This is a genomic window from Nonomuraea sp. bgisy101, from assembly GCF_057708945.1.
Window position 1 is genome coordinate 223,302 of record NZ_JBYITD010000001.1, and the last position, 54,498, is coordinate 277,799.

Here is a 54,498-nt window from a genome sequence, read left to right on the forward strand (position 1 = left end):
CGGATCTACGCTGTGATCGACTCCGTCGTGGGCGACGTCCGGTGGGTCGACGGGTGGGACGACGGGGGTGCGGGCGTCGGCCCTTCACACCGGCCGTCCTACCTGGACCTGTTGCGGGCCAACGCCGACGCGCTGCAGCGCGGCGCCGCTGTCGACGGATGGCGGCCCCGCGTGGTCCGCGGGGCCGTCCGCTGGGAGCCGGCCGGGTGATCTATCGCTGTCGCAGGCGGGCCTCGTCGACGAGGGCGTGCCTGTGGTGGCCGTGCTGCCCGCGCAGCGCCAGGACGGCGGGCGGGAAGACGACCAGCGGCCGCATCATGCCCTCGTCCTGGTGCTCGAGCAGGTGACAGTGGTAGGCGAAGCGCCCGCTGCCGCCCTCGAACCGCCCTGCGACCTTGACGACCTCGGCGCCGCCGACCCTGACGACGTCCTTCCAGCCCTGCTCGTTCGGGTCGAGCACGCCCGCCTGCTTGAAGACGACCGGTGTCTCCGTCGTCCCCTTGTCCACCTTGAATCCGGAAATATCGTAAATATCCCGGCTGAGGACTTGGAAGCGCATCAGGTGGATGTGCATCGGGTGCAGCGCGGGAGCGACGTTGACGAACGTCCACACCTCGGTCCCGCCCAGCGCGGCGAAGAAGTTGACCGCGTCGTCGGGCATCCTCGCCACCCGCCGGTAGGTCTTGACCGTGCCCGACGCGTCCTTGATCTGCACGACGCCCTCGGCCCCGACCGGAGCCCCGGGATCCTCGGCCATCTCCCACATCTGCGCGTGGTCCCCGCCGCCCACCATCGTGAGCACCACCCTGTGCCCGTGGTCGGCGGGCAGGTTGTCGTGCGTGGTCCGCACGAAGCTCGGCGAGATCACCGCGGGCAGTGTGAAGGAGTCGTTCGGCCTGCGGTCGGCCACCCTGAACTGCATCACGTCGGGGAAGGGGATGTTGGCCTGCGGGGCCGGCTGCCCTGGCACGCCGGGACCGCAGTTGACCATCTTCACCCTCTTACCGGCCAGCGCCCTGAAGTCGACGAGCACATCGGCCCGCTCGGCGGGCGCGAGCACCAGGTCCCCGTCGATCGCCACCGGCGCGGGCAGCAGCCCGCCGTCGCTGCCGATCTGCTTGACCGCGCCCGTCACCGGGTGCCCCGTCGCCTCGTCGAACAGGCGCAGCCTGAACGTCCGCGCGTTGGAGGCGTTGAGCATCCTGAACCTGTACCACCGCGGATCCACGTCCATGTACGGCCAGACCACCCCGTTCACCAGCGTGTACGGCCCGGCGAACGCCCTGGTGACCACCTTCGGCGTGGTCGTGGTGATCTGCACCTTGTGCAGGAGTTCCCCGTTGAGCAGCCCGCCCGCGTCGGTGTCGAAGTTGCGGTCGCACAGGATGAGCGGGACCTCGTGCCTGCCGCTGGGCAGCCTGAGCGCGTCCTCCTCCTCGTCCCTGATCAGGTAGGCGCCGAGCAGTCCCGAGAAGACGGTCCATGTGCCCACGTGCATGCCGTGGTCGTGGTACCAGAGCCCGGTGGAAGGCTGGTCGTTGACGTACTCCACCGCCTCGGCCTCACCGGCCAGCAACCCGTTCTCGCCCCATCCGTCGTTGCCCGCGTTGGTGATGGCCCCGTGCAGGTGGACCACCAGCCATGGCGGGATCGCCGCCACGTCGGCGCGCGGCGTCGCCCCGTCCCTTCCCGGATTGTTGATCGGGATCGTCGGACCGGCGGGCACCTGGACCGCGGTGACCGGCACGGTCTCGCCCCTGATCGTGTTGGTCCACGCCAGCTTGACCTTCTGGCCGCGCCGCACCTCGATGGTCGGGCCAGGGAAGCTGCCGGCATACGTCCAGAGCCGTGTAGGCGGCAGCTGGGAGTGCAGGCGCCTGCGCACCGAGCGCATCTCGAGCGCGACCTGCTTGCCCCTGGGCCTCAGCACCTGAGGGACGGGCAGGGCGTCGAGGAACGGTGTGAGCGTGGCGGTGGTGGGCCTGTCGACCCCCGCCGGCTCGAAGCCGTCCCCGACGAGCGGTTCGGCGTCGGCGACACCCGTGGCGGTGGCGGTGACCGAGGCCGCCGCCCCTACGGCCACGCCGAGAAACCCCCGTCTTGTCGTTCGCATGGTCTCCCCGTGAGTGAAGATCCGGACCCCACCGGGTGTGACGATCGTGACGACTCACAGGTTTCCCGCTTTTTCAGGAAACTTTAAGTTCCTGATGTCATGCCCACATGCTCGTACGGCCCGCGTCCTTGTGTCAGGACGCGGGCCGTACGGGATGAAGCGGGATCAGGCCTTGGGCGGCGCGGGCTTGCCGCCGGGCAGGAACTGCGGCGGAGGGAAGCGGAGCCTGCGGATCTGCAGAGCGCGCATGGCCGCGTAGAAGCCGACGCCCCTGAGGTCCTCGCTCGGGAACTTCTCCGCGGCGACCTTCTTGACCTTCCACGACACCCAGATCGAGGTGGCCAGCACGCCGACCATCATGATTGGCCAGCCGATCGTGATGACCCCGAAGTAGACCCAGTTGCGGATCTCGGGCGGGAAGGGAACCCACGTCAGCACCAGGATCACCAGCGAGAACGGCAGGAAGTACTGGCTGATGACGCGCCGCGAGTCGACCCAGTCGCGCGCGAACTTGCGCACCGGGCCCTTGTCGCGTGCGGGCAGGTAGCGCTCCTCGCCGCGCAGCATGCCCTGGCGGGCCTTGTCCCGGTCGGATGCCTGCCTGGCCCGCATCTGCTTGTAGGCCTCTTTGCGGTTGGCAGGGGCGGTCACCGGCTGGCGCCGACGCCCTTCGGCGTCACGGCGCTTGGGGGTGGGACGACCTTTGCCCTGGGGCTTAGGATCGTCAGTGGGGACGGGGGATTCGTCCACTGAGGTCTGGGAACGGCGTCGCAACACAGCGTCAACCCTACCTGGAGTGCAACTTAGTGACGCCCCCGTGCGTTATGCGTAGGGTAATCCCAAGGCGGCTGCGCTGCACTGGGTGATCACAGCACGACCTAAGAAGGGGACGGCCGACGCGCATGAGCGTGATGAAGAGACTTTCGATGATCTTCAAGTCCAAGGCCAACAAGGCCCTGGACAAAATGGAGGATCCGCGCGAGACCCTTGACTACTCCTATCAGCGGCAGCTCGAGCTGTTGCAGAAGGTGCGCAGGGGTGTGGCCGACGTCGCCACGTCGCGCAAGCGGGTGGAGCTCCAGATCAACCAGATCGAGCAGCAGGCCACCCGTCTTGAGGATCAGGGGCGCAAGGCGCTTTCCGTCGGGCGCGAGGACCTGGCGCGCGAGGCGCTGACCCGTCGCTCCAGCCTGCAGACCCAGATCGCCGATCTGCGGGTCCAGCATGACAACCTGCAGGCCGAGGAGGAGAAGCTCACCACGGCCTCCCAGCGCCTCCAGGCGAAGGTCGACTCCTTCCGCCACAAGAAGGAGACCATCAAGGCCACCTACACCGCGGCCGAGGCGCAGACCCGCATCAACGAGGCGTTCTCCGGCATCTCCGAGGAGATGGGCGACGTCGGCCTGGCGATCCAGCGGGCCGAGGACAAGACCGCGCAGATGCAGGCCAGGGCCGGCGCGATCGACGAGCTGCTGGCATCCGGCGCGCTCGACGACTTCAGCGGCAGCCGTACCGACGACATCCAGGCCGAGCTCGACCGCATGGGCGGCGGCAGGGACGTCGAGCTGGAGCTGGCCAGGATGAAGGCCGAGCTCGGACAGGGGTCCGCACCGCAGCCCTCCATCGAGCAGGGGCAGCCGCAGGCTCAGCCCCAGCCGCAGCAGCAGACCCAGCAGTTGCGTCAGCCCGGGGAGCCCGCATGATCGTCAGAATCATGGGCGAGGGCCAGGTCCAGATCGCCGACGCCGACCTCGGCGTGCTCAACGAACTCGACGGCGAGCTCGAGGCGGCCATCGAGGCCGACAACGAGCCGGAGTTCCGCGAGAAGCTTCACGCTCTGCTCGACAAGGTGCGCCACGTGGGCAAGGCGTTGCCTGACGACAGCCTGGAGCCGTCCGAGCTGATCCTTCCCCCCGCTGACGCCTCGATCGAGGAAGTCAGGGAGATGCTGGGCGACTCGGGGCTCATCCCGGGCTAGGCCGTGAGCACCCGGTTCGCGCCCGACCGTGGCCTCACCAGCCGCATGGTCGTGACGATGTTCCTGCTCGGGTTGCTCTACGTCGTCTTCGTCGGCGCCCTCATCGCCCTGGGCGTGCGGGCGCTGAGCGTATTGCTGATCGCCGGTGTCATGCTGCTGGCGCAGTACTTCCTGTCCGACCGGATCGCGCTGTTCGCGATGGGCGGGCGGGAGGTCTCGCCGCAGGAGGCGCCGGAGCTCCACGGCCTGGTCGACAGGCTCTGCGCGATGGCCGACATGCCCAAGCCGCGGGTGGCGATCGCCGACTCCGACGTGCCCAACGCCTTCGCGACGGGCCGCAACCAGAAGAAGTCCGTCGTCTGCGTGACGACCGGGATCCTGCGCCGGCTGGGGCCGGAGGAGCTCGAAGGCGTGCTGTCGCACGAACTCTCCCACATCGCCCACCGCGACGTCGCCGTCATGACGATCGCCTCCTTCCTCGGGATCGTGGCGGGCCTCATGACGCGCTTCGCCCTCTACACCGGCCTGGGCGGCCGCAGGGAGGGCAACCAGGGCGGGCTTCCCATCGGGCTGATCGTCATGCTGGTCTCGATCGCCGTCTACGCCGTCAGCTTCCTGCTCACCCGTGCCCTTTCCCGCTACAGGGAGCTGGCCGCCGACCGGGCGGGCGCCCTGTTGACGCAGAAGCCGTCGGCACTGGGGAGCGCGCTGGTCAAGATCAGCGGCGAGATGGCCAGGATCCCGACGCGTGACCTGCGCGAGGCCCAGCCGTTCAACGCCTTCTACTTCGCGCCCGCGGCGGCCCCTGGAAGGACGCTGGCGAACCTGTTCTCCACGCACCCGCCGCTCGAGCGCCGCCTGGATAACCTGGCGAAGATCTCCGCGCAACTCGGAAAGGGCTGAGCGATGGGCTGGATCGACGTGATCCTCGGCAGGTCCAAGCCGGCCGAACCCAACCTCGACGCGCTGTTCGCGCTGCCGTCCGCGGCCGTCACGCTGGAGGCCGCGACGGGGTTCGCGCCGACGGGCGTGGGGTCGGTCAGCTACCGGGCGGCCGAGGGCGGCGCGTTCGCGACGCTGGAGAGCGAGGTCAAGGCCCTGCTCGGGGACCGGGTGGAGGAGACGCGCGACGACTACGGCTACTCGTGGCTGGTGGTCAGGCGCGCGCCCGAGGCGATCGGCGACCTGGTCACCGAGCTGCACGCGGTCAACTCCTCCTTGGAGGACGCGGGGTTCGGGCCCTCCCTGCTGTGCTCGCTGGTGTCCTTCGCGGACCGGCGGGGGCGCAGGCTGGCGGTGGTCTACCTGTACAAGCGGGGAACGTTCTATCCGTTCGCCCCGCTGGACGGCCAGACCAGGGACAACGCGCTGGAACTGCAGGCGCGGGGCGTGCTGGAGGGTGAGCTGAAGATCGAGGAGGACCTCAGCAGGTGGTTCCCCGTCTGGGGCGCCCCGGGCCTCTGACCAGGGGTGAGCCACCCGGTGTCCCTTATATGTCACTTTGGGTGATTTACTGGTCACATGGAGCGACGACTCACTCTTGCGGCCGCCTGCGCGTTCGTCGTCGGTGCCGTCCTCTACAGCGCGTGGCTGCCGGGCCAGCTGGCCGCACCGGCCCTCGACAGGCTCGACGGGTACGTCGGCGAGCTGGCCGCCCGTGATCAGCCGTGGTCCAGGATGTTCAGAGCCTGCGACGGGCTCGCGGGACTGGCCTGCATGGGCGGCGTCGCCCTGGTGGCCAGGGTGCGCGAGGAATGGCAGGGCTGGCTGGCGATGGCCCTGTTCGGGCTGTTCACCACCGTCGCCGCGCTCTTCCCGCTCGACTGCGCGACCTGCGGGCGCGCGCTCTCCCCTCAGGCCTGGCTGCACGTGCCGGCCAGCGGCGCCGCCAACGCGGCCGTGCTGGTCGCGATGGTGGTGCTGAGCGCCGCGTGGCGATCGGCGGTCGGCTGCGCGTTCGCCGTCGTCATGTTCACCGCCAGCGGGACCACGCTCGTCGCCGACGCGATCGGCAGGTACGCGGGGCTGGCCCAGCGCGTGCAGGTGACGCTGATCGCCGTCTGGCTCATCTATCTCGCCACCCGGCTGCTCGGCGCGGTCACCCCCCGGGTGGAGACGGGGCCGATGCACGTCGTCCACGAAGGCTCGGGCCTGCCCGTCCTGGTCAGCTCGGGCCCCGCCGGCGCGTGGTTCCACGGAGACAAGCTCGCCGAGGGGCTGCGCCGCGACCGCAGCGTCATCCGCTTCGACCGGCCAGGTCTCGGCCGCAGCCCGGCCGCCCCCACCCCGCCCACCCTGTACGGCGAGGCCGCCCGCCTGGCCGCCCTCGTCCCCGACTCGATCCGCGCCACGGTCGTGGCGCACTCGGTGGCCGCCTGGCACGCCGAGGCCTTCGCCAGGCTGCACCCCTTGCGCGTCGCGAGCCTCGTCCTCGTCGAGCCGGCGTGCGAGGTGCGCAGGCGGCGCAGGGCGCTCGTGACGGGGCTCGGGTGGTGGATGCCCGCGCTGGGCGCCACGTGGGGGGCGACAGCGCTGGCCAGAGCGCTGGGGCCTTCGCTCCACCGGCTGCGCAGGCGCATGGCGGACCCGTACGGCGTCTACGGAACCGGCCGGGTGGTCGCGGCGGTCGTGGGGGAGTGGCTGGCCCACAGGGAGATGGCCGCCACCCTGCGGAAGGTCAGGGAGCGGCACCCCCTGCTCACCGTGCCCGTGACCGTCATCAGCGGGGGACGGCCGAACCGCTGCCACGAACGGCTGGCCGCGGCGCTCGGGGCGCGGCTGGTACGGGTGCCGGAGAGGGAGCTGTCCGCCGCGGTCGTCGAGGCCTGCCGGTAGCCGAGCCGGCCGGACGGTGACACGATCAGCCTGTGCCGAGCGCCCGGGCGACCCCTCCGCCGCCGGGCGGGCGGGACGAGCGGCGGGCGGATCGCCGTGCAGGGCGGGCGAGAAGGCGGGTCGGGAGGGCCGATGGTCAGGGACTGGACGCACGAGGACCACACCGAGGCGGCGGTCACGCAGATCGAGCGGATGGCGGACACCGTCCGGGAGGCCGACTTCGGCGCCCCCGTGCCAACCTGCCCGGGATGGAACCTGGAGCAGTTGGTGAGGCACACCGGATCCGTCCACAGGTGGGCGGCGCGGATGGTGCGCGAGCTGGCGCCCAAGCGGCTCGACAGGACGGCGATCGAGGCCGAGGCGGCGGGGAGGCCCGCAGGCGAGCTGCCCGGATGGCTCCATGACGGCGCGAGGGCGCTGGGCGAGGCGCTGACGCTCCAGAAGCCGGGCGAGCCCGTGTGGGCGTGGGGCGGCGACAGGCACGTGCGGTTCTGGTCGCGCAGGCAACTGCACGAGACGGCCGTCCACCACGCCGACGCCGCCCTGGCGCTGGGCCGCCCGCTCGCGATCGACGAGAACGTGGCGGCCGATGGCGTGGAGGAGTTCCTCGACGTCCTGCCGTACGCCAGATGGCGTCCGCAGGTCGCCGAACTGGCCGGCGAAGGGGAGACGATCGCGTGGCGGACCGGCACGGGCGCGGCCTGGCTGATCACCCTGCACCCGAGCGGCTTCACCTACGAGCGGGCGGCTGAGCGGGCGACGGCGGACGTCACGGCGACGCTGCACGCGGACACGGCCGCCGACTTGTTGCTGCTGGCGTGGGGACGGCGCTCGGTCGAGCAGCACAGAGTCGAGGGCGAGACCACGTTGCTGTCGTGGTGGGCGGATCGTTCCATGATCTAGTCAAATGGCCGCGTCGGTTCGCCGGAACGCATCGGACCGATGGTGACATGGCGCCTATGATCAAGCTTGCTGACGCGCTTGCGGCCACGGCCGTCGCGCTCGGGATGATGGGCACGCTCGGCGGTACGGCTCACGCGGCGCCGGAATCAGCGAGGGTGGTTGTGGACGAGGCGAGAAAACAGGTCGCGGTCGTCGGACACGGAACGGTCTCCACCGCGCCCGATGTCATGCGGCTGTCGGCGGGTGTCGAGGTGCGCGGGGCCACCGCGGGCAAGGCGTTCGCGGCGGCCAGGGGTGCGGCCGCGAGGCTCACCAACGCACTGATCAAGGCGGGAGTGTCCGTCGACGACCTGACGACGAACGAACTGTCGCTCGGCCCCGAGTACGAGACCTATCCGAAGGTGTCCGGCTACCGTGCCGCCCAGGGCGTCGAAGCCATCGTCCGTGACCTTTCCAAGGCCGACAGGATCATCGACGCGGTCGCCGCGATCGGCGAGGAGGTCAGGCTCAACGGCGTCAGCTTCGAGGTGTCCGACCCCGCCAAGGTGATGGAGGGGGCACGCGCCGCCGCGTTCAAGGACGCGGCGATCAAGGCCAAGCAGTACGCCGCGCTGGCGGGACGCAGGCTCGGCGAGGTGGTCGAGATCAGCGAGGAGATCACGGGCGGGCCCGCCCCGATGATGTTCACCGGCGCGCTCGCGCAGGACAAGGCGTCGGTGAGCCCCGGACGCCAGACCCTGGGGGTCAACGTCCGGGTGGTCTACGCGCTCGACTGACGCCTCCGGGCGGCTCCCGGACACCGGCAACCCCCAGGGTCCCGCGACCCTGGGGGTTTCGTCACGGCAGGGCCAGCATGCGCTCCAGCGCGACCTTGGCCCAGTGGGTGGTGTCGGCGTCGACCGTGATCTGGTTGACCACCTCGCCGAGCGCCAGCGACTCCAACGCCCACACCAGGTGCGGCAGGTCGATGCGGTTCATGGTGGAGCAGTAGCAGACGGTCTTGTCCAGGAACGAGACCCCCTTGTCGGGGAACATCTGCGCCAGGCGCTTGACCAGGTTCAGCTCGGTGCCGATCGCCCACTGCGAGCCGGCGGGCGCCGCTTCGAGCTTCTTGATGATGTACTCGGTCGAGCCGACGTAGTCGGCCTTCAGCACCACCTCGTGCTTGCACTCGGGGTGGACCAGGACGTTGACGCCCGGGATGCGGGTCCGTACGTCGTCGACCGACTCGGCGGTGAAACGGCCGTGCACCGAGCAGTGGCCCTTCCAGAGGATCATCTTGGCCCTGCGCAGCTCGTCCGCGCTCGGCGGCCGGTGCGGGTTGTAGACGACGCAGTCCTCCAGTGACATCCCCATCTCCAGCACCGCCGTGTTGCGGCCCAGGTGCTGGTCGGGCAGGAAGAGCACCTTCTGGCCCTGCTCGAAGGCCCATTCCAGCGCCCGCTTCGCGTTGGACGAGGTGCACACGGCGCCGCCGTGCCTGCCGCAGAACGCCTTGATGTCGGCGCTGGAGTTCATGTAGGTGATCGGCACCGTGATGTCGGCGATGCCTGCTTCCTCCAGCAGCTCCCACGCCTCCTCGACCTGGTCGAACGTGGCCATATCGGCCATCGAGCACCCGGCCGCCATGTCCGGCAAGATCACTTTCTGGGAGTCGTTGGTCAGGATGTCGGCGGACTCGGCCATGAAGTGCACGCCGCAGAAGACGATGTACTCGGCCTCGGGGCGCGCGGCGGCCTGCTGGGCGAGCTTGAAGGAGTCGCCGGTCACGTCGGCGAACTGGATGACCTCATCACGCTGGTAGTGGTGGCCGAGGACGAACAGCTTGTCGCCCAGCGCCTCCTTCGCCTTGCGCGCCCGCTCCACCAGCCCCGGGTCGGAGGCCGGGGGGAGTTCACCGGGACAGTCGACACCCTTCTCGCTGTGCGGATCGGTGCCCTGCCCGAGGACGAAGAGCGGCAGCCCTGTCTGGGTGGCCATGGCCGTACCCCCTTATCGTCGAAGTGACGACTAATGATGACACACGGCTTGGGGCGCTTTGTTCCTGGCACCCCCTTCGCCTCGAGGGCGCCGATCAGCGCAGGTCGGGGGTGCAGGGGCGGCGCCGCGTGGAGAGGAAGGGGGTCAGGGCGTCCCCGATGCGGGCCGGCCAGAGTTCCGTTTTCCGATTTTTCTGGACGATCTATAACAACCCCTCAGACGCGGAATGCATAGCAAGCCTCCGGTGTTGGTAGCGTCTTAGTAGGACGTCAGAAACAGACAGCCGTGACACTGCGGCTGATCCAGACGCGGGAGTCAGCACATGACGGTTGAGAGCAGCGAGACCACGACGCAGGGCCTGATCCTGACCGACGCGGCCGCGGCCAAGGTCAAGAGCCTGCTGGAGCAGCAGGGTGAAGAGGGCCTCCAGCTGCGCGTGGCCGTGCAGCCGGGCGGCTGTTCCGGTCTGCGTTATCAGCTCTTCTTCGACGACCGCTCGATGGACGGCGACATCGTGTCCGACTTCGACGGTGTCGGCGTCGTGACCGACAGGATGAGCGCGCCGTACCTGATCGGCGCCACGATCGACTTCGTCGACACGATCGAGAAGCAGGGCTTCACCATCGACAACCCCAACGCCACGGGCTCCTGCGCCTGCGGCGACTCGTTCAACTAGATCGACGCGCGAAGGTCCCGCGCGCCTTTGTGCGCGCGGGACCTTCGCGTATTCTCTTGGGGCTTCATTGGCTTGCTGACAACGAGGAAGAAGAATCCCGTGCGCATCGCCGTCACCGGCTCCATCGCGACCGACCATCTGATGACCTTCCCCGGGAGTTTCGGGGACCAGCTCATCGCCGACCAGCTCGACCGGGTGTCCCTGTCGTTCCTCGTCGACGATCTGCAGGTCAGGCGCGGAGGTTGCGCGGCAAACATCACCTTCGGGATGGGCTGTCTCGGCCTCACCCCCATCCTCGTGGGCGCGGTCGGCGCCGACTTCGCCGACTACCGTTCGTGGCTGGAGCGGCACAGGGTCGACTGCGACTCGGTGCATATCTCCGACGTCCACCACACCGCCCGGTTCCTGTGCACCACCGACGAGCACCACAACCAGATCGCCTCGTTCTACACCGGTGCGATGGCGGAGGCGCGGCTCATCGAGCTGCAGCCGATCGCCGACCGGGTCGGCGGGCTCGACCTGGTGCTGATCAGCCCGAACGACCCCGACGCCATGCTGCGCCACACCGACGAGTGCCGCCAGCGGGGCATCCCGTTCGCCGCGGACCCGTCGCAGCAGCTGGCCAGGATGGCGGGCGAGCAGATCCGCCAGCTCGTCGACGGCGCGGCGTACCTGTTCTCCAACGACTACGAGAAGGGGCTCATCGAGCAGAAGACCGGCTGGTCCGACGCCGAGGTCCTCGACAGGGTCGGCGTCCGCGTGACCACGCTCGGCCCGAAGGGCGCCGTCATCGACCGCAAGGGTGAACCGTCGATCCACGTGACTCCGGCGCCCGAGCTGGGCAAGGCGGACCCGACGGGTGTCGGCGACGCGTTCAGGGCGGGCTTCCTCGCGGGCGTCGCGTGGGGGCTGCCGCTGGAGCGGGCGGGTCAGGTCGGCAACCTGACGGCCACGCACGTGCTGGAGCGGGTGGGCTGCCAGGAGTACGAGCTCGGCCAGCGCGTGTTCCTCGAGCGCTTCGCCGCCGCGTACGGGCAGGCGGCCGCCGACGAGGTGGCCGAGCACGTGCGCTGCCACTACGCCTGATCATCAGCCGCCGTCCGCCGCGCCCGGCCCCTGTCGGGCCGCGCGCGGCCCGCGGTTGGGCTCATGGGTCCGCCGCGCGCGGCCCTTCACGATCCGTCCGTACGGCAGGCCGGGTCACGGCCACCGGGGTCACCGGTGGCCGTCCGCCCATCACGCCGCTCCAGCGGACTTCGCCTGCCGCCGTCACGCCGCGATCCTGGCTGTCCTGATGGATCGTGTGCGCGGGCACGCGTCAGGACGCGTAGATCCGGTGGCAGAAGGCGGCGAGCTGGTCGTCGGGCAGGTGCCTGGCCAGGTCGGCCTCGCTGATCATGCCGATGATGCGGTGCTGCTCGATCACGGGCAGCCGTCTGATCTGGTTCTCCTCCATGCGGGCCAGCGTTTCTTCGACGGTCGCGTCGGCGGCCACCCAGACGAGCCCCGTCGCCAGGTCGGACGCCGTCATGCGCGAAGGGTCGTGTCCTTGCGCGATGCACTTCACGACGATGTCCCTGTCGGTGATGATGCCCTTGAGGCGGTCGTCGGGCCCGCAGACGGGCAGGGCCCCCACGCCCATGTCGCGCATCATCTGCGCTGCGCGGTCGAGGGTCTCGTGGGCGGCTATGCACTCCACGCCCGGGTTCATGAGGTCACGCGCGGTGTTGTGCGGATGTCCGCTTGTCATCTGTTCCCCCCGAAGTCGATGACGTTGTTCGGGGAGGTTTCTACCCATTTAGTGCCATTTGTGACCCCTGGCGGTGGCACGGGTCTTCCGGTCTCGCGCGCCGTCGTGGCGGTGGGCGGTGCGCTCGTCAGCCGGGGATGCCCAGCAGCTTGCCGAGGAGCGTGGCGAGCTGCGTGCGCTCGTCGGGCGTGAGCGCCTTGAAGGTGTCGTCGAGGTGCCCGGGGATGGACCGCTCGGCCACGGCGAGCTGTCGCCTTCCCGCGTCGGTGATCGTGACAGCGTAGGAACGCCGGTCGTGAGGGTTGCGCTCGCGCCTGACACACCCGCCCCGCTCCAGGTCGTCGCAGATCGTCACCATCACGCTGCGGTCGATGCGCAGTTCCTCGCTGAGCGCCTGCTGGGAGCAGGGGCCGACGGTGTCGAGCATCTTCAGCACCAGGTGCTGGCCCACGCCCAGACCCTGTTCCGCCGCGTGGGTGTCGGCGGCGCGGGCGACGGCGGCCGAGGCCCTGCACAGCGCGATGTCGAGCCGCTCGCCGGCGAGCCGAGGAAAGTACGTCGGCCTGACCTGCATCGGATCCTCTCCTCATTCTGCAGGGTCAGCCTACCACTCTTTGTTTGACATCAGATCGTCTGTGCTCATACGTTCTGCCAAGAGATTGTCTGATGACAAGATGGAGTTCGCGATGACACCCGACGAGCTGCTGTCCACCACCCGCGCCGTGCGCAAGCGTCTCGACCTCACCAGGCCGGTGCCTCGCGAGCTGATCGAGGAATGCGTCGACCTGGCCACCCAGGCGCCGACCGGGCGCAACCGCCAGCGCTGGCACTTCCTGGTCGTCACGGACGAGGAGCAGCGGGCGCTCGTGGGAGACCTCTTCCGGCGCGCGCTCGAGACCGGAGGCGGGCGCCCGGTCAACGAGCGGGACCTGCGCCGTATGTACGCGCACCCCGGTTCCATGGAGCGCATCTCAGACGGGCTGCGCCACCTCTATGACAACATCCACCGCGTCCCCGCGTTCGTCATCCCCGCGGTGGAGGGGCGCACCGACGGCGCCTCGGCACTCGACCAGTCCATGACGTGGGGATCGATCCTGCCCGCCGTGTGGAGCTTCATGCTCGCCGCCAGGGCCAGGGGGCTCGGCACCGTGTGGACCACCGCCCACGCACCGCTCGAACGGGAGCTGGCGGCGGTGCTCGGCGTGCCGTACGACGAGGTGATGCTGGCCGCGTTCGTGCCCCTGGCGTTCACGATCGGCACGGACTTCAGGCCGGCGCGCAGGATCCCGCGCGAGGAGGTCCTGCACTGGGAGCGCTGGTAGGTCAGTAGTTGCGCCGGACGTGGATCTCCCAGCCGCCCCCCGGCAGCTCGTAGGTGCCCACGTGCGGGTGCGACTTGAGCCTGCACCAGGCGGGCACGTCGGTGTAGGCGGCGGGGTCGTCGGCGAGGACGGCGACGATGGCGTTCAGCGGCACGAAGTTGATCTGCTCGGCGAGCATGATGATCGGGATCGGGCACTTCTTGCCGAGTGCGTCGATGGTCAGAGTCGGCTGAGCTGCGACGGTCACGAGGCCCCCTTCGTCGGTCTCATGACCACCGTGCCGCGTCTCTGGACGACCTCAACGAGCCTGGTCATACGACCCCTGCGTCTTGACGGATCCGGCGCACCGTCTCGGGGAGGACGGCGAGAAACCTGTCCACCTCGGCCGCGGAAGCGCCCCTGGGCAGCGATACCCGGACGTTTCCATGCGTAAGCACGCCCATCGCCTCCAAAACATGCGATGGACGAAGCGTACTAGCCGTGCACGAACTACCGGAGGATACCGCGAAACCCGCCTTGTCCAGTTCGGTCAGCAGCGCCTCTCCGTCGACGTACAGGCAGGAGAAGGTGACGATGTGCGGCGCCCTGTCGACGGGGTCGCCGATCACCTCCACGTCGGGGACGAGCTGGGGGACCCGCTCCCTGATCGTGTCGATGAGCGCGGACAGCCGGGCGTTCTCCTGTGCCGCCTCCTCCCTCATCGCCTTCAGCGCGGCCGCGGCGGCGACGATCGAGGGGACGTTCTCGAACCCCGGCACCCTGCGGCGCTCGCGCTCGTCCTCCGGCAGGAAGGAGCGGAAGCGCGTGCCTTTCCTGACCGCCAGCACTCCCACCCCCGCAGGACCGCCCCACTTGTGCGCGCTCGCCGTCAGCACCGACCAGCCCTGCGGCACCGGCAGCCGGCCCGCGCTCTGGGCGGCGTCGACCAGCAGCGGAACCCCGTGCTCCCGGCACGCCGCGGCCGCCTCGGCGACCGGCTGCAGAGTGCCGACCTCGTGGTTGGCCGTCTGGAGGCAGGCCAGCGCGATGCCCTCGGCCGAGACGGCCGTCGTGAAGGCGCCGAGATCCACCCGTCCCGCCAGGTCGACGCCCACGCTGGTGACCGTGCCGCCCTCGGCCTCGTGCACCGCGGCGGCGTGCAGGACGCTGGAGTGCTCCACCGCGCTGGTGACGAGGTGACGCCCTGCCCTTCGCCTGCCGTGTAGGGTGCCGAGCACGCCGAGATGCACGGCCTGGGTGCCGGAAGAGGTGAACGAGACCTCGTCCGGCCTGGCACCGAGCGCCTCGGCCACCTCCGTGCGTGCCTGTTCGAGAAGCAGGTGAGCACGGCGGGCCTGGCCGTACAACCGCGCGGGGTCGGCCCAGCCCGCGTCCAGGGTCGCGATGAGCGCCTCACGCGCCCGGGGATGCAGGGGCTCGGTCGATGCCGCGTCGAAGTAAGGCACATCGAGACATTAACGGGGGTGAGCGGGGAGCCGACCACCCCCCACGCTAATGTGTCTGCAATCAGCTGTGCATATGGAAATACGAGCGCCCAGGAGAGACTCCTGGGCTTCATCTGTGGGGTAGGCGATCCGTGAGTCCGACCCGCCGTACTGAGCGGCGTCCGTTGGGCCGGCGCAGAGTGTCGAGCGCCGCCGGTTTGGCGTTGCTGCTGGCCTCCGCGACGGCCTGTGCAAATGACGTGCCCGAGGCCAACTGGTCGCGTGGACTCCTTCCCGAGGGGGTCACCGAGCAGGCTGACGTCGTCACGAACTTGTGGAATGGGGCCTGGATCGCGGCGCTGGCCACGGGACTCGTCGTCATCGTCCTGATCATCTGGGCGTGCATCTTCCATCGCAAGCGAAAGAGCTCGGCCGAGCTTCCTCCGCAGGTTCGCTACAACCTGCCGATCGAGATCCTCTACACGGTCGTGCCGCTCGTCATGGTCTCGGTGTTCTTCTTCTTCACCGCGCGCGACGAGACGAAGCTCATGAGCGTCTCGGCGCAGCCCGACGTGACGGTCCACGTGGAGGGCTTCCAGTGGAGCTGGCGGTTCACCACCGACGCCGGTGGCAAGACCGCCAAGGTCGTCGGCATGCCGGTCAGCGACTACAAGGCCCCCCAGTCGCCCGAGCTGGTGCTTCCCGTGAACAAGAAGGTCCTGTTCAAGCTGGACGCTGACGACGTGATCCACTCGTTCTGGGTTCCCGCCTTCATGTTCAAGCGTGACGTGATCCCCGGCATCTCCGGCGAGAAGAACAAGTTCGAGATCACCACACTGAACAAGCCGGGCGTCTACGCGGGTCGCTGCGCCGAGCTGTGCGGCGTCGACCACAGCCGCATGCTCTTCAGGGTCAAGCTCGTTTCGCAGGCTGAGTTCGACCAGTACATGACGACCCAGGCTGGGAGAGCCCAGTGACCGCCATCCAAGCACCCTCAGTCACGGCGCAGCCGACCCGTAAGGGCCTGGTGATCGCCAAGTGGCTGTCCTCCACCGATCACAAGATCATCGGACACCTGTACCTGATCACGTCGTTCGTGTTCTTCCTCATCGGCGGCGTGATGGCGCTCATCATGCGAGCCGAGCTGGCCCAGCCGGGGCTGCAGGTCACCACGAACGAGCAGTTCAACCAGCTGTTCACCATGCACGGCACGATCATGCTGCTGATGTTCGCGACGCCGCTGTTCGCCGGCTTCGCCAACGAGCTCATGCCGCTGCAGATCGGCGCGCCCGACGTGGCGTTCCCCCGCCTCAACATGGTCAGCTACTGGCTCTACCTGTTCGGCAGCATCATCGCGGTCAGCGGCTTCCTGACCCCGAACGGCGCAGCGAGCTTCGGCTGGTTCGCCTACACCCCGCTGTCGAACGCGATCAGCTCGCCCGGCGTCGGCGGCGACCTGTGGATCATGGGTCTGGCCCTGTCCGGTCTGGGCACCATCCTCGGCTCGGTGAACTTCATCACCACGATCATCTGCATGCGCGCGCCCGGCATGACGATGTTCCGGATGCCGATGTTCACCTGGAACATCCTGCTCACCAGCATGCTCGTGCTGATGGCCTTCCCTGTGCTGGCCGCCGCGCTGCTGGCGCTGGAGGCCGACCGCAAGCTCGGCACGCACATCTTCGCCCCCGAGACCGGTGGCGCGATGCTGTGGCAGCACCTGTTCTGGTTCTTCGGCCACCCCGAGGTCTACATCATCGCGCTGCCGTTCTTCGGCATCGTGACCGAGATCATCCCGGTCTTCAGCCGCAAGCCGATCTTCGGTTACATCAGCCTCGTGGCCGCCACCATCTCGATCGCCGGTCTGTCGATCACCGTGTGGGCGCACCACATGTTCGCCACCGGCCAGGTCCTGCTGCCGTTCTTCTCGTTCATGACGTTCCTCATCGCGGTGCCGACGGGCGTGAAGTTCTTCAACTGGATCGGCACCATGTGGCGAGGCCATCTGAGCTTCGAGTCGCCGATGCTGTTCTCGGTGGGCTTCCTGATCACCTTCCTCCTCGGCGGTCTGACCGGCGTCATCCTGGCCTCCCCGCCGCTGGACTTCCAGATCAGCGACAGCTACTTCGTCGTCGCCCACTTCCACTACGTGGTCTTCGGCACCGTCGTGTTCGCGATGTTCGCGGGCTTCTACTTCTGGTGGCCCAAGTTCACCGGCCGGATGCTCAACGACAAGCTGGGCAAGGTCCACTTCTGGCTGCTGTTCATCGGCTTCCACACCACGTTCCTCGTGCAGCACTGGCTGGGCATGGTGGGCTTCCCCCGGCGCTACGCCGACTACGCGCCGACCGACGGCTTCACCGACCTGAACATGATCTCGTCGGTGGGCGCCTTCATCCTCGGCGCCTCGACGCTGCCGTTCTTCTACAACGTCTGGAAGACCTGGCGCAGCGCGCCGAAGGTCACCGTCGACGACCCCTGGGGCTACGGCGGCTCGCTCGAGTGGGCGACCTCCTGCCCGCCGCCGCGGCACAACTTCACCTCGCTGCCGCGCATCAGGTCCGAGCGCCCCGCGTTCGACCTCCACTACCCGCACGTGTCGGCCAAGCCCGAGGAGGTTGAGGCCCGATGAAGGTTCAGGGTTGGCTGTTCCTGCTCTGCGGACTGTTCTTCGCGGGCGTGGACGTCGTCTACTGGTTCTGGTCCAAGGAGCCGGTCGGCACCACGGCCATGGCCATCTCCGTCGGCTTCGCGTTCATGATCGGCTACTACCTGATGTTCACGGCTCGTCGCATCGGCGACCAGCCGGAGGACAACAAGACGGCCGAGATCAGCGACGGCGCCGGTGAGATCGGATTCTTCAGCCCGAGCAGCTGGTGGCCGCTGTTCGTCTGCCTCGCGGCGGCGTTCGCGTTCGTCGGTTTCGTGATCGGCCTGTGGATGTTCCTGATCGGTGTCTTCCTGGTGATCATGGCGATGGTCGGATTCGTCTTCCAGTACTACCGGGGCAACTTCTCTCACTGACCCCACCCCATACCGAAGCGGGTGCCCTGTCCGAGGGCGCCCGCTTTTGGCGTTTTTTACTTCCCGCCGAATGTGGCGAAACGATCACCGAGGGTAGTAAGGGGACGTTAGGGGTTCGAAGAAGAGGAGAGTACCCGTGGGGCGGATGACCCAAGGTTCGGCTGGAGCGCTTGCCCTCGCCGTACTCACAGCGTGTTCGGCGGGGACGCCCGTGGGGATCGCCTCGCCCAGCGCGGGGCCACCACCCGCCAGCGTGGCGATCATCCCCGCGGACAAGACGGGCAACGTGCCCACCGACCAGACGGTCCTGGTCTCCGCGCGCGGCGGCACGCTCAGGAGCGTCAGCATCACCGGCGCGTCCGGCGGCCTGACCGGCGAGCTCAGCGCCGACCGGACGCAGTGGCGCAGCAAGCGCTATGCCCGGCCCGGCACCTCCTACACCGTCACCGCGCTCGTCGCCAACTCCGCGGGCCAGACGACCAAGACCACCAGCACCTTCACCACGGTCAAGGCGACCAGCTCCTTCAGCATCGAGCAGCTGGCGCCCCACAAGTACGACACGGGCCTCACCGTCGGCGTCGGCATGCCCATCATGATCACCTTCGACAAGGACATCACGGACCGCGTGTCCGTCGAGCGCAACCTCGTCGTCAAGACCTCCAAGCCGGTCGAGGGCGCCTGGCACTGGTTCGACTCGAGGCACGTGGACTTCAGGCCGAAGGTCTACTGGCCCGCGCGCACCAAGGTGCGTCTCGAGGCGCGCCTGACGGGCGTGCGGGGCGGCGCCGGCATGTACGGCAAGCGCGACCACACCCTCGACTTCACCATCGGCAGGGAGCAGATCACCTCCGGCACCACCGGCAATCACCACCTGAAGGTGAAGCGGGACGGCAAGGTCATCAGGAACATGCCGATGAGCGCCGGCCAGGGAGGGGTGTGGAAGTACCACACGACCTCCGGCATCCACCTGGCGATGTCCAGGGAGCCGGTGACGGTCATGACCTCGCCGGGGATCGGCCCAGGACAGGCCGGCTACTACCAGCTGACCGTCTACAACACCGTGAGGATCTCCAACTCGGGCGAGTACGTGCACAGCGCGCCATGGTCGGTCGGGTCGCAGGGCTACGCCAACGTGAGCCACGGCTGCGTGAACATCAGCCCGACGAACGCGTCGTGGTTCATCAAGAACACGCTGATCGGCGACCCGATCATCATCACGGGCTCGCCACGGCCGCTGGAGCCGACCAACGGGTGGGGGCACTGGCAGGAGAACTGGAAGGAGTGGCTCAAGTGGAGCTCGCTGAAGTCCTCCACCACCGAGGCGCTGTAGCCGCCGTCCGCCGCCGGCGGGTCAGCGGAGGGGGAGGCGCGCGTGCACCGCGCCTCCTTCGATCGTGACGGTGCCGCCCACGAGGGCGGCCCGCTCGCGCATCAGCCGGCCCTCAGGCATGGAAGGGCCGTCACCGCTCACCAGGACCTCCAGGAAGCCCTGTCGCCACCTCAGGGTCACACTGGCCCTGGAAGCGCCCTCGGCGTCTCTGAGGGCCTCCTGGACGATGCGAAAAGCGGACAACTCCACCCCAGGGGCGGCCGGCACCGGTGTGCCGTCCTGGGTGAAGTCCACCTGGAGACCGCCCGTGCGGGCCTCGTGGAGCAGGTCGGGCAGGTCGTCGAGGAGGGGCTGCGGGGTTCGCGAAGGCGGGACGCCCGTGACCGCGCTCAGGATGCCCAGCATGCGCTGGAGCTCGCCGAGCGCCTGGCGGCCCGACTCCTCCGCGTCCCTGAGGGTGTCGGCGGCCCTGCGGGGGTCCTTGCCCATGGTCATCCTGCCCGCGCCGATGCCGAGGGTCATGACGCTCACCCGATGCGCCACGACCTCGTGCAGCTCCTGGACGATCAGGACGCGCCTCAGGGTCTCCTCCCGAGCCGTCCGCTCGGCGGCCAGGTCGGCCGTCACGCGGGCGCGGAGCCGGAGCAGGAGCAGGACGGTCGGGCACAGGACTACCGTGGTCACGGCGGCCAGCCATGACAGGAGAGGCGGCATGGCCCGGAGCGTAGGCGCGGGCTGCCCGGTACGCATCCGCTTGGCGGCGGATCTCCACTCCGCCCCCGAGCGTAGGGCCCCGGCGCTGCCCGCTGCGGCCTGCCACGACGGCCGGCGCGGGCACTCTTCTGCCCCGGAGCCGCTGCCCGCTCACGGCCGCTCTCGTCGTGGGTGCCGCCGCCCGTTCGGCAGGAGGGGCCGGGGTTATGCTGGAGCGATGGTGGGGACCCGTACGGCGGCGGTCCTCATGATCGCCGCGTTGCTGACGGCCGCGTGCGGAGTGCAGGGGGACGGCTCAGCCGGCGCGCTTCGCGGCAAGCCGTTGTCCTCCGCCGTCACCGCGAGCGTTCCCGACGCGCTGAGGTTCACCGCCAGGACCCTGGACGGCGAGGAGTTCAAGGGCGAGAGCCTGGCGGGAAAGCACGTGGTCTTCTGGTTCTGGGCGCCGTGGTGCGTCGACTGCCACGACGAGGCTCCGGCGGTCAGGGCGGCCTCGGCCAAGTTCCGTGACGTCGCCTTCATCGGTGTCGCGGGCCTCGACACCGAGGCGGCGATGAAGGAGTTCGTCCAGCGCACCCGCACCGGCACCATCGTGCAGCTGTCCGACGACAAGGGCGTGGTCTGGACCAAGCTGGGGGTCAGCGAGCAGTCCACCTTCGTGTTCATGAGGCCGGACGGCTCGAACAGGATGGAATGGGGGCCGCTCACCACCCAGGAGCTGAGCGGTTATGTCCAGCAGTTGCTCGCCGGCTAGCCCGACGCCCTCGCCGGGACCCCGATGGTGGTGAGCGCCGACCTGCCGCTCGCGCTGGCGCTCACCGCGGGCACCCTGGCCGCGTTCAACCCGTGCGGTTTCGCGCTGCTGCCCGCCTACCTGACCATGCTCCTCGCCGACGACACGGACGCTCCCTCCGGCGCCGTGCCGCGGGCGCTCAAACTCACGGCCGCGATGACGGGCGGGTTCGTCACCGTCTTCGGCCTCGCCGGTCTGGTCCTCACACCGCTGGCCGTATCCGTGGGGGAGTACCTGCCCTGGCTGACGATCGTGATCGGCGTCGCCCTCGCCGCCATGGGGCTGTGGCTGCTGAGCGGCAGAGAACTGTCGCCGCGCACGCCGAGGCTCGCCGCAGGCCGTCCGGCGATGTCGGTGCGATCGCTGTACGGGTACGGGCTGTCCTACGCGGTGGCCTCGCTGTCGTGCACGATCGGCCCGTTCCTCGCCGTCGTCTCCGCCGCCCTGGTCGGCGGCGGGGTGCTCGGCGGGCTGGCGGTCTTCGTGGCCTACGCGGTCGGCATGGGGCTGGTCGTCGCCCTGCTGTCGCTGGCCGTCGCGCTGGCCAGAGGCGCGGTCGTGGGACGGCTGCGGCGGATCCTGCCGTACGTCTCACGGATCGGCGGCGGTCTGCTCCTGCTCGCCGGGCTGTACGTCGCCTACTACGGCTGGTACCAGCTGCGCGTCTTCGCGGGCGCCTCGACCCGCGATCCGATCGTCGGCGTCATGAGAGCCGTGCAGCGCACGGTGGCGGGATGGGTCGCGGTCATGGGCGCGGGCTGGATCGCCCTCGTGCTGGCCGTGGCCTTGGCCGCCGCGTTCGGGCTGTGGCGGAGCCGTACCGGATCACGCGGGAGATGAGCGCGGCACGCCCGGGAGAACCGGCGGCCTCGCGAGTCGGAGAGCCGACCGTTGTTCACATGAGGTGGTGGATGTGGGTGACCGCCCAGAACAGGACCGCGGCCACGAGCCCCACCTTGAGCAGCGTGCGAACGCCCCGCCACGCGTCTTTGCGCATGCCCGGCAGGGCCGCCTTGGTGCCCCGCCACCTCCGCCACAGGTCCAGCATCTGCTGAAAGCGGCGGCCGACGATGTACGCGGCGAACGCCACGACGATGAACAACACCACTCGTCCGTCTGTCACGTATGGCTCCCGTTGGTGAGAGGTCACCGTCCGGCCCGTCGACCAGACCCGGGCGGCTGTCACTCCTGGGAACCTCGGCGGGCACGAGCGAACGTGGAACTCACCTGACCCATCGTCATCAGGGCCACCAAACGTTACCGACCGCTATGTATTCGTGACTCACTGTAGATCGCTACTGGTGGGCGGCTCGGCCGCCGACCTGTCCGTGGGCGGCCCTCCAGGACGCACACCGAAGCCGGCCGCCGAGCGCACGCTCGGGGAGGGCGGCTCGCGCCCAAGGGCCGGCCGTAACCGCCTGGACGCGGGCGTGCCCGGTCGTCGGAGCGGTCCCAGTGTCGGGCCGCGCGGAAGCCGTCTCTGCGCCTGGCGGAGACCGGCGCTCTCGTGCGGAGCCGCGAAGTCGGGTCGCGCCGGCGCTCTCCGGTGACGGGGGAGCGGTCAGGCGGGGCTGAGGGTGCGGCTGACCTCGATCCACCGGTCGAGCGTCTCCGCGGCGCGACCGGAGTCGACCGCCTGTACGGCACGCGCGTACCCGTCGATCATCGCCGAGTCGAGGTCGTCGCCCGGGCCGTCGGCCGCCACCAGCGCCGCCGCCGCGTTGAGCAGTACCGCGTCGCGCACGGGACCGCTCTTCCCGCGCAGCAGGTCGTGCACCGCCTGCGCGTTGAAGGCCACGTCGCCGCCGCGCAGCGCGCCGACCTCGGCGCGCGCGATGCCCAGCACCGCGGGGTCGAAGACGGTCTGCGTCGCCGTGCCCTCGCGTACCACCCACACCGTCGAGGTGGTGGCGATGGTCAGTTCGTCGAGTCCGTCGTCGCCGCGGAAGACCAGCGCGGAGACGCCGCGCTCGGCGAAGACGCCGGCCAGGACGGGCAGCATGCGGGCGTCGTAGACGCCGATGGCCTGCGCGGAAGGCCGGGCCGGGTTGGTCAGGGGGCCGAGGAAGTTGAAGATCGTCGGGATGCCCAGTTCCTTGCGCGGCGGCCCGGCGAAGCGCAGCGCGGGGTGGTAGACGGGCGCGAAGCAGAACGCGATGCCGGCCTCGGCCGCCACTCGCGCGGTCGACTCGGGCGGCAGGTCGAGCCTGATGCCGAGGTACTCCAGGACGTCGGCCGCGCCGCAGGAAGAGGAGGCGGCCCTGTTGCCGTGCTTGACCACGCGCGCACCGGCGGCCGCGGCGACGATGGCCGCCATCGTGGAGACGTTGACCGTGTGGGCGCGGTCGCCTCCCGTGCCGACGATGTCGAGGACGGGCCCTTCCACCTTCAGCGGGGTCGCGAGCTCCAGCATCGTCCGCGCCAGGCCCGTCACCTCGGCGACGGTCTCGCCCTTGGCGCGAAGCGCGACCGCGAACCCGGCGATCTGCGCGGGGGTGGCGGAGCCCGACATGATCTCCCGCATCGCCCACGCCGTCTCGTCGGCGGTCAGGTGTTCCCCCGCCAGGAGGGCTGACAGCAGCGCGGGCCAGGTGGTGCGAGCGTCCATGGCGAACCTACTTCGCGTTGAGTCGGGTGGCGGAGCGCTGGCGCATGAGGGTGGCGACGGCGTCGGCCACGGCGATCGGCTCCAGCGGCTGCGGGACGACGGCGTCGGCGCGCGACCAGTTGGCCAGCCACCGGTCGTCCTTGCGGGCGACCAGCAGCAGGATCGGCGGGCAGTCGTAGACCTCGTCCTTGGCCTGCTTGCTGACACCCATGCCGCCCGCGGGCTGGGTCTCGCCGTCGAGCACGGCCACGTCGATCGTGCCGGAGTCGAGCAACTGCAGGACCTTGGGCTGGGTGGCGCACTCCACGATCTCCACCAGCGGGACGTCGGCTGCGGGACGGCGCCCGATGGCCTGCCGTACCTGGTCGCGGGTCCTGGCGTCGTCGCTGTAGACGAGGACCCTCATGGTGTCGTCGGTGCTCACGGTCGCAGCTCACTATCGGTGGTAGCAGTATGGTCACCTGGGATCGTACCGGTGCCTTCAGGCGGAAACCCAGGCCGCCGGGCTCGGCGGGCGTTTTGCACTAATTGTCCCAGGCTGTGGGCGTGTTCGGGTCCACTAACGGGGGGTCGTGCGGCGACCCGACCACCAGAGCCGCAATAATGCTGCCCGTGGCGACAGCATCCGCAATTACGACGACGACGGCTCACTCGTCCCGCCGGCCGAATCTGGTCAGCGTGGGGACGATCGTGTGGCTGTCCTCTGAGCTCATGTTCTTCGCGGCGCTGTTCGCGATGTACTTCACCATCCGGTCAGTGAGTCTCGGCGAGGGCAAGGCCTGGCCCGAGGCAGAGCTGAACATTCCGTTCTCTACGGTCAACACGATCATCCTGGTCCTGTCGAGTGTGACGTGTCAGCTTGGCGTGTGGGCCGCGGAAAAGGGTCAGGTCGGCAAGCTCCGCTTCTGGTACCTCGTCAGCTTCCTCATGGGCGCCGTCTTCGTCGGCGGCCAGATCTACGAGTACATGCAGCTCGCCCACGAGGGTGCGACGCTTTCCGCGAACGCCTACACCTCGGTGTTCTATCTGACCACGGGCTTCCACGGCCTCCACGTGACCGGTGGACTGATCGCGTTCCTGTTCATGCTGGGACGCACGTACGCCGCGAAGCGCTTCACACATGAGCAGGCGACCAGCGCGATCGTCGTGTCCTACTACTGGCACTTCGTTGACGTTGTCTGGATCGGCCTTTTCGCGACCATCTACATCATCCAGTAAGGAAACGGGGATCTCTGTGACTAGGATCACCGCTCGGCGGCGGCATCCGCTCGCGAGATACGCCGTCCTGCTTTTCGCGTTGGCGCTGGTCGGGGGGGTGTACACCCTCATCACGCCGGCCAGCAGGCCGGCTGACGCCGCTCTGGCGTCCGGCAAGGCCGACGACGTCGCCGAAGGCAAGAGCCTGTTCCAGGCGCACTGCTCGAGCTGCCACGGCCTCAACGCCGAGGGGACAGCCTCCGGACCCACGCTCGTCGGCGTGGGCGCGGCGGCGGTCGACTTCCAGGTGAGCAGCGGCCGCATGCCCGCGGCCAACCCTGGCGCCCAGGCACCGCGCAAGCCCACCCCCGAGTGGGTCAACGAGGACACCACCCGCCAGCTGGCCGCCTACGTGCAGTCGCTCGGCGGCGGACCCGTCGTCCCCGACAAGAACGCGGTCGACCCCGCGCAGGGCGACGTGGCCAGGGGCGGTGAGCTCTTCCGCGCCAACTGCATCCAGTGCCACAACTGGACCGGTGCCGGCGGCGCTCTCACCCAGGGCAAGTACGCGCCGAACCTGAACGAGGCGACGCCCACGCAGATCTACGAGGCGATGGCCACCGGCCCGCAGGCGATGCCGGTCTTCAACGACTCCACGATCACGCCCAAGGAGAAGCGCGACATGATCGCGTACATCACCGATGTGCGCGAGCAGAAGGACCCCGGAGGCTTCGGTCTCGGCCGCATCGGCCCGGTCACCGAGGGCCTCGTGGCGTGGCTCGTGGGCATCAGCGCCCTCGTACTGGCCGCCATCTGGATCACCGCTAAGAAGCGACAGGCGTCATGACAGACAACGGACATGAGATCGAGCAGCCGGACGAGCGCGTCCCCAAGCGCGTCATCGGCACTCCTCCGCACGGCAAGACGTTGATCCCGGCGGAGCAGAAGTCGGACGACGTGGAGGTTCCCGGCGTCTACTACCCCGACGAGGGCAAGGCCCGCAAGGGCGAGAGGATCGTGGCGCTCTGCTTCACGGTCACCTTCATCGCCGCCCTCGTGTTCATCGTCAACTACGTGGTCTTCCAGGTGGGCGACGTCGACAGCACGGCGGTCTCCAACCTGGCACTCGGCGCGCCGCTGACGGTGGCGCTGCTCGGCCTCGCGGCCGGCATCGTGGTCTGGGTCCGCCAGGTCATGCCGAAGTACACGCTGGTCCAGGAGCGCCACGCGATGGCCTCCGACGGCGAGACCAGGAACTACGTCTCCGAGACGTTCCTGCAGGGTGCCAAGGAGAGCGGCTTCGTCAAGCGGCCGCTGCTGCGCCGTACGCTGCTGCTGGCCTCGGCCCCCCTGGGGCTGATCCCGCTGGTGCTGCTGCGCGACCTCGACAACTCCAAGATGCCCGCCTCCGCCTTCCACAAGGAGCTCCGCCACACGGTGTGGGGCACCAAGAACAAGGAGGGCAAGCCGCTCAAGCTCGTCGTCGAGGGCACGGGTCAGCCGATCCGCGCCGCCGACTTCAACTCGCCCGGCGGCATCCTGTCGGTGGTCCCCGAGGGCTACGAGCACGACCTCAACGCCCTGGCGAAGGCCACGCTGATCCTGATCAAGTTCCGCCCCGAGGAGATCAAGTCGGGCGTGAACCTGAACTGGACCCACGACGGCATCGTCGCCTACTCCAAGATCTGCACGCACGTCGGCTGCCCCGCCGCCCTCTACGAGCAGACCACGCACCACATCCTGTGCCCCTGCCACCAGTCGACGTTCGACGCCGCTGACGGTGCCAAGGTCATCTTCGGCCCGGCCGCGAGGCCGCTGCCGCAGCTGCCCATCGCGGTCGACGAGCAGGGCTACCTCATCGCCAAGGGAGACTTCGCTGTGCCCGTCGGCCCCAGCTTCTGGGAGCGCGGCGACGCCGAGGCGAAGGTCCGGTCCGAGGGAGGCCACGCATGAGCGAGCTGACGACGGTTCCCAAGGCCATCGGCGGCCCCTCGACCTACCTCGACGACCGGCTCGGCGCGGGCAGCTTCCTCCAGCGCAACCTGCGCAAGGTCTTCCCCGACCACTGGTCGTTCCTGCTCGGCGAGATCGCGCTCTACTCGTTCGTCATCCTGCTGCTGAGCGGCACGTTCCTGACGTTCTTCTTCAAGCCCAGCATGATGCACGTCGTCTACGACGGCTCGTACGAGCCGCTCAAGGGCGTCATGATGTCGGAGGCCTACGCCTCCGCGCTGGAGATCAGCTTCGAGGTCCGCGGCGGCCTGCTCATGCGGCAGATCCACCACTGGGCCGCCCTGCTGTTCGTGGCCGGCATGATGGTGCACATGCTCCGCGTGTTCTTCACGGGTGCATACCGCAAGCCGCGCGAGCTCAACTGGGTGATCGGTGTCCTGCTGCTGACGCTGGCGCTGGCCGAGGGCCTGACCGGCTACTCGCTGCCGGACGACCTGCTGTCCGGCGCGGGCCTGCGCATCACCGAGGGCGTGGCGATCTCGCTGCCGCTGGTCGGCACCTACATCACCTTCTTCCTGTTCGGCGGTGAGTACCCGGGCGAGGACGTCATCTCCCGGTTCTACTCGCTGCACATCCTGCTGATCCCCGGCATCCTGCTGGCGCTGATCTCGGCGCACATGGTGCTCATGTGGGTGCAGAAGCACACCCAGATGCCCGGCAAGGGTCGCGACAACCACAACGTGGTCGGCGCGCCGTTCTACCCCGCGTTCATGCTCAAGGCCGGGGCGTACTTCCTGTTCACCTTCGCGATGGTCGCGGGACTGGCGACGTTCGCGCAGATCAACCCGATCTGGGCGTTCGGCCCCTACACCCCCGCCGACATCTCGGCCGGCTCGCAGCCCGACTTCTACATGGGCTTCCTCGAAGGCTCCCTGCGGTTGATGCCGCCATGGGAGATCAACATCTTCGGGTCCAGCGAGTTCGGCACGCTGCCGTTGAGCGTGATCATCCCGGCGCTCGTGCCGATGGGCATCGTGATGACAGGACTGGCGCTGTACCCGTTCCTGGAGCGGTGGATCACCGGCGACAACCGCGAGCACCACATCGCCGACCGTCCCCGCAACAACCCGCACCGCACCTCGATCGGCATGGCCGCCATCACGTTCTACGGCGTGCTGTGGCTGCTCGGCGCGAACGACGAACTGTCGGCCAACTTCTACATCAGCCTGAACTGGACGACCTACATCGGCCGCGTGGCGGTGATCATCGGTCCGGTGATCGCCTACATCATCACCTACCGCATCTGCCTGGGCCTGCAGCGTTCCGACGCCGCCGTCATCGGGCACGGCGTGGAGTCGGGTGTGATCAAGCGGCTGCCGCACGGCGAGTTCATCGAGATCCACACGCCGCCGGCGGAGGACATCGAGGCGCACATGCGGGGCAAGGAGGCCATCCAGCAGGTCGACGTCGACGTCGACAGCGAGGGCATCCCGCCCAAGGGCATGCGCGGCCCGCTGGGCAAGCTGCGCGGGCGGATGTCGAAGGCGTACGGCGGGGAGAAGATCCCGCTGGACGACGGTCACGGCCACGGTCACGGCGACGAGCACGCCGAGATCACCAGCGGCGACGACCGCAGCCTGACGCACTAGCTCCACCAAGCGAAACGCCCCGGCCCGGACACCATCCGTCCGAGCCGGGGCGTTTCCGCGTCCCCGGCGACCTTTCTCACGGGACGGCAGGCCCTGCGGTCGGTCTTCGAGGTGGGCGTCTTCGTGGAAGGCCGAAGGTGGTCCCGGGCGAGTGCGGTCGTCAGGTCCCGATGTGGTCGTTGGCGGGCGTCCTGGTGAGGCCGACGGCGGTCTCGGGCGGACGCCTTCCCGTCATGCCCGGGTGGTCCAGGGCGGGCGTGGACCCGGCCTGTACGGCAGGCACGCCAAGCCGCCACCCCCGTCACGGGGCGGGCGTCTGTCCAGGGATACGCGTCACCGAGCGCGCGTGGCGGGGGAGGGCGACGGACAGGGCGTCACGGGCGACGTGACGGCGGCCCGCCGGAGTCCTGCTGGAGTGGCGTGATGGACGGGCCCCGGCCCCGCGCCCCGCGGTGGGCTGGACCCGGCTTGCCGTAGAGGCCGATGGCCCGGGCGGAAACGGATGGCCCTGCGGTAGACGGATGGCCCGGCGGAAGTTGGATGGTCCCGCGGAAGTTGGATGGTGCCGTGGAGAACGGACGGCGGAAGGACGCGGATCCGGCTCAGGGGCGATGGGCCCCGCGGGAGACCGGCGGCCCCGGAGCGCCTGCCGGGCCCGAAGACGGGTGCCGAGGGGCGCCGGGTCAGTCGGATTCGGTGAGGCCGATGGAGAAGGCGGCGTCGAGGTCGTGCTTGGAGTACGTGCGGAACGCGATGTGCGTCGAGGTGTTGAGCACGCCCGGCACCTTGTTGAGCCGGCCGGGGATGACCTCGGCGATCTGCTCGTAGGCGGCGACGCGCACCATGGCCATCAGGTCGTATTCGCCGGTGATCGAGTAGACCTCGCTGACGCCGTCGATCTCGGCGATCGTCTGCGCGATCTCCGGGATCCGGTCCACCTCGGCGTTGATGTGAACGATTGCCGTGACCATGCCCCAACTGTATCGGGTTACCGCAATGGCCGTCCCTCGCGCCTGCTGCGGTGGTCGAGGCGCTGGTAGGCCAGGTCGATGCGGGCCTTGTGGCGGGCGGCGCCGTGCGCGGGCAACGCCCACTCGCCGTCGACCTCGACCAGCCGCACGCCCGGCCCCTCCAGCCACCGCAGGATGCACTCGGTCTCCTCGGCGCTGGCGGCGGGGATGGGACCGGCGCCGGGAGCGACGGTTTCGGAGGTGGCGACGAGCGCCTCGACGAAGGGGGTGGGGTGGGCGCCGCGTGGCATGTGGCCGGCGGCGGCGAGCCTGCCGTACCGGACGACGTGGATCTCCCATCCGCCGTCGAAGGCGGGGCTGGCGGCCACCATCTGCGGGATGCGGGTCAGGGAGGTGAGGCGCTGCATGCGGGCGGCGGTGCGGACGTAGGCGGCGAGCCGGTCACGGTCGACGGACGCCTCCTCGTAGCGCTGCTCGACGGACAGGCGCTCCATGCGGGCCTCGAGGGCGGCGAAGACGAGGGAGACGTCGGTGGCCATGGCCTTGCGGGCGCTGTCGACGTGGAGGGAGTAGTCGGCGGGCGTCTCCTTGCCCTCGCAGGGGGCGCCGCACCTGCCCATCTCGTGCAGCACGCAGGCGGGGCGCCAGGTCCTGAGGGTGAGGCGTTCGGTGCACTGGCGCAGCGGCACGGCCTCGTGGAGGGCGGTGCGGGCGTCGTCGGCGGCCTTGGCGCTGGTGAAGGGGCCGAGATAGGCGGCGCCGTCGTCCTTCAGCTCGCGGACGATGGACAGCCGGGGGAAGGCCTCGTCGGTCAGCTTGAGCCAGACGACCTTCTCGGGGAAGCGGGACCTGCGGTTGTAGCGGGGCTTGGTGCCGCCGATCAGGCGCAGCTCCCTGACCTCGGCCTCCAGCGGGGTGGCGCAGACGATGTGGCGGACCTGCTCGGCGATGCCGATCATCTCGCGGATGCGGGGCCTGGTCTCGCTCGCGGTGAAGTAGGAGCGGACGCGGTTGCGCAGGTTGGTGGACTTGCCGATGTAGAGGACCTCGCCGCGGGCGTCCTCGAACAGGTAGACGCCTGGGGCGTGGGGCACCGTCTCGGCGAGGTGGCGCTTGCGCTGCTGCTCGGGCGTGGGGGCGCGGACGAACGACTTGAGCTCTTCGAGCGTGTGCACCTGGAACGAGCCGGCGCGGGCGATCAGGCCGTGGAGGACGTCGACGGTCGCCCTGGCGTCCTGCAGGGCCCGGTGGCACGGTTCGACGGGGCTGTGGAAGAACCTGGCGAGCGTGGAGAGCTTGGCGTTGGGGATCTCGTCGCGGGTCAGGACCCTGCGCGCCAGGTCGACGGTGTCGACGACCGGGTTGACGGGCGGGGGGTAGCCCTGCGCGGCGCAGGCGGCCTTGATGAAGCCGGTGTCGAAGGCGGCGTTGTGGGCGACCAGCGTGGCGCCGGAGATGAACTCGAGAAAGCTGGGCAGCACCGACTCGACGCGCGGGGCCGCCATCACCATCGAGTCGGTGATGCCGGTCAGCACGGAGATGAACGGCGGGATCGGTCCACCGGGGTCCACGAGGGTGGCGAACTCGCCGATCACCTCGCCCGCGCGCACCTTGACCGCGCCGATCTCGGTGATCGCGTGCTCGTGCGCCGAGCCGCCGGTGGTCTCCAGGTCGAAAACGACGAAGGTGACCTCGCTCAGCGGGGTGCCGAGCTCGTCGAGAGTGCCTTGAACCGCGTCCACGTCCAAGACCATAGAGACGTCGACCGACAGTTATTCGGGCGACCCGGCGAAGACCGGGCTGACCTGCGGGCCTCAGGTGAGGGGTCGCGGGCGAGGCGGCCGGACCTCACGGGGGGAGATTATTCGTTACTCTCCCCTTTATGTCCGGGGGACGACTCGCCGGCCGCTACACCCTGATCAGGCCGCTGGGCAGCGGCGGGATGGGCAAGGTCTGGCTGGCCAGAGACGAGATGCTTGACCGCGAGGTGGCGGTCAAGGAGCTCACGCTGCCCGAAGGCCTCGACGAGCAGGGCAGGGCCGAGGCCGTCGCGAGGGCGGTGCGGGAGGCGCAGGCCACCGCGCAGCTGCGCCATCCCGGCGTGGTGGCGCTCCACGACGTCATCGTCGAGTACGGCAGGCCATGGCTGATCATGGAGCTGCTGCGCGGCCGTACGCTCGGCGAGGCCATCACGCAGGAGGGCGCGCTGCCGCCCGCGACGGTCGCCAGGATCGGCGCGGACGTGCTGGAGGCGCTGACCGCCGCCCATTCGCGCGGCCTGCAGCACCGCGACGTCAAGCCGGGCAACGTCTTCCTCACCGACAGCGGGCGGGTCGTGCTGACCGACTTCGGCATCGCCAGGCAGGAGGGCCAGGCGACGCTGACCCAGGCCGGCCTGATGATCGGCTCGCCGGGATTCATCGCGCCCGAGCGTCTGGAAGGGGAGGCCGGTGGGCCGCCGAGTGACCTGTGGTCGCTGGGCGCGACGCTGTTCGCCGCGGCCGAGGGCGTCTCCGCCTACGAGGGCACGGCGATGGAGCGCATCAAGGCGACGCTGACCATGCCGCCCAGGCCTCCGCACCGTTCGGGCCCGCTGGCACCCGTGCTGAGCGCGATGATGGCCAGGCATCCCGCCGCGCGTCCCGACCCGTGGAGCACCGTCCACGCGCTGCGCCAGGTCGCCGTGGGCCAGTCCGCTCCGCCGCTGGCGCGCCAGGACCCGACCGTCCCCGGCGTGATCGCGCGGCCGCGCTCGCGGCGCCGGTGGTGGCTGTGGCTCGTCCCCGCGGGCGCCGTGGTCGTCGCGGGCGCGGTCGCCGCGGCCCTGGTGTTCTCGCGGGGCGGTACGGCCGCGCCCACCGCGTTCACGCTTCCCGTCGACATGTGCGGGCTGCTGACCCCCTCCCAGGTCGGTGAGGTGCTCGGCACGGGCCAGCCGCCCAAGGGCGTGCAGAGCGTCGCGGACAGCGACGACAGGCTCGGCGTGTCCTGCGACTGGACGGTCAGCGGCAGGGGAGTGTCGGTGGTGGCGCAGCGCGACTCCGACACCCCGCAGCCGTGGTCGATGACCACCGAGTCGGCGCGCAGGCTGATGGAGAGCCAGCGGGTGTGGATCGGCAAGTACCGGGAGCTGCAGTGGTCGTGGAAGGAGATCGGCGCGAAGGGGCCGTTCACCGCCAAGGTCAGCAAGGCCCAGCCGCTGCAGGGCGTCGGTGAGGAGGGCTACACCTACGAGCTGAGCGCCCAGGGCAGGGTCCACACCGCCGTGGTGATGTACCGCGTGGCCAACCTGGTGATCCAGGTGGAGTTCACCACGCTGGCAAGCAGGCCCACAGACGACCAGGTCAAGCGGACCGCGCTCACTGTCGCCCGGCAGAGCGAGCAGGCGCTGCGGAGCGGGGGCTAGCGACGTGGAGTACGTGCTCGCCGGTCGATACCGGCTGGCCGAACGGCTCGGCGAGGGCGGTGCGGGCACCGTGTGGCGCGCCCGCGACGAACGGCTCGGCCGCGACGTCGCCGTCAAGCAGGTCCGCATCCCCCAGCAGCTCGACGCGGCGGGGCGGGCGGCCTTCGTCGAGCAGGCCATCCACGAGGCCCGGTCGGCGGGCAGGCTGCGCGACCCGTCGATCGTCATGGTCCACGACGTGGTGCTCGACCAGGGGCTGCCCTGGATCATCATGGATCTGGCGACGGGGCGCTCCCTCGACAAGATCATCAAGGAGAGCGGGCCGCTGCCGCCGCACATCGTGGCCCGCATCGGCCTCCAGGTGCTGTCGGCGCTGGAAGTGGCGCACGCGCACGGGATCCTCCACCAGGACGTCAAGCCCGCCAACATCCTGCTCGACGCCGACGGCAGCGCCATGCTCACCGACTTCGGCGTGGCGGCGCCCGTGGGCGGCGTCGGCGGAGGGGGCTCGCCCGGCTACATGCCGCCCGAACGGCTGAACGGCCTGCCCGCGGGCCCCGCCTCCGACCTGTTCTCGCTGGGCGCCAGCCTCTACACCGCGGTCGAGGGCCGCGCGCCCTTCCACAGGGAGATGCAGGCGGCGGTGGCCGCCGCCGTCCTGCTGCACGATCCGCCGCCGCCGGAGCGGGCGGGCAGGGAACTGGGCAGGCTGATCCTCGACCTGCTGGCCAAGCAGCCCGAACGGCGGCCGCATCCGCGGGAGGCGCGGCAGCGGCTCACCGGCTCGACGAACACCACGCCCGTCGCCTTCCGCCCTCGTCGCAAATGGAAGCTGCCCGCCGCGCTGGCGGTCGCGGCGGTGGCCGTCGTGGGCGGCGTGACCTACGCCTTCGCCGTACCGGGGGAGGGGGATCAGGGCAGATTCGCCGACCTGCCCGACGCCTGCACGCTGCTCACCGACGCCCAGGCCGGCGCCCTGCTGGGCGGCGGCGATGTGCGCAGGGACAAGCCGATGCCGGGCAGGTGCGCGTGGCAGGTCTGGAAGGGGTCGCGCGCCGACCGCTCGATCAGCCTGCGGCTGGCCGTGCACCGGCCGCAGGGCGGCCACGACGGGCCGCAGGTGGCGAAGCTGGTGTTCGACAACGACCGGTCGGCCGCCGCCTCCTCCGACGGCTCGATCTTCAGGAAGTCCACCTACAAGATCAGGGACGTCCAGAGCGTGGGAGAGGCCGCCTTCGCCCAGGACTCGTACGAGATCTACCAGATAGGCACGGGCGACACGGGCCAGGCGCGGTACCGCGTGGCGCTGCGCGACAGCAACCTCACCGCGGAGGTCGTCTACCACACCCTGGAGGTGAAGGGCGTGGACGCGGCGGGGCAGCGGGTGGCGGTGGAGGCGGCGCGGCAGGTCACATCCTCGCTTCGAGGTTGACCAGTGCAAGTCAATTGCAATCACAGCGGCTAGCATCCATGCCCATGTCTTGGAGTCAGGACGATCCCCCTCCCACCAACCCGTACCGTGCACCGGACTGGCAGTTCCAGCAGGTGCCGACCATGCCGTCGGCGCCGCCGCCCCCACCGCCGAAGCGCCGCTCGTGGGTGCTGCCGACAGTGGCGGCAGGGGCCGCGGTCGTGCTGATCGCCGCAGGCGCGGGCGCCTTCCTCCTGTACGCCAGGCCCACCGCCGCCGACCAGCCCGCCACGCCCACCTCCAAGGCCACCCCCGTCGAGACGGCTTCGCCCTCCGACGTCCCGTCCGCGGCACCTGCGCTGGACGTCTGCGCCATGCTCCCCGCCGCGGAGACCGAGCGCCTGGTGCCCGCGGCGACCGTGGACAAGCGCTCTCGCGACGCCGACCACGCCGTCTACTCCTCCTGCGACTGGACCAACCGCCGCATCTCCTATGGCGAGTTCTGGCGCAGCCGCGAGATCAAGGTCTCCATCGCCCAGCACAAGCCCGACGGGCCGAAGACCGGCAGAACGCAGGCGCAACAGTCGCACGACGCGGAGCGCGGCTTCTTCGCCTACAAGGCGAACAATCCGAAGAAGGACGACGCCAAACCAGGGGAGAAGGACTACTACTCGCCCGTCAAGGAGTACGCAGGGGTGGGCGACGGCGCCTTCGGCCAGTACACGTGGCGGCGCGACAAGCTGCTCTGGTACTCCTTCGGCGAGGGCAGGGCTCGCGTCGACGACCTGATCATCGAGGTGCGCTACGAGGCCAGCCAGCAGCGCAAGGACACCAAGATCCTCTCGAACGAGAGCACGCAGTCCGTCAGCGAGGAGAACGCGCTGCGCGAGGTCGGCATCCTGCTGACCCATCTGGCCAAGTCCGCCGCGGAGTGGAAGCGGGCCCACCCGGATCAGCTCGCCAAGGCCGAGCCGAGCTCGTCGCCGTCCGCGCCCCCCAAGCCGACGCCGTCCTCCACGCCCACGGTGGTGGCTCAGCTGCCCCCGGCGTGCAAGCGGATGTCGCCCGCGATGACGAAGCTCGTCCCCGGCGCCACCGAGCGCGCCAGGGCCAACGATGTCGCGGGCGTGAAGGAGAGCGAGTGCCGCTGGCTCAACCTGAACGCGTCCGCAGGTGAGGGCAGGCGCAGGATCCGCAGCGCGCTCCTCACGATCCAGGTGTTCAGCAACCGCGCGGGCGCGGGCGATCCGACCGCCGCGCTGAGCCGCTTCTCCACCAAGATCGGCAACGCCAGGTCGACGGAGGGAAGCTCGTTCGGCGGCGTCACCTGGGGCAAGATCGAGAAGGTGAAGGGGCTCGGCGACGACGCCTACATCCAGTACTGGGTCGACAAGAAGAACGCCGTGTTCAACGGCAGCGCCGACGTCGTGGTCAGGCTCGGCCCCACGGTCATCCATGCCTCGTTCGCGGGGGCGGACCTCGGGGCCGACGAGCCGACCAACTCGCCCAAGGTCAAGGTGCTGGGCGAGAAGGAGGCCCGTGACGGCGCCATGATCATCGCGAAGGAGATCCTCACCTCGCTCGCCCAGCCGGGGTCGTAGGGAGACTCGCTCGTCCGGCTGGGGTTGTGGGGAGACTCGCTCGTCCGGCTGGGGTTGTGGGGAGACTCGCTCGTCCGGCCGGGGTGGTAGGGAGACTCGCTCGTCCAGCGGGGTCGTAGGAGAACGGACGGGGCAGGGCGGGCCCGCCGTCGACGGCGGCCGGCCCGCTCCTCGACGGCGACAGGGCTGACCCGCCGTCGGCGGGTCAGCCCTGTCGGCGCGTGCCGGTGCTCTGGACGAGGAACGGGCCCAGCAGCCCCGGCACGGCACGGGCCGCCAGGTCGAGCCCCTCGGTGGTGCCCACGTCGAGCACGTCGTAGTGGCCGTCGCCCGCCGCGGTCGTGGCGGCCACGGTGATGAGTCCGAGGCGGCGCTGGAAGAAGGACTGCCTGATCCGCCAGCCGACGATGCCGCCCGTGTCGAGCGCGACCGTGGTGCGCCCCGCCGAACCCGCCCTGGTGAGCAGGTGGCCGCCGCTGAGCCGGTGCCCGAGCCCCCTGTAGGCGTCGGCGGCCAGAGCCAGGGCGGCGGGGAGGGCCAGGGCGGGCAGCGCCCACGCGGCGAGCGGGATCCAGCCGGTCAGCCACTCGGTGATTCCCATGGCGGCGGTGAGCACGGCGACCATGAGGAGCGCCTGACGCGTGCGCCGCCCTCTGGCCGCTCGCGGGTGCGGCGCCAACTGCCCCCACCCCACCTCTCCCACGGCCTCCCCAGGGACGGAGGCCGCGTGCCCACGGCTCCCATCGCTCCCACGGCTCCCATCGCTCCCACGGCTCCCCACGCTCCCAGGGCTCCCCACGCTCCCAGGGCTCCCCACGCTCCCAGGGCTCCCCACGCTCCCAGGGCTCCCCACGCTCCTAGGGCTCTCAGGGCTCTCAGGGCTCTCAGGGCTCCCAAGGCGAGTATGAGCACTATGGCCTGACGCAGACGCAGACGCAGACGCAGACGCGGACGCAGGCGTTGGCGTCGGCGCGAGAGCCGGCGCTGGTGTGGGGTGGGTGGCAGGAGCCGGGGTGGACGCGGCGTGCAGGACGTGGGAGGCGACGCGGAAGGCCTCCGCGCGGGGGACCGGCGGGGTCAGCGCGGACACCTCCTCGCTCTCCTGCCCCTCGGCCTTGCGCAGCCCGACCGCCACCACTCTGACCTTGGCGCCCCCGCCCAGCCTCAGCAGCAGCGGCTCGGCCACCGTCACGCCGCGCAGCCTGCGTGTCTCCATGGTGAGCGAGCGGGTGGTGAGCAGCCCTCTGCGGACCCGCAGCGTCCTGGCCTCCTGCTCCAGGCGATAGTTCCCCCACGACTCGGCGAACAGGCCCACCGCGCCGACCAGCCCGACCAGCAGGCTGACGGCCAGGACGACCGGTATCGCGACCCACGGGTTGCCGACCAGCCACTCCCAGGCCATCTTGGCGGCCGAGGTGCTGAACAGGTCGATGCCGACCACGTCGAGCACCTTCTTGATCGCCCCGATCGCGATCGCGCCGCCGACGAACACCCAGATGGACAGCGGCGCGTACCTGATCCAGCTCCACCGCAGCGTGGCCACGGCCAGGCCGCTCTCCTCGTGCTCGGCGCCGGCCGCGAAAGGCGGGCCGGGCGCGGCGAGCGTGGAAGGCCCGGCGAGCGTGGAAGGCGCGGAGGGCCCGGTGAGCGTGGAAGGCGCGGCGAGCGCGGGCGAAAAGGCGGCATGGCCGGGCGTGGCCGCACCCGCCCCCGTCAGGAGGGTGCGGCGCAGCGCCTCGGCGTCGGGCGCGGCCATCGCGTTCAGGGTGAGCTCGGTGTGCTCGCCCGTGGTGTGCTCGCCGGTGCCGACCTTGACGACGGCCAGGCCCAGTGCCCGCCGTACGACATCGGCCTTGACATCGACGCTGCGCACGCGGTCACGGGGGATCGAGCGGTGCTGGCGCACCAGGATCCCCGCCCGCAGTTCGAGCCGGTCGGGGGTGAGCCTGAAGCGGGTGGTGCGCAGCCGGGCCACCCCGTAGACGTAGCCGGCGACCAGCACCAGGGCCACGGTGCCCGCTGCACAGGCGATGACCAGCTCGCGGGCGATGTCCTTGTCGAGGAGGAAGCGCGTCAGGGCGAACGCGGCGGGCGCGGCGACCGTCGTGGACAGGGCCGCGTTGGCGAGGGGGATCCTATGGTGCAGCGTGCTCCATCTGACGCCGCTCTCGGTCCCCTGGTGGGTGGTCACGTGGCGTCTCCCCGTGTGGCCTGCGTGATCGCGGTGAGCCTGGCGGCCAGTTCCGCGGCGAGCTCGTGGTCCAGCCCCTCGATCTTGATGGCGCCGGCGGCGGACGCGGTCGTCACCGTGACGTCGGCGAGCCCGAACATCCGCTGCACGGGGCCGCGCGCGGTGTCGACCGTCTGGATGCGTGACATCGGCGCCACCCTCCAGGTGTGGGTGATCCAGCCTGAGCGGACGTAGACGGCCTCGTCGGTGATCTCCCATCGCTGGACCCGGTAGTAGGCGCGCGGCGCGACCGCGGCCAGCAGCACGCAGGCCAGCGAGACGGCCACGGCCGCTGTGCCGAGCGCGACCGGGTGCGGCGTGAAGAACCAGTACGCCACGGCGATGGCCACCACCAGGGGCAGGGCCAGCATGAACGCCTGCACGGTCCACCAGGTGGCGGCGCGGGGGTCGGCCAGATTGCGGGGTGGGCGAAGGGCGAGCTCGGCCATGGTTCAGCTCGTCTCCTTCTTCTTCTTCATGGAGTTGGCCGCCGCCAGCAGCGCGAAACCGAGGACGCCGAGCGCGATGCCGGCGAACACCTCGTAGCCGTCGAGGAACGGCAGGCGGTTGATGATCAGGAAGTCGTGCGCCCAGCCCCACCAGCCGAGGACGGTGTTGATCACACCGCCGACGCCCTGGATGAGGAGCACGGTTCCGACCACTTCGACGATTCCCTTCATGCCGTCAAGCCTCCGGCTCGGACGGGGGCCGGGGCGTCGTCCGGAGGTTGAGAACGGCATCGACTTTGGTCGCTGTCGTCGTGCCGAAGGGAGCACCTAACGTGAGGGACCATGAAGTTGGAGTACCGGTGGCTGCTGCCTTCGGTCCTGCTCGGCGATCCCGACGAGGGACGGCCTGTGCGCCGCTCGACCCGAGACTGGATCGTCGACATCGTCGTCTTCGTGGCCGCCTGCGGGCTGGCGGTGCTGACGCTGCCCGACCTGGACGGCCTGGCCAGGCCGTTGCGGATCAGCGAGCAGGTGTTCGGCGCGCTCGCGTGCGCGTCGGTGTGGCTGCGCCGCCGGTGGCCGGTCACGCTGTCCGTCGTGCTGACGCTGCTGTCGGCCGTCTTCGTCATGGTGGGGGGCGGGGCGGCGTTGGCGCTGTTCACCGTCGCCGTGCACCGCCCCTTCAAGATCTCCGGCATCGTCCTCGGGCTCAACCTCCTCACGGTCTTCCCGCTGGCCTGGTGGCGGCCCGACGAGCTCGGTCCCCTGTGGACGGCGGGCGTCATGGTCCTGATCGTGCTGCTGGTGTTCGGCTGGGGGGTCGTGGTCAGGTCGAGGCGGCAGCTGGTCTACTCGCTCAGGGAGCAGGCGAAGGTGGCGGGGCGCGAGGCCAGACGGCTCGAACGTGAGCGCATCGCCCGCGAGATGCACGACGTGCTCGCCCACCGGATCTCCATCCTCAGCCTGCACGCGGGCGCGCTGGAGTTCAGGCCCGACGCGCCGGCCGAGCAGATCGCCAAGGCGGCGGGCGCGATCAGGGAGAGCGCCCACCAGGCGCTGCAGGATCTGCGCGAGGTCATCGGCGTGCTGCGCCAGCCTGGCGAGCAGGGGGAGCTCCTGCCCGAGCGGCCGCAGCCCACGCTGGCAGACCTGCCGAGCCTGGTGGAGGAGTCGCGGGAGGCGGGCATGGAAGTGGAGCTCCGGCTGGACGTCGAGCAGGCGCCGGAGAGCCTCGGCCGCACCGCCTACCGGATCGTCCAGGAGGCGCTCACCAACGCCCGCAAGCACGCCCCTGGCGCGCTCGTCAGGGTCGGTGTGGAGGGCGGGCGGGGCGAGGGGCTGACCATCGCGGTGCGCAACAAGATCGGCTGGCCGTCCGCCATCCCGGGCACGGGCACGGGTCTGATCGGGCTGGCCGAGCGGGCCGAGCTGGCGGGCGGACGGCTGGAGCATCGCCGTACCCCTGAGGGTGATTTCGTTCTGGAAGCATGGTTGCCGTGGCAGACATGAAGATTCGCGTGCTGATCGTCGACGACGACGCGCTCGTCAGGGCGGGGCTGTCGATGATCCTCGGCGGCACGGGCGACATCGAGGTGGTGGGAGAGGCCGCCGACGGAGACCAGGTGCCGAAGATGGTCGCCCAGCACCGCCCCGACGTGGTGCTCATGGACATCCGCATGCCGCGCGTCGACGGGCTGTCGGCGACGGAGGTGCTGCGCGCCACGACGGGCTCGCCCGAGGTGGTGGTGCTGACCACCTTCCACGCCGACGCGCAGGTGCTGCGGGCGCTGCGGGCCGGCGCGGCGGGGTTCCTGCTGAAGGACATCCCGCCCGTGGACCTGGTCGCCGCCATCCGCAGGGTCGCGTCGGGCGAGCCGATCCTGTCGCCCGCCGTCACCAGGCAGCTCATCTCGCACGTGGCCGACGGCGGGGCGGGCGGGCGCAGGGACTCCGCGCGCGTCCTGCTGGCGCGGCTGAGCGAGCGCGAGCGCGAGGTGGCGGTGGCGGTCGGGCAGGGCAGGTCCAACGCCGAGATCGGCGGCGAGCTCTACATGAGTGTCGCGACCGTCAAGGCGCACGTCTCGCGCATCCTGACCAAGCTGGGCCTCAACAACAGGGTGCAGATCGCGCTGCTGGTCCACGACTCGGAGTCATGACAACATCCGCTCCAGCAGGGCGCGGTGCAGTATCAGGTCGTCGGGGTCGTCGGGCGCGGGCTGCTCGCCGAAGTGGATACGGCGCTGCCAGACACGGGCCATGACGATCCCGTGCCTGAGCGCGGCGTACGCCTCGTAGAAGTCCATGTCGCGCGGCTGGTGGCCGGTAAGGTCGCGGTAGACGGCGCAGACGTCGGCGCGGCGCATGAAGTCCGGCAGTCCCCGCAGTTCGAACACCTCGGCGAGATCCTGGAAGAAGCGGTGAAGGAAGATCATCCAGGCCAGGTCGAGCTCACGCGGACCCACCGCCGCCATCTCCCAGTCGAGCACCGCCACAGGGGTGTAGTCCCTGTACATCACGTTCCCGATCCTGGCGTCGCCCCAGGTGAGCACGTCGGGACCTGGCTCGTCCGGCCAGTGGTCCTCCAGCCAGCCGAAGGCCCGCTCCAGCAGCGGGATACGCGTCGGCCCGCGCATCCACTCGTAGTAGGCGCGCTGGGCGTCGACGTGGGCCCGCAGCCCGCGCCCGCCGAGCGGCGCCAGCTCGGCGTCGCTGAACTCGGTGCCGTGCAATCTCGCGGCGACGGCGACCGTGGCGTCCTGCAGCCGCCGCCGGTCGCCGGGCTCGGCCTCCAGCAGCCAGCCCTCGAAGGTGTACGGCGGCACGTCGGGCGGCACCTCGCCCTCCTCCCGCTCCATCACGAAGAACGGCGTGCCGAGCGGCTCGGCCGACGGTTCGAACCGCAGGGTCCTCGGCGCGGGCACCCCCGCCCGCTCCCTGGCCAGCCGCATCACCTCGAACTGCGTGCCGAGGTCGTAGGTGGGGAAGACGGGCACCGCCTCGTGGGCGGGCGCGAGGCGGGCCACGCACCTGCTCGTCCCCGCGGTGAAGAACAGCGTCTCGCTGGACATCCCGTTGGCGGACGGGCGCGACAGCTGGGAGACGTCGTCGCCCAGCCAGGCGCTCAGCCGCTCGCGCAGGTCATCGAGATCCCTGGTGGAGGTACGCATCGGCTCGGTCACGCCCCTGTCGTACATCTCCAACCAAGCGCTTGTCCATATGTGAGTCACGACACGGACATGTGCGTGACAGCCTTACCCTTGGTGAGTAGGACAATCGCGAAGGGTCAGTTGAGAGGCAGTGGGATGAGCTCAGCCGGTGAAGGCCTGTCTCGTCCACTCCCTGAGCAGGTGCGGCTCAACGTGGTGGACTTGGCGGCGCAGCTGCTCGGCACGATGCCGGCCACTGCCGTCCCACCGCCGCTGCGCGGCATCGCGAAGTTCGACCCGCGCAAACGCGCCAAACTCGGTAGCGCCCCCATCGCCGCCCAGCTGGAGAACGACAAGAAGTTCCGCGAGGCCGTCGCCGAGTCGATCGAGAAGGGCTGGCCCGAACTGGTCGCGTCGCTGGCCGAGGGCAATGCGCCACCCGCCGCTGACCCCGTGCTGGTCGCGGCGGCAGCCTATCTGACCAGGCCGCCCGGGTGGGCGGAAATGGTGGAGATGGCGCGAGTCGACCTGGAGCAGTCGGCGGTCGCGGCCGAGGGCTCGGCCCAGGAGGCGACGGTCACGCGGCTGCGCGAGCAGCTGGCCGCCCAGAAGACCGCCGCGAAGGAAGAGGGCGAACGGCTGCGCGAGCAGCTCAAGGCATCCAGGGCCGAGAACTCCGACCTGCGCCGCAAGCTCCACGACGCCAGGGAGCGGCTCAAAGCCGCCGACCGGCGCGCCGACGAGATGGCGCATGCCGCTGAGGAGGCCAAGCTGGCCGCGTCCACGGCGGGCAGCGCCGGCGAGTCGGAGCTGCGGCGGTTGAAGGAGCGCCTGGCCGACGTCGAGCGGCAGCTCGAAGCCTCACGCAGGGCCGCCCGCGAGGGCCGCAGCGTCGAGGACAGCAGGATCAGAGTGCTGCTCGACGCGCTCCAGGACGCCTCCGCGGGGCTGCGCAGGGAGCTGGCCCTGCCCACCACGATCAGCAGGCCCGCCGACTCGGTCGCCGCCGTCGCCCCCGGCGTGCCCACCGTGCGGGGAGTGCCCGCCAGAGCGCTGGCCGACGACGACCCGCAGCTGCTCGACCAGCTGCTGGCACTGCCGCAGGTGCACCTGATCATCGACGGCTACAACGTGACCAAGACCGGGTACGGCACGCTCACGCTCGCCGACCAGCGCAACCGGCTGATGACCGGCCTCGGCGGCCTGGTCGCGCAGACCAGGGTCGAGGTGACCGTGGTCTTCGACGGCGCGGAGCTCAACGCGCCGGTGCAGGTCGTGGCGCCGCGCGGGGTGCGGGTGATGTTCAGCGCGCCCGGCGAGATCGCCGACGACCTGATCCGCCAGCTCGTCAGGGCCGAGCCGCAGGGCAGGGCGATCGCGGTGGTCTCCTCCGACCGCGAGGTGGCCGAGTCGGTGCGCAGGATGGGCGCGCGCCCCGTGCAGTCGGCGCTGCTCCTGCGCCGTCTTGGCCGGGCCTAGGTCACAAATTGGGCGACATTTTGAGCTGCTAGGCGACGCTTCTGTACTATTTCGCCCCAGGCGTGATCACTGGGAGGCGTGTCGCTGTGAGGTTTGGCCGGGTACCGGTGGCTGCGGGTCTCGTGATCGGGGCTCTTCTCCTGCCTCTGGACGGCGCGGTCGCCGATCCCAAACCGACGATCGCGCAGGCGAAGGCCAAGCTCGAGAAGCTCAACGACAAGGCCGACAAGGTCGTCGACAAGTACAACACCGCCACCGAGAAGTACAAGAAGGCCAAGAAGACCTTCACCGGCCTCAACAACCGGTACAAGAGCAAGGTGGCCAAGGTGGCCGGCCTGCGGGCCGAGGTCGTCGGCATGGCGGTCAACGCCTACCAGGGCGCCGACATGACCTCGTGGACCACGATGCTGAGCGACGCCGACCCCACGGCGACCCTCGGCAGCATGGCGCTCATGGACCAGATGACGAACGAGCGGGCGCAGGTGCTCGCCGTCTTCGACCAGGAGAACCGCCAGCTCAAGGCCGACAAGGAGCAGGCCAAGGGCGCGCTCACCGAGGCGGACAAGCTGCGCGACGAGGTCAAGTCGGAGAAGGACAAGGTCCTCGAGCTGATCAAGGAGCAGGAGAAGCTGCTGCGCAAGCTCGGCGCCTACAAGGTCGGCAACCCGAACAGCACCGGCATCAAGTACACCGGTTCGGCCTCCGGCAACGCGGCCTCCGTGCTCAGCTTCGCCTTCGCCCAGGTCGGCAAGCCCTACCAGTACGGCGGGACCGGGCCCGGCGGCTGGGACTGCTCGGGCCTGACCCAGGCCTCGTGGCGGGCGGGCGGCGTGTCGCTGCCGCGGACGACGTGGGAGCAGTGGGCGTGGGGCGCCAAGCGCAGGGTCTCGCTCGACGCCCTGCAGCCCGGCGACCTCATCTTCAGCGAGGGCCTCGGGCACGTGAGCATCTACGCGGGCGACGGCAAGATCGTGCACGCCCCCCAGACGGGTGACGTGGTGAAGGTCGTCCCCCTGTCCGCCTACGGCAGGCGGCTCGTCGGCGCCATCCGCCCGTAGGCCTCGCCCATCTCGCGCAACACCTCCAGATAGGCGCTCACCGCGGGCGGGCGTCCACGCGCAGGCAGGAAGACGGCGCTGATCCGCCTGGCGGGCAGCCGCGGCGAGGGCTCCACCAGCCTGATGTCGGCGCGTACGGCCCTGCCCGCGATCGACGGGTAGAGCATCGCCCCGACCCCAGCCGCCACCAGACCCTGGCGGCCGTTCCAGTCGTCGCACAGGTGGCTGATCCTCGGCGCGCGGCCCATCGCGGCCGCCAGCTCCGCGATGGGGCCCAGGCAGTCGGGGTGGGTGCCGTCGATCCACGGCTCGTCGGCCAGGTCGGCCAGCCGTACGCGCTCGGCCGCCGCCAGCGGGTGCTCGGCGGGCAGGGCGACCAGCAGCTCGTCCTCGAACAGGTCGAGCACCTCGAGCCCGGGTTCGGGAGCGGCGTCCCATGAGGTGCGCAGGTCGACGTCGATCGCGCCTTCCATCAAGCCCTCCCCGCCGACGGTGAGGGAGAGTTCGACGGCGGGGCGGGCAGCGGCGAAACGGCGGAAGCTCTCGGGGACGAACCAGGTGGCCGCGCTGGGGAAGGCCGCGACCCTGACCGTGCCGGCCTCGGCCGTGGTGAAGGCCCGCAACCTGGTCTCGAACAGGCTCATCCCGTTGAGCACGGCCTCGGCCTGCTCGATGGCCGCCAGGCCCGCCTCGGTGGGCTGGACGCCTCTCGGACGGCGGTGGAAGAGCGTGACGCCGGTGCGGCGTTCGAGGGTGGCGATCTGTCTCGAGACGGCCGGCTGGGTCATCGACAGGGCCTCGGCCGCTCCCGAGAAGGAGCCGCGCCGTCCGACCTCCAGCAGCACGCGAAGCGACCACGTATCAAGCATGCCGAGAGCTTATGGGTAGGGCGTAAGCTCTCGCTTCCGGCTCATGTTACTGGTGTGACATATGTGACAAATGGGACCTGACAAGTCGTCATCGGTACAAGTGTGACAAGGGTCACTTTCGCCCGACGAAGGGCTCTGTGGAGCAGCGGATCCGGTCCTGACAAGTGCCGGTCGGTGATCTTGACATCTTTACTTCGGCTTTGCCTGCCGTTGGGCATCCAGGTACCTTCTCGCATCGCGGCGACCAAGCCATGGCGCCGGCAACGTCCACCGGCCCGCGAAGTGGCCGGTGTGCGCGCAAAAGATCCGCTGGTCGCCGCGCCGAGGCCGCTGAGAGGCGTGCGCGGTCGACCTGCCGAATCCGTGCGGCATGGAGCACGGAGCCGGGGACCCACGTACCTGGGGTGAATCCGGCCTTCGGGCCGGAAGGGCGACTTCCACGCCCGAACCCGTCAGCTAACCCGGTAGGCATTCGTGGAAGTCCCGAGGAGACGTTCTGTCTACCCCCTTGAAGAAAACCCGTCTGTCCTGCCTTGCCCTGAGCGGCGTCGTGGCGGCGATGGGAGGAGTCGTCCTCCACGCACCCACGGCACAGGCGACCGTGACCGCTGAGGCGGTGAGCACCCTGAAGACGGTGAGCACCGCGCAGACGGCCGCGGCGTCGACGTCCAAGGCGAAGCAGCAGACCAAGGCCGCTCGGCAGAAGGTGAAGGCCGCCAAGGCCGTCGCCATGGCGAAGAAGCAGGTCGGCGACCCGTATCGCTTCGGCGGCACGGGACCGGGTGCCTTCGACTGCTCAGGACTGGTCCAGTACGCCTGGGCCAAGGCCGGCATCAAGATCCCGCGCGTGACGTACAGCCAGTACTCGCGCATCAGGAAGAAGGTCACATGGAGCAACCTCAAGCCAGGTGACCTGATGTTCTTCCGCGGGAAAGGCCACGTGGGCATGTTCGTCGGCCACGGCCGGATGATCCACTCGCCGAGCACAGGCAAGACCGTGCGGATCGAGAAGCTCAGCGGCTGGCGCAAGGCCTCCTTCGCCGGCGCGGTCCGCCCCGGCGCCTAGCCGGACGTCCAGAACCCCGTCCACCCCCCTCGGACGGGGTTCTGGCCTGTCCGGGCTAGCATCGCAGCCGTGGTGACCCGCAGAACGCTGCTGGCGGCCGCGCTGGCCTGCCCCGCGATCTGCACGGTGGCGGGGTCGGCGGGGCGTCGGCTGCCGCCCGAGGCCAGAGGGCTGTGGGCGGCCGGCGTCACCGTGGCGTACGGCACGCGCTCGCTCGTCGTGGGCCACGACACCGAGGCCGCGCTCCTCCGCGACCTCGCCTCCAGAGCCGACGCGGCCGCGCTCACCGTCTCCGCCGTCCTGCGGCGCGCCGTACGGCCGTTGGTGCTGGTGCCCAGGACCTCCGCGGAGGCCGCCGCGCTCGCGGGCACGGGAGCCGTGGAAGGACTGGCCGCGCTGGCCTCGCAGGGACGGGTGATCGTCCTGCCCGGCGCGTTCGCGCGGCTGACGCCCGTCGGCCGCGACGTCGTCCTCGCCCACGAGCTCACCCACGTGGCCGCCGGCACCGAAGGACGGCCCGTGTGGCTGCGGGAGGGCTTCGCCGACTACGTCGGCTACCTGCGCTCGGGCCTCCCCACGCGGGTGGCGGCGGCGGAGCTGGCGGCCGAGGCGCGCGCGGGACTGCTCCCTTCCGCGCTGCCCGCCGACGCCGACTTCGCGCCGGGCTCGCCGCGACTCGCGCAGGTCTACCAGGAGGCGTGGCTGGCCTGCCGGCTGGTCGCCACCGTGTACGGCGAGCATGCGCTCGTCGACCTCTACCATCGGGCTGCCGGACAGGATCTCGACCACGCGCTGGAGCCGCTGGGCCTGTCGGTCCGCGCGCTCGTCACACGTTGGCGGGAGTATGTCCGGGACGAGCTGACCGGCGCGAAGGGAAACGGATGAGGCGGCTGGACCGGCAGGCGGGCATCGCGCTGGTGGTGCTCGGGGCGGCGATCCTCGCGGTCGTGGCGTTCACCACGCCGTGGGACCTCCTGCGGGGTGCGCCCTCCGTACCGCCCGATCCCGCGCGGGACTTCACCGCCGCCGAGATCGCCCGAGCCCGAGCCTTCGACGCGGCCACCAGCGTGCCGGCCTACCTGTCACTCGGGCTGACCGTCGTGTTCGCGGGACTGCTCGTGGCCACGCCACTCGGCGCGCGCCTGCTCGGCAGGCTCAGAGGGCCGTGGTGGCTGCGGGTCGTCCTCGGTGTCGTCGTGCTGACCGCCGTCGTCGAGCTGCTGCGCTGGCCGCTCGGCATGTGGTTCGAGACCGAGCTGCGCGCCTTCGGGCTCTCCACCCAGAACTGGGGGAGCTGGACGGGCGACAGGTTGAAGTCCATCGGCGTGCGCGTCGTGCTGCTGTCCGTCATGGTGCTGGCGATCGTCGGCCTGGCCAGGCGCTTCAAGCGGTGGTGGGTGCCCGCGGCCGCCGGAGCGTTCGTGCTGACGGTGGGGGCCTCCTTCATCTACCCCGTCGTCTTCGAGCCGCTCTTCAACGACTTCACCCCGATGCCCGCGGGACAGCTGCGCACCCGGCTGCTCGACCTGGCCGAGCGGGCCGACGTGCCCGTCGAGGATGTGCTCGTCGCCGACGCCTCCCGCAGGACCACCGCGCTCAACGCCTACGTGTCCGGGTTCGGCGCGACGCGCAGGATCGTCGTCTACGACACGCTGCTTGCCGCGCCGGAGAAGGAGGTGGAGCTGATCATCGCGCACGAGCTGGGACACGCCAAGTACAACGACGTGCTCCACGGCACGCTGGTGGGCGGGCTCGGCGCGGCCTTCGGGGCGGTGCTGCTGTTCTGTGTGGCCCCGCTGTGGCGGCGGCCGCTCTCGGATCCGCTGGCGGTGGGCGCCGTCATGGGATTCCTCTCGCTGGCGACCGTGCTGTCGGGGCCCGCCCAGAACGTCGTCAGCCGTCACGTCGAGGCCAGAGCCGACCTGCACGCGCTCGACCTCACCCGTGACCCTGAGACGTTCATCTCCATGCAAAAGCGGCTTGCCATTACCAACATTTCGGACTTGTCGCCGGATGTCGTGGAATATGTGCTCTATGCCTCGCACCCGACCGCACCACAGCGCATCGCCATGGCCCGCTCATGGGAGCTCATGAACATCCCGTGAGCACGGGCCTGCCCATGACCGCGGCCCGTCCCGCGATCATGGCTCTCTCCGTGGCCGCGGCCCGTCCCGCGACCACGGCCCTCCCTGTGACCGCGGCCCGTCCCGCGACCACGGTCCGGGGGCGCCCATGACCCGGGTCCTCATCGTCACGAACGACTTCCCGCCCCGGCCGGGCGGCATCCAGTCGTTCGTGCACGGGCTCGCGCTCCGGACCCCCTCCGTCCTCGTCTACGCCTCACGATGGCGCGGCTGCGAGGAGTTCGACCGGCGGCAGCCGTACCCCGTCGTCAGGCATCCCACCTCGCTCATGCTCCCCACGGTGGCCGCGGCGCGAAGGGCGGCAGGGCTCGTGGCCGACCATCGCGCCGACACCGTCGTCTTCGGCGCGGCTGCCCCGCTCGGGCTCCTCGCGCCCCGCCTGCGCGCCGCGGGCGCGCGCAGGATCGTCATGCTCACCCACGGGCACGAGTCCTCGCCGCTGTTCCGCCCGCTGATGCGGCGGATCGGTGACCACGCGGACGTGGTGACCTACCTGGGGTCCTACACCCACGCCAGGCTCGCGGGCGTGGTGCCCGCCGCCAAGCTCGTCCGGCTCGCGCCGGGCGTCGACCCGGTCCTCTTCCACCCGTCGGTGGAAGCCGCCGACCTGCGACGCTCGCTCGGGCTCGACGGCAGGCCGGTCGCGGTGTGCGTGTCGAGGCTCGTCCCCCGCAAAGGGCAGGACCAGCTGATCAGGGCGTGGCCTCTGGTGTTGCGGGCCGTCCCCTCCGCGGTGCTCCTCATCGTCGGCGGCGGGCCCGACCGCCGGCGCCTCATCCGCATGGCGGCGCCCCTCGGCCAGTCGGTACGGTTCACCGGGATCGTGCCTTCTTCGCTGCTTCCTTCGTACTACGCGGTGGGCGACGTCTTCGCCATGCCGTGCAGGACACGGCTCGGCGGGATCGACGTCGAGGGGCTGGGGATCGTGTTCCTCGAGGCGTCCGCGACCGGGCTGCCCGTCGTCGCGGGGGCGTCCGGCGGGGCTCCCGACGCGGTACGGCACGGCGAGACCGGGCTCGTCGTGGACGGCAGGTCGGTGGACGAGGTGGCGGGCGCGCTGATCGACCTGCTGGCGGATCCCGAACGGGCACGGAAGATGGGCGAGCGGGGCAGGGAGTGGGTGTCGGGCGAATGGGACTGGGAGCACGTCGCCGCCCGCTTCCACACCCTCCTGTGACCGCGTGCGCGATGCCGCCGGCCCTCATGCCGCTCACGGTGAACCACGGGCCTCCTGGGCACGCCGTCTGAGGGCAACCGAGACCGACCGGCTGCCCTCAGCATCGCCGCCGGCCACCGCTCAACCGGGGTGGATGTTCTTGTTGTGGTGGAAGGCGTTGTCGGGGTCGTACTTGGCCTTGACCTCGGCGAGTCGCCGGTAGGTGTGATCGCCGTAGGCTTCCCGCACGCGGCTTGAGTCGTCGTCGGAATCCAGGAAGTTGACGTAGACGCCGGCGCGGTGCGGCTGAAGGGCCTCAAGGAACCCCCGGGCCCAGGCGGTCTCGGCCGCGGCCCGCTCCCCGGACTCGTCGGGGAGCCACACGGCGTCGATGACGATGTTGCGTTCCACGTCGCGACCGGTGTAGGCGGTAGCGTCGTCGGGGACCCGTGCGACGGCGCCGCCCATGTGGAACATCGCCGCGTATGTCCGGGGTGAGCCTGCGGTGTAGGCGTGATCGGCGATGGTGTCGATGGCCCCGTCGGAGAGGCCCGCGAGGTTCGTGGCCTTCCAGTAGTAGTGCCACCCGTGGGGGACGGAGTCGTCCAGGCCGCTCTGGTGGGCCACGTATGGGGTGGGGGCGAGCAGGTCCACGAGCGGCGTCCCGAACCGCCGCAGGGCCCGCACCGCACGTTCGCCGTCCTCGACGGCGCCGGCGTAGCAGCAGGCGACGGCGATGGCCGGCCGATAGTGCAGGTCCTCGGGGATGACCGGCAGCGGGGGGACGGTGCCGAGCCTGACGACGGTGCCGAGCTCGTCGGGCGCCGCGGCGGTGAAGTCCCGGTAGAAGCGCAGCACGTCGGCGGTGTCGTCGGCCGCCCAGAAGACCGGTCCGGCCATCACGGTCGGGCCGACGGGGTGCAGCGCGAAGCGGAACGAGGTGACGACACCGAAGTTGCCGCCGCCGCCTCGCAGCGCCCAGAACAGATCAGGGTGTTCGTCCGCGGACGCCCGGACGATGCCGCCCTCGGCGGTGACCACCTCGGCGGCCAGCAGGTTGTCGACGGCGAGCCCGTGTTTGCGCATGAGGAAGCCGATGCCGCCGCCGAGCGTGAGCCCGGCGACCCCGGTGTGGCTCACGATGCCGCCGGTAGTGGCCAGACCGTGGGTCTGCGTCTCATGGTCGACGTCGCCCCACAGAGCGCCACCCTGGACCCGAGCGGTGCGGCCGGCGGGGTCGACCCACACGGCCCGCATCGCCGAGAGGTCGATGACGATCCCGTCGTCGCACGCCGCGGTGCCGGCCACGTTGTGACCCCCGCCCCGGACGGCGATCTCCAGGTCGTGGTCGCGGGCGAAGCGCATGGCCGCGGCCACGTCGGCGGTCCCGCCGCATCGTGCGATCACCCGGGGGCGCCGGTCGACGGCACCGTTCCACACGGCTCGGGCGGTGTCGTAGTCGGTGTGGTCAGCGGTGATGAGCCGGCCCCGGAATCCATCGATCTTCATCGCGGTCGCCTCCTTCTTGCTCAAGCGGCCGACTTGCTCAATAGTCGGTGTCGTCATCGGTCCTCCTCTCGCGACAGCTCCATCGCACCACCGTGGACCGAGGCAGTGAAGTCAACAATCTGGACTTCACAGCCGAAAGCGGACGTTCGACACTGGTGTCATGCGGACGTATGGCCAGTACTGCCCCATCGCCCGTGGGGCCGAGATCTTCGCCGAGCGCTGGACGCCACTGATCATCCGCAACCTGCACCTGGGCTGCGGAAGCTTCGGTGAGATCCTGGCGGGCGCGCCGGGGCTCTCTCGTACCCTGCTCTCGCAACGGCTCAAGCAGCTCGAACGGTTCGGCATCGTCGAGTCGGCGCTCAAGCCCGCAGGGCGCGGGCGCCATTATGAGCTCACGCCCGCGGGTCATGACCTTTTCAAGGTCTGCGTGTCGCTCGGCGAATGGGGTGCCGCCTGGCTCGAGATCGCCCCCGAGCACCTCGATCCCTTCGTGGCTCTGTGGTCGATGTGCAACGCGCTCCGCAGGGACCGGCTCCCGGATCGACGCGTCGTCATCCGCTTCGACTTCGTCGGCCGCCGGCACCGCGAGCGGTTCTGGCTGCTGATCGAGCACGGAGACACCGAGATCTGCAAGGTGTACCCCGGCATCGATGAGGACCTCTACATCACGGCGGAAGCCGAAGCCTTCGTCAAATGGCATGCCGGCCAACTCTCCTGGGCCGAAGCCACCGGTGACCGCCGCATCCAACTCCACGGCCCCGCGTGGCTCGTACGAGCCTTCCCCACCTGGAACGCCCGCAGCATGTTCGCCCGCATCAAGCCGGTCTCCCATACCGTGGCGAGCTCGGCGGGCTCCATGGCGGTGTCAGGCTGGCGGTGACCGGCCTGATCCTTCTCCAGCCTGATCGGCCCGACAGGCGTCAGCCCGTGGCCTCGGCTTCCACGTCGGCGTCGTCTTCGGCAGCGGTCAGCGGTAGTCGGACGGGCAGGCAGGACGTGGCCCGCCCTCGGGCGTTACGCGTTGCCGAGCCTGTTCGTCGAGCCGGCGAGGGTCCGTCACGGTGATGTCGAGCAGCCGGCCCTTGCCGTAAGGGTGGTTGCCGACGGTCTCGGGGTCGTGGATGGCCGAGGCGCACTTCCGCTCACCGGCGTGCGGAGCTCGATGACACCGTCGACCCACTCGACGTTGCCGATCACCGCATTGACCTTGTGGGTCGCGCCCGGCTTGGGCAGCTCGATGAGCTGGGGGAACGCTCAGCTCGGCGTCGGAGGTTTCGCCGAGCGCCGGGCTCGTCCCAGGGCTTCCGGTCCGGAGCACGCGCTTGGACGAGGCCTTCCTCACCCGCTGTGGCCTGCGAAGACGTTCCGCTGTGGGGCTCATCGCGCACCCGGGCGGCGGGCCGGGCGGGGCGGTGGCGCTCACCGGAGGGGTGGTGCCGCTTGTCGGGAAGGGGCGGCGCCGTTCACCGGAGGGGTGATGACGCTCAGCGGGGGCGGTGAGGCCCGGCAGGGCCGCTGACGCTCACCGGGAGGGCGCGGTGAGGGTCAGCGGGAGGGGGAGGGGTGGGCGTGGGTCGGGCGGGATGAGTCGATGGAGTCGGCCAGGCGGTGCAGGCCGAGCGCCAGCGCGTGACGGACGGCGCCCCGGTGGCCCGGGCGACGCGGGCGCAGGACGGCCATGCGCTCGGCCTCCGCGACGCGGTCGCGGTGCACGGACTCGGCGTACAGCTGGAACAGCTGGTCGTTCATCGGGAACCCTCCGCCCTGACGATGGAGATGTCGCCGCTCAGCGTGCCCGCGCGCACCTCGACGGTGCCGACACCCTCGGCCGGCTCGCCTGACTGCCGCAGCTCGGACTTGACCCGCCCGGACAGCGACGAGACGTCGAGCCAGGCGGCGGACCCTTCGGCGATCGCGATCGTGACGTCACCGGAGGCGGTCTTCGCGGTCACGTTGCCGCGCCCGATGCTCCTGACGACGAGGTCGCCCGACGCGCTACGGCTGCCGACGTCGCCGCCCGCGTGACCGATGACGGTGTCGCCGGAGGCGGTGACGACCGTGGTGGTGCCGTGGACCGCGCCGAGCCGGACGGCCCCCGAGGTGGCGTCGATAACCGCCTCGCCGTCGATGACGTCACAACTGACGTCGCCCGAGGCGGCCTTGACGTCGAACCTGGCCGCGTGCTCCACGGTGACGTCACCGGAGGCGCACTTGACCCTGACCTCGCCCAGCTGCCCTGTGGTCGTGACGTCGGCCGCGGCCGTGGTCGCGCGCAGGTCGGAGCCGGTGGGCAGGGAGATGGTGACGTCGAGCGCGGGCGTCCTCCTGAGTCGTGGACTCTCGGGAGCCTTGACGGTGATCATCCCGTCGGCGTGCTCGACGAGGACGTTCTGGGCGTACTCGACGTCGGACGCGCTGCGGGGGTCGGCCGGCCGTACCTCGACGTCGGTGTCATCGCGTTCGGACGCGATGACGCGGAGCCGGCCTGCGGGGAAGTCGACGCGGACGGAGACGGGCTCGGGCGTGGGAAAGACAGGCATGACGGAACTCCATCGGTGTTCGGAGAGTGAGAAGAGAAAGAGAAAGAGAGGAGAGCGTCAGCTCACCCAGCCGCTGATACGGCGGCCGACGGTGGGTGGACGGCTCTGCGACGAGGGCTCGGACGCCGCGCCGGACACTGCGCCGGACAGCGCCTTGACCAGCCATGCGTTGACCGAGACGCCCGAGGTGGCCGCGGCCCGCTCGATGCGGGCCTTGAGCGCCTCGGGCAGGCGGAGCGTCATCCTGGCCGTGCCCTGGTCGGCGTCACCCGGCGGGACGGGCGGCTCGGGCGGCGCGGGTGGAAAAGGCGGGTAGGGCGCGCCGGGCGGCGTGGGAGCGTCAGACGGGCCCGCGTGCCAGGTGCTCGGCATGGTCACCACGAACTCCGGCTGCCTGCCGCGGATGCGCACGTCGACGACACCAGGTTCGATCTCCCTGGTCAACTCGTCGGCGGCCTCGGAGAGCACCTCGATCAGGGTGAGCCGCAGCGCCGAGTCGAGCAGCCCGGTGAGCCGGTCGGCCGTGGCGCGGGCCTCGGGGCCCGCGGCCTCGGCCGCGTCGCCGAACTCGCGTCGCAGGTTCTCGATGTACTGCGTCAGATCCATGACGTCATCATGGCATCAAGGTGACGTCACCGCAAGGGGGGTGACGTCAAGGAGTGTGGCCTTCGTCGTCGAGGTAGTCGCGCCCCGAGCGTTCAGGCGTCCAGCCGGGCAGCCTGACGGCCTTGTCGCTGGAGATCCCGAGGCGTCGACGCGGGCGTGCGGGCGCACCTCGACCGCGTCGCCGTACCACCGGGAGGCCGGAGCGCGCGGGTCGCGGCCACCGGCGTTGTCGGGGGAGGTGCCGGACCCGGCTGACGCACCGCAGGTCGGAGCCGCGCACACCCCTTCCTTTCGTACGGCCCTGCCCCCGGGAGACCCGGGGGCCAGGCGCCGGGGCGGGCTCGACGGCCTCCATCGGGGAGGTGGTCCGGTCAGCCCTTCGTGGAGCCCAGGGTGAGACCGGAGACGAACTGCTTGTGCAGCAGCTGGAAGACGATCAACGTCGGCAGCGCCACCAGCAGCGACCCCGCGGCCAGCAGGTTGTAGTCGGTGAAGAACTGCCCGCGTAGGTTGTTCAGCGCCGACGTCACCGGCAGCTTGTCGCCCGATGACATCAGCACCAGCGCCCACAGGAAGTCGTTGTACATCCAGGTGAACTGCAGCGT

General features: G+C 70.2%; 57 protein-coding genes and 1 riboswitch (2 of these 58 running past the window's edge). Of the genes, 33 read left to right on the plus strand and 24 right to left on the minus strand.

Translation table 11 applies throughout. The annotated features are described in order from the left end of the window. On the plus strand, positions 1-210 hold the end of the coding sequence (locus AC3EO4_RS01045) for an SMI1/KNR4 family protein (protein WP_431892982.1). The gene continues 834 nt to the left of window position 1, outside the view; the window shows 210 of its 1,044 coding nt (coding positions 835-1,044); the start codon falls outside the window, past its left edge; its stop codon occupies positions 208-210. Position 211: 1 nt separating this feature from the next. Here AC3EO4_RS01045 and AC3EO4_RS01050 read toward each other — a convergent pair whose 3' ends face one another. Both AC3EO4_RS01050 and AC3EO4_RS01055 read right to left on the minus strand, forming a co-directional pair. Continuing rightward, on the minus strand, positions 212-2,113 hold the full coding sequence (locus tag AC3EO4_RS01050) for a multicopper oxidase family protein (RefSeq protein ID WP_431892984.1): 1,902 nt from the start codon (positions 2,111-2,113) through the stop codon (positions 212-214). 165 nt (positions 2,114-2,278) lie between these two features. Then, positions 2,279-2,863 (minus strand): DUF3043 domain-containing protein, encoded by a 585-nt coding sequence (locus AC3EO4_RS01055; RefSeq protein WP_431893661.1) that lies wholly within the window; start codon positions 2,861-2,863, stop codon positions 2,279-2,281. A 152-nt stretch (positions 2,864-3,015) separates the two neighbouring features. On the opposite strand from AC3EO4_RS01055, the gene AC3EO4_RS01060 reads away from it, so the two are divergent. From AC3EO4_RS01060 to AC3EO4_RS01090, 7 genes are all read left to right on the plus strand, one after another. After that, positions 3,016-3,816 (plus strand): PspA/IM30 family protein, encoded by an 801-nt coding sequence (locus AC3EO4_RS01060; RefSeq protein ID WP_379579661.1) that lies wholly within the window; start codon positions 3,016-3,018, stop codon positions 3,814-3,816. Continuing rightward, positions 3,813-4,091, plus strand: a complete 279-nt coding sequence (gene pspAA, locus AC3EO4_RS01065) for a PspA-associated protein PspAA (RefSeq protein ID WP_431892988.1) — start codon at positions 3,813-3,815, stop codon at positions 4,089-4,091. The genes AC3EO4_RS01060 and pspAA overlap by 4 nt, the downstream gene beginning before the upstream one ends. Before the next feature lie 3 nt (positions 4,092-4,094). Continuing rightward, positions 4,095-4,994, plus strand: coding sequence for a zinc metalloprotease HtpX (gene htpX, locus AC3EO4_RS01070; RefSeq protein WP_379579657.1), 900 nt, complete (start codon positions 4,095-4,097; stop codon positions 4,992-4,994). A gap of 3 nt (positions 4,995-4,997) precedes the next feature. After that, a complete protein-coding gene (gene pspAB / locus AC3EO4_RS01075) occupies positions 4,998-5,555 on the plus strand; it encodes a PspA-associated protein PspAB (RefSeq protein ID WP_431892990.1) in 558 nt (185 codons plus the stop codon). A gap of 57 nt (positions 5,556-5,612) precedes the next feature. Next, the gene (locus AC3EO4_RS01080) at positions 5,613-6,926 is read left to right on the plus strand and encodes an alpha/beta fold hydrolase (protein ID WP_431892993.1); all 1,314 of its coding nucleotides are present in this window, start codon (positions 5,613-5,615) and stop codon (positions 6,924-6,926) included. 132 nt (positions 6,927-7,058) lie between these two features. Beyond that, positions 7,059-7,829, plus strand: coding sequence for a maleylpyruvate isomerase family mycothiol-dependent enzyme (locus tag AC3EO4_RS01085; protein ID WP_431892996.1), 771 nt, complete (start codon positions 7,059-7,061; stop codon positions 7,827-7,829). Between the two features lie 56 nt (positions 7,830-7,885). Then, complete coding sequence (locus tag AC3EO4_RS01090; protein WP_431892999.1) at positions 7,886-8,605, plus strand: SIMPL domain-containing protein; 720 nt, start codon at positions 7,886-7,888, stop codon at positions 8,603-8,605. Between the two features lie 61 nt (positions 8,606-8,666). Here the strand turns inward: AC3EO4_RS01090 and nadA are convergent, their stop codons facing one another. Further along, positions 8,667-9,809, minus strand: a complete 1,143-nt coding sequence (gene nadA / locus AC3EO4_RS01095; protein ID WP_379579647.1) for a quinolinate synthase NadA — start codon at positions 9,807-9,809, stop codon at positions 8,667-8,669. Positions 9,810-10,131: 322 nt separating this feature from the next. On the opposite strand from nadA, the gene erpA reads away from it, so the two are divergent. Beyond that, positions 10,132-10,485, plus strand: a complete 354-nt coding sequence (gene erpA / locus AC3EO4_RS01100) for an iron-sulfur cluster insertion protein ErpA (protein WP_192776512.1) — start codon at positions 10,132-10,134, stop codon at positions 10,483-10,485. 99 nt (positions 10,486-10,584) lie between these two features. Next, positions 10,585-11,571, plus strand: a complete 987-nt coding sequence (locus AC3EO4_RS01105; protein WP_431893004.1) for a carbohydrate kinase family protein — start codon at positions 10,585-10,587, stop codon at positions 11,569-11,571. A gap of 232 nt (positions 11,572-11,803) precedes the next feature. Here the strand turns inward: AC3EO4_RS01105 and AC3EO4_RS01110 are convergent, their stop codons facing one another. Both AC3EO4_RS01110 and AC3EO4_RS01115 read right to left on the minus strand, forming a co-directional pair. Further along, positions 11,804-12,235, minus strand: coding sequence for a CBS domain-containing protein (locus tag AC3EO4_RS01110; RefSeq protein ID WP_379579643.1), 432 nt, complete (start codon positions 12,233-12,235; stop codon positions 11,804-11,806). 127 nt (positions 12,236-12,362) lie between these two features. Beyond that, positions 12,363-12,809 carry a MarR family winged helix-turn-helix transcriptional regulator gene (locus tag AC3EO4_RS01115; RefSeq protein WP_431893006.1) on the minus strand — a complete coding sequence of 149 codons (447 nt, stop codon included), beginning with the start codon at positions 12,807-12,809 and terminating at the stop codon, positions 12,363-12,365. 100 nt (positions 12,810-12,909) lie between these two features. Between AC3EO4_RS01115 and AC3EO4_RS01120 the strand changes: the two genes are divergently transcribed. After that, entirely contained in the window at positions 12,910-13,557 is a 648-nt protein-coding gene (locus tag AC3EO4_RS01120) for a nitroreductase family protein (RefSeq protein WP_431893008.1), read from the plus strand. A 1-nt stretch (position 13,558) separates the two neighbouring features. Here the strand turns inward: AC3EO4_RS01120 and AC3EO4_RS01125 are convergent, their stop codons facing one another. Together AC3EO4_RS01125 and AC3EO4_RS01130 are read right to left on the minus strand one after the other, a co-directional pair. Continuing rightward, the gene (locus AC3EO4_RS01125) at positions 13,559-13,804 is read right to left on the minus strand and encodes a sulfurtransferase TusA family protein (RefSeq protein ID WP_379579636.1); all 246 of its coding nucleotides are present in this window, start codon (positions 13,802-13,804) and stop codon (positions 13,559-13,561) included. Positions 13,805-13,868: 64 nt separating this feature from the next. Then, entirely contained in the window at positions 13,869-15,002 is a 1,134-nt protein-coding gene (locus AC3EO4_RS01130; RefSeq protein ID WP_431893012.1) for a cysteine desulfurase family protein, read from the minus strand. Between the two features lie 197 nt (positions 15,003-15,199). Between AC3EO4_RS01130 and ctaC the strand changes: the two genes are divergently transcribed. The 4 genes from ctaC (at position 15,200) to AC3EO4_RS01150 (ending at position 19,335) form a co-directional block, all read left to right on the plus strand. Next, the gene (ctaC, locus tag AC3EO4_RS01135; RefSeq protein WP_379579631.1) at positions 15,200-15,958 is read left to right on the plus strand and encodes an aa3-type cytochrome oxidase subunit II; all 759 of its coding nucleotides are present in this window, start codon (positions 15,200-15,202) and stop codon (positions 15,956-15,958) included. Next, positions 15,955-17,613, plus strand: a complete 1,659-nt coding sequence (ctaD, locus tag AC3EO4_RS01140; protein ID WP_379579629.1) for an aa3-type cytochrome oxidase subunit I — start codon at positions 15,955-15,957, stop codon at positions 17,611-17,613. Before ctaC ends, ctaD begins: the two co-directional genes overlap by 4 nt. After that, positions 17,610-18,005 carry a cytochrome c oxidase subunit 4 gene (locus AC3EO4_RS01145; protein ID WP_379579627.1) on the plus strand — a complete coding sequence of 132 codons (396 nt, stop codon included), beginning with the start codon at positions 17,610-17,612 and terminating at the stop codon, positions 18,003-18,005. The genes ctaD and AC3EO4_RS01145 overlap by 4 nt, the downstream gene beginning before the upstream one ends. 145 nt (positions 18,006-18,150) lie before the next feature. Beyond that, positions 18,151-19,335, plus strand: a complete 1,185-nt coding sequence (locus AC3EO4_RS01150; protein ID WP_379580262.1) for a L,D-transpeptidase — start codon at positions 18,151-18,153, stop codon at positions 19,333-19,335. Between the two features lie 21 nt (positions 19,336-19,356). Here the strand turns inward: AC3EO4_RS01150 and AC3EO4_RS01155 are convergent, their stop codons facing one another. Beyond that, positions 19,357-20,049: a sensor histidine kinase gene (locus AC3EO4_RS01155; RefSeq protein WP_431893015.1), complete on the minus strand. Its 693-nt coding sequence runs from the start codon at positions 20,047-20,049 to the stop codon at positions 19,357-19,359. 217 nt (positions 20,050-20,266) lie between these two features. Here AC3EO4_RS01155 and AC3EO4_RS01160 point away from each other — a divergent pair, with 217 nt between their 5' ends. After that, positions 20,267-20,803: a TlpA family protein disulfide reductase gene (locus AC3EO4_RS01160; protein ID WP_431893017.1), complete on the plus strand. Its 537-nt coding sequence runs from the start codon at positions 20,267-20,269 to the stop codon at positions 20,801-20,803. Positions 20,804-20,833: 30 nt separating this feature from the next. After that, positions 20,834-21,682: a cytochrome c biogenesis CcdA family protein gene (locus AC3EO4_RS01165; protein ID WP_431893019.1), complete on the plus strand. Its 849-nt coding sequence runs from the start codon at positions 20,834-20,836 to the stop codon at positions 21,680-21,682. Positions 21,683-21,737: 55 nt separating this feature from the next. On the opposite strand, the gene AC3EO4_RS01170 is transcribed toward AC3EO4_RS01165, so the two are convergent. The 3 genes from AC3EO4_RS01170 to AC3EO4_RS01180 form a co-directional block, all read right to left on the minus strand. Continuing rightward, complete coding sequence (locus AC3EO4_RS01170) at positions 21,738-21,965, minus strand: hypothetical protein (RefSeq protein WP_379579619.1); 228 nt, start codon at positions 21,963-21,965, stop codon at positions 21,738-21,740. 438 nt (positions 21,966-22,403) lie between these two features. Beyond that, a complete protein-coding gene (gene trpD / locus AC3EO4_RS01175; RefSeq protein WP_431893022.1) occupies positions 22,404-23,450 on the minus strand; it encodes an anthranilate phosphoribosyltransferase in 1,047 nt (348 codons plus the stop codon). A gap of 7 nt (positions 23,451-23,457) precedes the next feature. After that, entirely contained in the window at positions 23,458-23,856 is a 399-nt protein-coding gene (locus tag AC3EO4_RS01180) for a hypothetical protein (RefSeq protein WP_358124718.1), read from the minus strand. Between the two features lie 197 nt (positions 23,857-24,053). On the opposite strand from AC3EO4_RS01180, the gene ctaE reads away from it, so the two are divergent. From ctaE to qcrB, 4 genes are read left to right on the plus strand one after another with little or no spacing between them, the layout of a single operon-like run. Then, entirely contained in the window at positions 24,054-24,668 is a 615-nt protein-coding gene (ctaE, locus tag AC3EO4_RS01185; protein WP_379579616.1) for an aa3-type cytochrome oxidase subunit III, read from the plus strand. 16 nt (positions 24,669-24,684) lie between these two features. Beyond that, on the plus strand, positions 24,685-25,494 hold the full coding sequence (qcrC, locus tag AC3EO4_RS01190) for a cytochrome bc1 complex diheme cytochrome c subunit (protein WP_379579614.1): 810 nt from the start codon (positions 24,685-24,687) through the stop codon (positions 25,492-25,494). Beyond that, positions 25,491-26,600 (plus strand): cytochrome bc1 complex Rieske iron-sulfur subunit, encoded by a 1,110-nt coding sequence (qcrA, locus tag AC3EO4_RS01195; RefSeq protein ID WP_431893025.1) that lies wholly within the window; start codon positions 25,491-25,493, stop codon positions 26,598-26,600. The genes qcrC and qcrA overlap by 4 nt, the downstream gene beginning before the upstream one ends. Continuing rightward, positions 26,597-28,249 carry a cytochrome bc1 complex cytochrome b subunit gene (gene qcrB, locus AC3EO4_RS01200; RefSeq protein ID WP_379579610.1) on the plus strand — a complete coding sequence of 551 codons (1,653 nt, stop codon included), beginning with the start codon at positions 26,597-26,599 and terminating at the stop codon, positions 28,247-28,249. Before qcrA ends, qcrB begins: the two co-directional genes overlap by 4 nt. A gap of 160 nt (positions 28,250-28,409) precedes the next feature. Here qcrB and AC3EO4_RS01205 read toward each other — a convergent pair whose 3' ends face one another. The 3 genes from AC3EO4_RS01205 to AC3EO4_RS01215 all read right to left on the minus strand — a co-directional run bounded on the left by AC3EO4_RS01205 (position 28,410) and on the right by AC3EO4_RS01215 (position 30,974). After that, positions 28,410-28,532 carry a hypothetical protein gene (locus AC3EO4_RS01205; RefSeq protein ID WP_379579608.1) on the minus strand — a complete coding sequence of 41 codons (123 nt, stop codon included), beginning with the start codon at positions 28,530-28,532 and terminating at the stop codon, positions 28,410-28,412. Positions 28,533-28,932: 400 nt separating this feature from the next. Further along, positions 28,933-29,220: an Lrp/AsnC family transcriptional regulator gene (locus AC3EO4_RS01210; RefSeq protein ID WP_358123825.1), complete on the minus strand. Its 288-nt coding sequence runs from the start codon at positions 29,218-29,220 to the stop codon at positions 28,933-28,935. Between the two features lie 17 nt (positions 29,221-29,237). Continuing rightward, positions 29,238-30,974, minus strand: a complete 1,737-nt coding sequence (locus AC3EO4_RS01215) for a DEDD exonuclease domain-containing protein (RefSeq protein WP_379579606.1) — start codon at positions 30,972-30,974, stop codon at positions 29,238-29,240. A 128-nt stretch (positions 30,975-31,102) separates the two neighbouring features. Here AC3EO4_RS01215 and AC3EO4_RS01220 point away from each other — a divergent pair, with 128 nt between their 5' ends. Genes AC3EO4_RS01220 through AC3EO4_RS01230 form a run of 3 tightly spaced genes read left to right on the plus strand, consistent with a single transcriptional unit; the run spans position 31,103 to position 35,638 of the window. Further along, positions 31,103-32,626, plus strand: coding sequence for a serine/threonine-protein kinase (locus AC3EO4_RS01220; RefSeq protein ID WP_431893030.1), 1,524 nt, complete (start codon positions 31,103-31,105; stop codon positions 32,624-32,626). A 4-nt stretch (positions 32,627-32,630) separates the two neighbouring features. After that, complete coding sequence (locus tag AC3EO4_RS01225) at positions 32,631-34,058, plus strand: serine/threonine-protein kinase (protein WP_431893033.1); 1,428 nt, start codon at positions 32,631-32,633, stop codon at positions 34,056-34,058. Between the two features lie 44 nt (positions 34,059-34,102). After that, the gene (locus AC3EO4_RS01230) at positions 34,103-35,638 is read left to right on the plus strand and encodes a hypothetical protein (RefSeq protein ID WP_431893034.1); all 1,536 of its coding nucleotides are present in this window, start codon (positions 34,103-34,105) and stop codon (positions 35,636-35,638) included. A gap of 205 nt (positions 35,639-35,843) precedes the next feature. On the opposite strand, the gene AC3EO4_RS01235 is transcribed toward AC3EO4_RS01230, so the two are convergent. The 3 genes from AC3EO4_RS01235 to AC3EO4_RS01245 are packed head-to-tail and all read right to left on the minus strand — an operon-like array spanning position 35,844 to position 38,548. Continuing rightward, positions 35,844-37,829, minus strand: coding sequence for a PH domain-containing protein (locus AC3EO4_RS01235; protein WP_431893037.1), 1,986 nt, complete (start codon positions 37,827-37,829; stop codon positions 35,844-35,846). Then, on the minus strand, positions 37,826-38,317 hold the full coding sequence (locus tag AC3EO4_RS01240) for a PH domain-containing protein (RefSeq protein WP_431893039.1): 492 nt from the start codon (positions 38,315-38,317) through the stop codon (positions 37,826-37,828). Before AC3EO4_RS01240 ends, AC3EO4_RS01235 begins: the two co-directional genes overlap by 4 nt. A gap of 3 nt (positions 38,318-38,320) precedes the next feature. Beyond that, entirely contained in the window at positions 38,321-38,548 is a 228-nt protein-coding gene (locus AC3EO4_RS01245; RefSeq protein WP_431893041.1) for a hypothetical protein, read from the minus strand. A gap of 111 nt (positions 38,549-38,659) precedes the next feature. Here AC3EO4_RS01245 and AC3EO4_RS01250 point away from each other — a divergent pair, with 111 nt between their 5' ends. Both AC3EO4_RS01250 and AC3EO4_RS01255 read left to right on the plus strand, forming a co-directional pair. Then, on the plus strand, positions 38,660-39,826 hold the full coding sequence (locus tag AC3EO4_RS01250; RefSeq protein ID WP_431893044.1) for a sensor histidine kinase: 1,167 nt from the start codon (positions 38,660-38,662) through the stop codon (positions 39,824-39,826). After that, positions 39,823-40,473: a response regulator gene (locus tag AC3EO4_RS01255; RefSeq protein ID WP_431893046.1), complete on the plus strand. Its 651-nt coding sequence runs from the start codon at positions 39,823-39,825 to the stop codon at positions 40,471-40,473. Before AC3EO4_RS01250 ends, AC3EO4_RS01255 begins: the two co-directional genes overlap by 4 nt. Here AC3EO4_RS01255 and AC3EO4_RS01260 read toward each other — a convergent pair. Next, on the minus strand, positions 40,468-41,496 hold the full coding sequence (locus tag AC3EO4_RS01260; RefSeq protein ID WP_431893048.1) for a phosphotransferase family protein: 1,029 nt from the start codon (positions 41,494-41,496) through the stop codon (positions 40,468-40,470). The genes AC3EO4_RS01255 and AC3EO4_RS01260 overlap by 6 nt on opposite strands. Positions 41,497-41,676: 180 nt before the next feature. Between AC3EO4_RS01260 and AC3EO4_RS01265 the strand changes: the two genes are divergently transcribed. Continuing rightward, positions 41,677-42,942, plus strand: coding sequence for an NYN domain-containing protein (locus tag AC3EO4_RS01265; RefSeq protein ID WP_431893050.1), 1,266 nt, complete (start codon positions 41,677-41,679; stop codon positions 42,940-42,942). 107 nt (positions 42,943-43,049) lie between these two features. Next, on the plus strand, positions 43,050-44,000 hold the full coding sequence (locus tag AC3EO4_RS01270; RefSeq protein WP_379579585.1) for a C40 family peptidase: 951 nt from the start codon (positions 43,050-43,052) through the stop codon (positions 43,998-44,000). Here AC3EO4_RS01270 and AC3EO4_RS01275 read toward each other — a convergent pair. Further along, positions 43,964-44,869, minus strand: coding sequence for a LysR family transcriptional regulator (locus AC3EO4_RS01275; protein WP_431893053.1), 906 nt, complete (start codon positions 44,867-44,869; stop codon positions 43,964-43,966). The two genes, AC3EO4_RS01270 and AC3EO4_RS01275, sit on opposite strands and share 37 nt — an antisense overlap. A 343-nt stretch (positions 44,870-45,212) precedes the next feature. After that, a riboswitch (cyclic di-AMP (ydaO/yuaA leader) is annotated at positions 45,213-45,355 on the plus strand. 22 nt (positions 45,356-45,377) lie between these two features. Between AC3EO4_RS01275 and AC3EO4_RS01280 the strand changes: the two genes are divergently transcribed. From AC3EO4_RS01280 to AC3EO4_RS01295, 4 genes are all read left to right on the plus strand, one after another. Continuing rightward, positions 45,378-45,935, plus strand: a complete 558-nt coding sequence (locus tag AC3EO4_RS01280) for a C40 family peptidase (protein WP_431893055.1) — start codon at positions 45,378-45,380, stop codon at positions 45,933-45,935. Between the two features lie 69 nt (positions 45,936-46,004). After that, the gene (locus AC3EO4_RS01285; RefSeq protein WP_431893057.1) at positions 46,005-46,820 is read left to right on the plus strand and encodes a hypothetical protein; all 816 of its coding nucleotides are present in this window, start codon (positions 46,005-46,007) and stop codon (positions 46,818-46,820) included. Further along, positions 46,817-48,040, plus strand: coding sequence for a M48 family metallopeptidase (locus AC3EO4_RS01290; protein ID WP_431893059.1), 1,224 nt, complete (start codon positions 46,817-46,819; stop codon positions 48,038-48,040). Before AC3EO4_RS01285 ends, AC3EO4_RS01290 begins: the two co-directional genes overlap by 4 nt. 127 nt (positions 48,041-48,167) lie before the next feature. Beyond that, positions 48,168-49,256, plus strand: a complete 1,089-nt coding sequence (locus AC3EO4_RS01295; RefSeq protein ID WP_379579576.1) for a glycosyltransferase family 4 protein — start codon at positions 48,168-48,170, stop codon at positions 49,254-49,256. 120 nt (positions 49,257-49,376) lie between these two features. On the opposite strand, the gene AC3EO4_RS01300 is transcribed toward AC3EO4_RS01295, so the two are convergent. Beyond that, positions 49,377-50,744 carry an FAD-binding oxidoreductase gene (locus AC3EO4_RS01300; protein WP_431893062.1) on the minus strand — a complete coding sequence of 456 codons (1,368 nt, stop codon included), beginning with the start codon at positions 50,742-50,744 and terminating at the stop codon, positions 49,377-49,379. A gap of 160 nt (positions 50,745-50,904) precedes the next feature. Between AC3EO4_RS01300 and AC3EO4_RS01305 the strand changes: the two genes are divergently transcribed. Then, positions 50,905-51,627: a winged helix-turn-helix transcriptional regulator gene (locus AC3EO4_RS01305; protein WP_431893064.1), complete on the plus strand. Its 723-nt coding sequence runs from the start codon at positions 50,905-50,907 to the stop codon at positions 51,625-51,627. Positions 51,628-52,292: 665 nt separating this feature from the next. On the opposite strand, the gene AC3EO4_RS01310 is transcribed toward AC3EO4_RS01305, so the two are convergent. From AC3EO4_RS01310 to AC3EO4_RS01325, 4 genes are all read right to left on the minus strand, one after another. Beyond that, the gene (locus tag AC3EO4_RS01310) at positions 52,293-52,496 is read right to left on the minus strand and encodes a hypothetical protein (RefSeq protein ID WP_379579570.1); all 204 of its coding nucleotides are present in this window, start codon (positions 52,494-52,496) and stop codon (positions 52,293-52,295) included. Then, positions 52,493-53,287: a DUF4097 family beta strand repeat-containing protein gene (locus AC3EO4_RS01315; RefSeq protein WP_431893067.1), complete on the minus strand. Its 795-nt coding sequence runs from the start codon at positions 53,285-53,287 to the stop codon at positions 52,493-52,495. The genes AC3EO4_RS01310 and AC3EO4_RS01315 overlap by 4 nt, the downstream gene beginning before the upstream one ends. 57 nt (positions 53,288-53,344) lie before the next feature. Further along, on the minus strand, positions 53,345-53,893 hold the full coding sequence (locus tag AC3EO4_RS01320; protein WP_431893070.1) for a toxin-antitoxin system HicB family antitoxin: 549 nt from the start codon (positions 53,891-53,893) through the stop codon (positions 53,345-53,347). 371 nt (positions 53,894-54,264) lie between these two features. Next, positions 54,265-54,498 carry the 3' end of a carbohydrate ABC transporter permease gene (locus tag AC3EO4_RS01325; protein ID WP_431893072.1) on the minus strand. Its footprint extends 681 nt past the window's final position, so 234 of the gene's 915 nt are visible here — the last part of the coding sequence; the start codon falls outside the window, past its right edge; its stop codon occupies positions 54,265-54,267.

What these genes read in the sequence shown, in the direction of transcription:
- AC3EO4_RS01050 (WP_431892984.1), bottom strand. Translation starts at nt 2,113, where the DNA reads ATGCGAACGACAAGACGGGGGTTTCTCGGCGTGGCCGTAGGGGCGGCG.
- AC3EO4_RS01060 (WP_379579661.1), top strand. Translation starts at nt 3,016, where the DNA reads ATGAGCGTGATGAAGAGACTTTCGATGATCTTCAAGTCCAAGGCCAAC.
- pspAA (WP_431892988.1), top strand. Translation starts at nt 3,813, where the DNA reads ATGATCGTCAGAATCATGGGCGAGGGCCAGGTCCAGATCGCCGACGCC.
- pspAB (WP_431892990.1), top strand. Translation starts at nt 4,998, where the DNA reads ATGGGCTGGATCGACGTGATCCTCGGCAGGTCCAAGCCGGCCGAACCC.
- AC3EO4_RS01080 (WP_431892993.1), top strand. Translation starts at nt 5,613, where the DNA reads ATGGAGCGACGACTCACTCTTGCGGCCGCCTGCGCGTTCGTCGTCGGT.
- AC3EO4_RS01085 (WP_431892996.1), top strand. Translation starts at nt 7,059, where the DNA reads ATGGTCAGGGACTGGACGCACGAGGACCACACCGAGGCGGCGGTCACG.
- AC3EO4_RS01090 (WP_431892999.1), top strand. Translation starts at nt 7,886, where the DNA reads ATGATCAAGCTTGCTGACGCGCTTGCGGCCACGGCCGTCGCGCTCGGG.
- nadA (WP_379579647.1), bottom strand. Translation starts at nt 9,809, where the DNA reads ATGGCCACCCAGACAGGGCTGCCGCTCTTCGTCCTCGGGCAGGGCACC.
- erpA (WP_192776512.1), top strand. Translation starts at nt 10,132, where the DNA reads ATGACGGTTGAGAGCAGCGAGACCACGACGCAGGGCCTGATCCTGACC.
- AC3EO4_RS01110 (WP_379579643.1), bottom strand. Translation starts at nt 12,235, where the DNA reads ATGACAAGCGGACATCCGCACAACACCGCGCGTGACCTCATGAACCCG.
- AC3EO4_RS01115 (WP_431893006.1), bottom strand. Translation starts at nt 12,809, where the DNA reads ATGCAGGTCAGGCCGACGTACTTTCCTCGGCTCGCCGGCGAGCGGCTC.
- AC3EO4_RS01120 (WP_431893008.1), top strand. Translation starts at nt 12,910, where the DNA reads ATGGAGTTCGCGATGACACCCGACGAGCTGCTGTCCACCACCCGCGCC.
- AC3EO4_RS01145 (WP_379579627.1), top strand. Translation starts at nt 17,610, where the DNA reads ATGAAGGTTCAGGGTTGGCTGTTCCTGCTCTGCGGACTGTTCTTCGCG.
- AC3EO4_RS01150 (WP_379580262.1), top strand. Translation starts at nt 18,151, where the DNA reads ATGACCCAAGGTTCGGCTGGAGCGCTTGCCCTCGCCGTACTCACAGCG.
- AC3EO4_RS01155 (WP_431893015.1), bottom strand. Translation starts at nt 20,049, where the DNA reads ATGCCGCCTCTCCTGTCATGGCTGGCCGCCGTGACCACGGTAGTCCTG.
- AC3EO4_RS01160 (WP_431893017.1), top strand. Translation starts at nt 20,267, where the DNA reads ATGGTGGGGACCCGTACGGCGGCGGTCCTCATGATCGCCGCGTTGCTG.
- trpD (WP_431893022.1), bottom strand. Translation starts at nt 23,450, where the DNA reads ATGGACGCTCGCACCACCTGGCCCGCGCTGCTGTCAGCCCTCCTGGCG.
- AC3EO4_RS01180 (WP_358124718.1), bottom strand. Translation starts at nt 23,856, where the DNA reads ATGAGGGTCCTCGTCTACAGCGACGACGCCAGGACCCGCGACCAGGTA.
- ctaE (WP_379579616.1), top strand. Translation starts at nt 24,054, where the DNA reads ATGCTGCCCGTGGCGACAGCATCCGCAATTACGACGACGACGGCTCAC.
- qcrA (WP_431893025.1), top strand. Translation starts at nt 25,491, where the DNA reads ATGACAGACAACGGACATGAGATCGAGCAGCCGGACGAGCGCGTCCCC.
- qcrB (WP_379579610.1), top strand. Translation starts at nt 26,597, where the DNA reads ATGAGCGAGCTGACGACGGTTCCCAAGGCCATCGGCGGCCCCTCGACC.
- AC3EO4_RS01210 (WP_358123825.1), bottom strand. Translation starts at nt 29,220, where the DNA reads ATGGTCACGGCAATCGTTCACATCAACGCCGAGGTGGACCGGATCCCG.
- AC3EO4_RS01215 (WP_379579606.1), bottom strand. Translation starts at nt 30,974, where the DNA reads ATGGTCTTGGACGTGGACGCGGTTCAAGGCACTCTCGACGAGCTCGGC.
- AC3EO4_RS01220 (WP_431893030.1), top strand. Translation starts at nt 31,103, where the DNA reads ATGTCCGGGGGACGACTCGCCGGCCGCTACACCCTGATCAGGCCGCTG.
- AC3EO4_RS01230 (WP_431893034.1), top strand. Translation starts at nt 34,103, where the DNA reads ATGTCTTGGAGTCAGGACGATCCCCCTCCCACCAACCCGTACCGTGCA.
- AC3EO4_RS01240 (WP_431893039.1), bottom strand. Translation starts at nt 38,317, where the DNA reads ATGGCCGAGCTCGCCCTTCGCCCACCCCGCAATCTGGCCGACCCCCGC.
- AC3EO4_RS01245 (WP_431893041.1), bottom strand. Translation starts at nt 38,548, where the DNA reads ATGAAGGGAATCGTCGAAGTGGTCGGAACCGTGCTCCTCATCCAGGGC.
- AC3EO4_RS01250 (WP_431893044.1), top strand. Translation starts at nt 38,660, where the DNA reads ATGAAGTTGGAGTACCGGTGGCTGCTGCCTTCGGTCCTGCTCGGCGAT.
- AC3EO4_RS01255 (WP_431893046.1), top strand. Translation starts at nt 39,823, where the DNA reads ATGAAGATTCGCGTGCTGATCGTCGACGACGACGCGCTCGTCAGGGCG.
- AC3EO4_RS01275 (WP_431893053.1), bottom strand. Translation starts at nt 44,869, where the DNA reads ATGCTTGATACGTGGTCGCTTCGCGTGCTGCTGGAGGTCGGACGGCGC.
- AC3EO4_RS01290 (WP_431893059.1), top strand. Translation starts at nt 46,817, where the DNA reads ATGAGGCGGCTGGACCGGCAGGCGGGCATCGCGCTGGTGGTGCTCGGG.
- AC3EO4_RS01295 (WP_379579576.1), top strand. Translation starts at nt 48,168, where the DNA reads ATGACCCGGGTCCTCATCGTCACGAACGACTTCCCGCCCCGGCCGGGC.
- AC3EO4_RS01300 (WP_431893062.1), bottom strand. Translation starts at nt 50,744, where the DNA reads ATGAAGATCGATGGATTCCGGGGCCGGCTCATCACCGCTGACCACACC.
- AC3EO4_RS01305 (WP_431893064.1), top strand. Translation starts at nt 50,905, where the DNA reads ATGCGGACGTATGGCCAGTACTGCCCCATCGCCCGTGGGGCCGAGATC.
- AC3EO4_RS01310 (WP_379579570.1), bottom strand. Translation starts at nt 52,496, where the DNA reads ATGAACGACCAGCTGTTCCAGCTGTACGCCGAGTCCGTGCACCGCGAC.
- AC3EO4_RS01315 (WP_431893067.1), bottom strand. Translation starts at nt 53,287, where the DNA reads ATGCCTGTCTTTCCCACGCCCGAGCCCGTCTCCGTCCGCGTCGACTTC.
- AC3EO4_RS01320 (WP_431893070.1), bottom strand. Translation starts at nt 53,893, where the DNA reads ATGGATCTGACGCAGTACATCGAGAACCTGCGACGCGAGTTCGGCGAC.